The 54704-nt window shown below is 73.4% G+C and carries 52 protein-coding genes, 1 pseudogene and 1 riboswitch (2 of these 54 running past the window's edge); of the genes and pseudogenes, 29 read left to right on the top strand and 24 right to left on the bottom strand.

Annotated elements, in window-relative coordinates:
- Nucleotides 1–941: the 5' portion of an MFS transporter gene (locus ACZ4XX_RS12600; RefSeq protein ID WP_468507909.1), read on the bottom strand. The gene continues 352 nt to the left of window position 1, outside the view; 941 of the gene's 1293 nt are visible here — the first part of the coding sequence; the start codon lies at nt 939–941; its stop codon lies beyond the left edge, outside the window.
- Between the two features lie 129 nt (nt 942–1070).
- On the opposite strand from ACZ4XX_RS12600, the gene ACZ4XX_RS12605 reads away from it, so the two are divergent.
- Nucleotides 1071–1961, top strand: a complete 891-nt coding sequence (locus tag ACZ4XX_RS12605; protein WP_468507910.1) for a LysR family transcriptional regulator — start codon at nt 1071–1073, stop codon at nt 1959–1961.
- 10 nt (nt 1962–1971) lie between these two features.
- On the opposite strand, the gene ACZ4XX_RS12610 is transcribed toward ACZ4XX_RS12605, so the two are convergent.
- From ACZ4XX_RS12610 to ACZ4XX_RS12640, 7 genes are all read right to left on the bottom strand, one after another.
- Nucleotides 1972–3267, bottom strand: a complete 1296-nt coding sequence (locus ACZ4XX_RS12610) for a M20 metallopeptidase family protein (RefSeq protein ID WP_468507911.1) — start codon at nt 3265–3267, stop codon at nt 1972–1974.
- Nucleotides 3268–3406: 139 nt separating this feature from the next.
- Nucleotides 3407–4738 carry a vWA domain-containing protein gene (locus tag ACZ4XX_RS12615; RefSeq protein WP_468507912.1) on the bottom strand — a complete coding sequence of 444 codons (1332 nt, stop codon included), beginning with the start codon at nt 4736–4738 and terminating at the stop codon, nt 3407–3409.
- Nucleotides 4735–5991, bottom strand: coding sequence for an AAA family ATPase (locus ACZ4XX_RS12620; RefSeq protein WP_468507913.1), 1257 nt, complete (start codon nt 5989–5991; stop codon nt 4735–4737). The genes ACZ4XX_RS12615 and ACZ4XX_RS12620 overlap by 4 nt, the downstream gene beginning before the upstream one ends.
- 120 nt (nt 5992–6111) lie before the next feature.
- Entirely contained in the window at nt 6112–7512 is a 1401-nt protein-coding gene (locus ACZ4XX_RS12625) for a hypothetical protein (protein ID WP_468507914.1), read from the bottom strand.
- Nucleotides 7513–7800: 288 nt separating this feature from the next.
- Nucleotides 7801–9456, bottom strand: coding sequence for an acyl-CoA dehydrogenase family protein (locus ACZ4XX_RS12630; protein WP_468507915.1), 1656 nt, complete (start codon nt 9454–9456; stop codon nt 7801–7803).
- Nucleotides 9440–10057: a TetR/AcrR family transcriptional regulator gene (locus tag ACZ4XX_RS12635; RefSeq protein WP_468507916.1), complete on the bottom strand. Its 618-nt coding sequence runs from the start codon at nt 10055–10057 to the stop codon at nt 9440–9442. Before ACZ4XX_RS12635 ends, ACZ4XX_RS12630 begins: the two co-directional genes overlap by 17 nt.
- A gap of 126 nt (nt 10058–10183) precedes the next feature.
- The gene (locus ACZ4XX_RS12640) at nt 10184–10768 is read right to left on the bottom strand and encodes a TMEM165/GDT1 family protein (RefSeq protein WP_328940512.1); all 585 of its coding nucleotides are present in this window, start codon (nt 10766–10768) and stop codon (nt 10184–10186) included.
- Between the two features lie 403 nt (nt 10769–11171).
- Between ACZ4XX_RS12640 and ACZ4XX_RS12645 the strand changes: the two genes are divergently transcribed.
- The 5 genes from ACZ4XX_RS12645 (at nt 11172) to ACZ4XX_RS12665 (ending at nt 16546) form a co-directional block, all read left to right on the top strand.
- Nucleotides 11172–11768 carry a TetR/AcrR family transcriptional regulator gene (locus ACZ4XX_RS12645; RefSeq protein WP_468507917.1) on the top strand — a complete coding sequence of 199 codons (597 nt, stop codon included), beginning with the start codon at nt 11172–11174 and terminating at the stop codon, nt 11766–11768.
- On the top strand, nt 11765–13078 hold the full coding sequence (locus ACZ4XX_RS12650; RefSeq protein WP_468507918.1) for an MFS transporter: 1314 nt from the start codon (nt 11765–11767) through the stop codon (nt 13076–13078). The genes ACZ4XX_RS12645 and ACZ4XX_RS12650 overlap by 4 nt, the downstream gene beginning before the upstream one ends.
- A 23-nt stretch (nt 13079–13101) precedes the next feature.
- Nucleotides 13102–13329, top strand: a complete 228-nt coding sequence (locus ACZ4XX_RS12655) for a hypothetical protein (protein WP_468507919.1) — start codon at nt 13102–13104, stop codon at nt 13327–13329.
- A 1-nt stretch (nt 13330) separates the two neighbouring features.
- Nucleotides 13331–14443, top strand: a complete 1113-nt coding sequence (locus ACZ4XX_RS12660; RefSeq protein WP_468507920.1) for a PP2C family protein-serine/threonine phosphatase — start codon at nt 13331–13333, stop codon at nt 14441–14443.
- A gap of 177 nt (nt 14444–14620) precedes the next feature.
- Entirely contained in the window at nt 14621–16546 is a 1926-nt protein-coding gene (locus tag ACZ4XX_RS12665) for a CocE/NonD family hydrolase (RefSeq protein ID WP_468507921.1), read from the top strand.
- A 141-nt stretch (nt 16547–16687) separates the two neighbouring features.
- Here ACZ4XX_RS12665 and ACZ4XX_RS12670 read toward each other — a convergent pair whose 3' ends face one another.
- Together ACZ4XX_RS12670 and ACZ4XX_RS12675 are read right to left on the bottom strand one after the other, a co-directional pair.
- Complete coding sequence (locus ACZ4XX_RS12670) at nt 16688–18052, bottom strand: NtaA/DmoA family FMN-dependent monooxygenase (protein WP_468507922.1); 1365 nt, start codon at nt 18050–18052, stop codon at nt 16688–16690.
- Nucleotides 18049–19173 (bottom strand): LLM class flavin-dependent oxidoreductase, encoded by a 1125-nt coding sequence (locus tag ACZ4XX_RS12675; protein WP_468507923.1) that lies wholly within the window; start codon nt 19171–19173, stop codon nt 18049–18051. Before ACZ4XX_RS12675 ends, ACZ4XX_RS12670 begins: the two co-directional genes overlap by 4 nt.
- A gap of 514 nt (nt 19174–19687) precedes the next feature.
- Here ACZ4XX_RS12675 and ACZ4XX_RS12680 point away from each other — a divergent pair.
- Nucleotides 19688–20857, top strand: coding sequence for an alpha/beta hydrolase family protein (locus ACZ4XX_RS12680; protein ID WP_468507924.1), 1170 nt, complete (start codon nt 19688–19690; stop codon nt 20855–20857).
- A 49-nt stretch (nt 20858–20906) separates the two neighbouring features.
- Here the strand turns inward: ACZ4XX_RS12680 and ACZ4XX_RS12685 are convergent, their stop codons facing one another.
- From ACZ4XX_RS12685 to ACZ4XX_RS12700, 4 genes are all read right to left on the bottom strand, one after another.
- Nucleotides 20907–21491, bottom strand: a complete 585-nt coding sequence (locus ACZ4XX_RS12685; RefSeq protein ID WP_468507925.1) for a nucleosidase — start codon at nt 21489–21491, stop codon at nt 20907–20909.
- A 66-nt stretch (nt 21492–21557) separates the two neighbouring features.
- Nucleotides 21558–21767: a DNA-binding protein gene (locus tag ACZ4XX_RS12690; RefSeq protein WP_073905549.1), complete on the bottom strand. Its 210-nt coding sequence runs from the start codon at nt 21765–21767 to the stop codon at nt 21558–21560.
- Nucleotides 21768–21829: 62 nt separating this feature from the next.
- A complete protein-coding gene (locus ACZ4XX_RS12695; RefSeq protein ID WP_468507926.1) occupies nt 21830–23236 on the bottom strand; it encodes a VWA domain-containing protein in 1407 nt (468 codons plus the stop codon).
- The gene (locus ACZ4XX_RS12700; RefSeq protein WP_468507927.1) at nt 23233–24102 is read right to left on the bottom strand and encodes an AAA family ATPase; all 870 of its coding nucleotides are present in this window, start codon (nt 24100–24102) and stop codon (nt 23233–23235) included. The genes ACZ4XX_RS12695 and ACZ4XX_RS12700 overlap by 4 nt, the downstream gene beginning before the upstream one ends.
- Nucleotides 24103–24338: 236 nt before the next feature.
- Between ACZ4XX_RS12700 and ACZ4XX_RS12705 the strand changes: the two genes are divergently transcribed.
- Both ACZ4XX_RS12705 and ACZ4XX_RS12710 read left to right on the top strand, forming a co-directional pair.
- Nucleotides 24339–25676 carry a PP2C family protein-serine/threonine phosphatase gene (locus tag ACZ4XX_RS12705; RefSeq protein WP_468507961.1) on the top strand — a complete coding sequence of 446 codons (1338 nt, stop codon included), beginning with the start codon at nt 24339–24341 and terminating at the stop codon, nt 25674–25676.
- Nucleotides 25677–25812: 136 nt separating this feature from the next.
- Nucleotides 25813–26178 carry a luciferase domain-containing protein gene (locus ACZ4XX_RS12710; RefSeq protein WP_468507928.1) on the top strand — a complete coding sequence of 122 codons (366 nt, stop codon included), beginning with the start codon at nt 25813–25815 and terminating at the stop codon, nt 26176–26178.
- A 64-nt stretch (nt 26179–26242) separates the two neighbouring features.
- Here the strand turns inward: ACZ4XX_RS12710 and ACZ4XX_RS12715 are convergent, their stop codons facing one another.
- The gene (locus ACZ4XX_RS12715; protein ID WP_468507929.1) at nt 26243–26758 is read right to left on the bottom strand and encodes a PaaI family thioesterase; all 516 of its coding nucleotides are present in this window, start codon (nt 26756–26758) and stop codon (nt 26243–26245) included.
- A 112-nt stretch (nt 26759–26870) separates the two neighbouring features.
- On the opposite strand from ACZ4XX_RS12715, the gene ACZ4XX_RS12720 reads away from it, so the two are divergent.
- The 5 genes from ACZ4XX_RS12720 to ACZ4XX_RS12740 all read left to right on the top strand — a co-directional run bounded on the left by ACZ4XX_RS12720 (nt 26871) and on the right by ACZ4XX_RS12740 (nt 31189).
- Nucleotides 26871–27344: a winged helix-turn-helix transcriptional regulator gene (locus ACZ4XX_RS12720; protein ID WP_468507930.1), complete on the top strand. Its 474-nt coding sequence runs from the start codon at nt 26871–26873 to the stop codon at nt 27342–27344.
- A gap of 141 nt (nt 27345–27485) precedes the next feature.
- Nucleotides 27486–28403: a YhjD/YihY/BrkB family envelope integrity protein gene (locus tag ACZ4XX_RS12725; protein ID WP_468507931.1), complete on the top strand. Its 918-nt coding sequence runs from the start codon at nt 27486–27488 to the stop codon at nt 28401–28403.
- 167 nt (nt 28404–28570) lie between these two features.
- Entirely contained in the window at nt 28571–29842 is a 1272-nt protein-coding gene (locus ACZ4XX_RS12730; protein ID WP_468507932.1) for a sensor histidine kinase, read from the top strand.
- Entirely contained in the window at nt 29839–30522 is a 684-nt protein-coding gene (locus tag ACZ4XX_RS12735) for a response regulator (RefSeq protein WP_468507933.1), read from the top strand. Before ACZ4XX_RS12730 ends, ACZ4XX_RS12735 begins: the two co-directional genes overlap by 4 nt.
- A gap of 157 nt (nt 30523–30679) precedes the next feature.
- The gene (locus ACZ4XX_RS12740; RefSeq protein ID WP_468507934.1) at nt 30680–31189 is read left to right on the top strand and encodes an NUDIX domain-containing protein; all 510 of its coding nucleotides are present in this window, start codon (nt 30680–30682) and stop codon (nt 31187–31189) included.
- A gap of 85 nt (nt 31190–31274) precedes the next feature.
- Here the strand turns inward: ACZ4XX_RS12740 and ACZ4XX_RS12745 are convergent, their stop codons facing one another.
- Nucleotides 31275–31796, bottom strand: coding sequence for an AMIN-like domain-containing (lipo)protein (locus tag ACZ4XX_RS12745; RefSeq protein ID WP_030317007.1), 522 nt, complete (start codon nt 31794–31796; stop codon nt 31275–31277).
- A 216-nt stretch (nt 31797–32012) separates the two neighbouring features.
- Between ACZ4XX_RS12745 and ACZ4XX_RS12750 the strand changes: the two genes are divergently transcribed.
- Both ACZ4XX_RS12750 and ACZ4XX_RS12755 read left to right on the top strand, forming a co-directional pair.
- Entirely contained in the window at nt 32013–32225 is a 213-nt protein-coding gene (locus tag ACZ4XX_RS12750; protein WP_467718726.1) for a hypothetical protein, read from the top strand.
- 121 nt (nt 32226–32346) lie between these two features.
- On the top strand, nt 32347–32844 hold the full coding sequence (locus ACZ4XX_RS12755; RefSeq protein WP_468507935.1) for a peptidylprolyl isomerase: 498 nt from the start codon (nt 32347–32349) through the stop codon (nt 32842–32844).
- A 336-nt stretch (nt 32845–33180) separates the two neighbouring features.
- On the opposite strand, the gene ACZ4XX_RS12760 is transcribed toward ACZ4XX_RS12755, so the two are convergent.
- From ACZ4XX_RS12760 to ACZ4XX_RS12770, 3 genes are all read right to left on the bottom strand, one after another.
- A complete protein-coding gene (locus ACZ4XX_RS12760) occupies nt 33181–34020 on the bottom strand; it encodes an NAD(P)H-binding protein (protein ID WP_468507936.1) in 840 nt (279 codons plus the stop codon).
- A gap of 109 nt (nt 34021–34129) precedes the next feature.
- The gene (locus ACZ4XX_RS12765; protein ID WP_189834187.1) at nt 34130–34378 is read right to left on the bottom strand and encodes a type B 50S ribosomal protein L31; all 249 of its coding nucleotides are present in this window, start codon (nt 34376–34378) and stop codon (nt 34130–34132) included.
- Nucleotides 34379–34489: 111 nt separating this feature from the next.
- Nucleotides 34490–37123 (bottom strand): SpoIIE family protein phosphatase, encoded by a 2634-nt coding sequence (locus tag ACZ4XX_RS12770; RefSeq protein ID WP_468507937.1) that lies wholly within the window; start codon nt 37121–37123, stop codon nt 34490–34492.
- Nucleotides 37124–37282: 159 nt separating this feature from the next.
- On the opposite strand from ACZ4XX_RS12770, the gene ACZ4XX_RS12775 reads away from it, so the two are divergent.
- From ACZ4XX_RS12775 to ACZ4XX_RS12790, 4 genes and pseudogenes are all read left to right on the top strand, one after another.
- Nucleotides 37283–38047: an alpha/beta fold hydrolase gene (locus tag ACZ4XX_RS12775; RefSeq protein ID WP_468507938.1), complete on the top strand. Its 765-nt coding sequence runs from the start codon at nt 37283–37285 to the stop codon at nt 38045–38047.
- A 396-nt stretch (nt 38048–38443) separates the two neighbouring features.
- Nucleotides 38444–38569 (top strand): annotated as a pseudogene (locus ACZ4XX_RS12780) (universal stress protein); the annotation flags it as partial.
- 198 nt (nt 38570–38767) lie between these two features.
- Nucleotides 38768–39364: an LURP-one-related family protein gene (locus ACZ4XX_RS12785; protein WP_468507939.1), complete on the top strand. Its 597-nt coding sequence runs from the start codon at nt 38768–38770 to the stop codon at nt 39362–39364.
- Nucleotides 39365–39482: 118 nt separating this feature from the next.
- Entirely contained in the window at nt 39483–40772 is a 1290-nt protein-coding gene (locus tag ACZ4XX_RS12790) for a phosphoribosyltransferase family protein (protein ID WP_468507940.1), read from the top strand.
- On the opposite strand, the gene ACZ4XX_RS12795 is transcribed toward ACZ4XX_RS12790, so the two are convergent.
- On the bottom strand, nt 40766–41647 hold the full coding sequence (locus ACZ4XX_RS12795; protein WP_468507941.1) for a LysM peptidoglycan-binding domain-containing protein: 882 nt from the start codon (nt 41645–41647) through the stop codon (nt 40766–40768). The genes ACZ4XX_RS12790 and ACZ4XX_RS12795 overlap by 7 nt on opposite strands.
- Nucleotides 41648–41652: 5 nt before the next feature.
- Nucleotides 41653–41836: riboswitch (cyclic di-AMP (ydaO/yuaA leader) on the bottom strand.
- A gap of 341 nt (nt 41837–42177) precedes the next feature.
- Between ACZ4XX_RS12795 and ACZ4XX_RS12800 the strand changes: the two genes are divergently transcribed.
- Nucleotides 42178–42780 carry a DUF6197 family protein gene (locus ACZ4XX_RS12800; RefSeq protein ID WP_468507942.1) on the top strand — a complete coding sequence of 201 codons (603 nt, stop codon included), beginning with the start codon at nt 42178–42180 and terminating at the stop codon, nt 42778–42780.
- 72 nt (nt 42781–42852) lie between these two features.
- On the opposite strand, the gene ACZ4XX_RS12805 is transcribed toward ACZ4XX_RS12800, so the two are convergent.
- Both ACZ4XX_RS12805 and ACZ4XX_RS12810 read right to left on the bottom strand, forming a co-directional pair.
- Nucleotides 42853–44877, bottom strand: a complete 2025-nt coding sequence (locus ACZ4XX_RS12805) for a phosphocholine-specific phospholipase C (RefSeq protein ID WP_468507943.1) — start codon at nt 44875–44877, stop codon at nt 42853–42855.
- Between the two features lie 177 nt (nt 44878–45054).
- Nucleotides 45055–45876 (bottom strand): DeoR/GlpR family DNA-binding transcription regulator, encoded by an 822-nt coding sequence (locus tag ACZ4XX_RS12810; RefSeq protein ID WP_468507944.1) that lies wholly within the window; start codon nt 45874–45876, stop codon nt 45055–45057.
- A 148-nt stretch (nt 45877–46024) separates the two neighbouring features.
- Between ACZ4XX_RS12810 and ACZ4XX_RS12815 the strand changes: the two genes are divergently transcribed.
- Nucleotides 46025–46948 (top strand): SIS domain-containing protein, encoded by a 924-nt coding sequence (locus tag ACZ4XX_RS12815; RefSeq protein ID WP_468507945.1) that lies wholly within the window; start codon nt 46025–46027, stop codon nt 46946–46948.
- A 129-nt stretch (nt 46949–47077) separates the two neighbouring features.
- Nucleotides 47078–47914 carry a class II fructose-bisphosphate aldolase gene (locus ACZ4XX_RS12820; RefSeq protein ID WP_468507946.1) on the top strand — a complete coding sequence of 279 codons (837 nt, stop codon included), beginning with the start codon at nt 47078–47080 and terminating at the stop codon, nt 47912–47914.
- 32 nt (nt 47915–47946) lie between these two features.
- Here ACZ4XX_RS12820 and ACZ4XX_RS12825 read toward each other — a convergent pair whose 3' ends face one another.
- Entirely contained in the window at nt 47947–48828 is an 882-nt protein-coding gene (locus ACZ4XX_RS12825) for a LysR family transcriptional regulator (RefSeq protein ID WP_468507947.1), read from the bottom strand.
- 71 nt (nt 48829–48899) lie between these two features.
- On the opposite strand from ACZ4XX_RS12825, the gene ACZ4XX_RS12830 reads away from it, so the two are divergent.
- Nucleotides 48900–49877, top strand: a complete 978-nt coding sequence (locus ACZ4XX_RS12830; RefSeq protein WP_468507948.1) for a DMT family transporter — start codon at nt 48900–48902, stop codon at nt 49875–49877.
- Nucleotides 49878–49902: 25 nt separating this feature from the next.
- On the opposite strand, the gene ACZ4XX_RS12835 is transcribed toward ACZ4XX_RS12830, so the two are convergent.
- Nucleotides 49903–50340: a nitroreductase family deazaflavin-dependent oxidoreductase gene (locus ACZ4XX_RS12835; protein WP_468507949.1), complete on the bottom strand. Its 438-nt coding sequence runs from the start codon at nt 50338–50340 to the stop codon at nt 49903–49905.
- Between the two features lie 116 nt (nt 50341–50456).
- On the opposite strand from ACZ4XX_RS12835, the gene ACZ4XX_RS12840 reads away from it, so the two are divergent.
- From ACZ4XX_RS12840 to ACZ4XX_RS12860, 5 genes are all read left to right on the top strand, one after another.
- Complete coding sequence (locus ACZ4XX_RS12840) at nt 50457–51254, top strand: alpha/beta fold hydrolase (protein WP_468507950.1); 798 nt, start codon at nt 50457–50459, stop codon at nt 51252–51254.
- Between the two features lie 227 nt (nt 51255–51481).
- Complete coding sequence (locus ACZ4XX_RS12845; RefSeq protein WP_468507951.1) at nt 51482–52696, top strand: S8 family peptidase; 1215 nt, start codon at nt 51482–51484, stop codon at nt 52694–52696.
- Nucleotides 52697–52796: 100 nt separating this feature from the next.
- Complete coding sequence (locus ACZ4XX_RS12850; RefSeq protein ID WP_468507952.1) at nt 52797–53840, top strand: serine/threonine dehydratase; 1044 nt, start codon at nt 52797–52799, stop codon at nt 53838–53840.
- 8 nt (nt 53841–53848) lie between these two features.
- Nucleotides 53849–54391 (top strand): hypothetical protein, encoded by a 543-nt coding sequence (locus ACZ4XX_RS12855; protein WP_468507953.1) that lies wholly within the window; start codon nt 53849–53851, stop codon nt 54389–54391.
- Between the two features lie 61 nt (nt 54392–54452).
- Nucleotides 54453–54704 carry the 5' portion of a GNAT family N-acetyltransferase gene (locus ACZ4XX_RS12860; protein ID WP_468507954.1) on the top strand. 282 nt of this gene lie beyond the right edge of the window, so only the first 252 of its 534 coding nucleotides appear in the window; the start codon lies at nt 54453–54455; the stop codon falls past the right edge of the window.

The following is a 54704-nucleotide window of genomic DNA, read 5'->3' on the forward strand; positions in this document are numbered from 1 at the left end:
GCCAGGCCTGCCACCCCGAGCCCGAGCCCCGCGAGTCCCAGCCCCGCGGCGCTCACCCGAGGTGCCCCGTACCGGTCGGTGAGCGGCCCCGCCGTCGCGGAGAGCAGCGCGGCGGGCAGGGTCAGCACCCCGAAGAGACCGGCCGCACCCGGCCCGTACCCCAGCGGCGGCGCCGCCAGGTGGAAGGCGAGCACCGCCCAGAAGACGCTGAACGCCGCGAAGGCACAGGCCCCGAGCAGCGCCGAGACCCGCAGCGCGCGATGGGCCGCCAGGAGCCCGGGCAGCCCGGCCAGGAGCCTGGTGTACGAGAGGCGACCGGGCGCCCCCAGCCGCTCGGGCAGCCGGCGCGGCAGGACGCACAGCAGGACCGCGGTCGCCGCGGCGGCCACCAGATAGGCCGCCCGCCAGCTGCCGCTCGCGTCGGTGACGGCGCCGGAGACCGTGCGCGAGAGGGTCGAGCCCAGCGTGAGCCCGAGACCCACGAGCCCGACGGTCCTGCCCTGCCGTCCGGGGCCCGCGAGCACGGCGGCCACCGGGGTGAGGATCTGCGGAAGCACCGTCGTCGTGGACAGGGCGAGCGTCGCGAGCGTCAGCGTGACCACGTCGGGTGCCGCCGCCGCGACGAGCAGCGCGCCGGTCGTGAGGGCGAGCAGTACCGCGGTCAGGCGCCGGAGCCGCGCGGTGTCGGCCAGCGGCACGAGCAGCAGGATGCCGAGCGCGTACCCGATCTGCGCGGCCGAGGCGATGAGTCCCGCCGTCCGCTCGGTCACGTCGAGGCCCCGGGCGACAGCGGCGAGGAGCGGCTGCGGGAAGTAGATGTTGGCGACGGTGACGGCGCCGGCGACGGCGAAGAGCGGGACGTTCACCTTCACGGGCCGCCCGGGCGCGACGGAGGGGACCGGGGCGGTGGCGCGAGGCGGCGCAGGGGGGCGAGGGTCCACGAAGTCTCTTCCGTACGGGGGAGGGGAACGCCTCCAGGCTCCCGGCCCCCGCCCGGGCGGAACAAGCTGTCATCATGAAAGCGACGTTGAGCCACACTCAACGATCAGAGGCGGAGAGGAGGAGGTCCGGTGCTCGAACGGTACGAACTGGAAACGTTCCTCACGCTCGCCGAGGAGCTCCACTTCGGGCGCACCGGCGAGCGTCTCGGCGTCTCCACCGGCCGCGTCAGCCAGACCGTGAAGAAGCTGGAGCGTCGCGTCGGCACCCCGCTCTTCGCCCGCACCAGCCGCAGCGTCGTCCTCACCCCGGTCGGTCTGCGCCTGTACGAGGACCTCCTGCCCGCCTACGCGCAGCTCCGTACGGCCCTGGAGCGCGCCACCGAGGCCGGCCGCGGCATGCACGGGAGGCTGCGGGTCGGCTTCGGAACCCCCTGGGACGCCGAACTGCTCACGGCCGCCGCCGACGCCCTCCTCGGCCGTCATCCCGGCTGCGAGATCACCGTCCGCGAGGTCCCCCTCGACGGCGGAGTCCGGCTCCTCCAGGAGGGCGAACTCGACATCCAGATCGCCGCCTTCCCCGTGCGCGAGCCGGAGCTGACCACCGGTCCCGTCGCCGTCCGCGACGACCGGGTCCTGCTGCTGCCCGCCGCCCACCCGCTGGCCGGACGGCCGTCCCTCGGCCTGGAGGACCTCGCCGGACTCCCCCTGATCACCACCGGGGGCGCCCACCCGCGCCACTGGCTCGACCACCACTACCCCCGGGACACCCCGTCCGGGGCCGCCATCCCGCGGGGCCCGGTGGCGGCCACCTGGCAGGAGGTCCTCTCCCATGTGACGGCGGGCCGGGGAGTCACCCCCGGCGCGGCCCGGGGCGCCCGCTACCACCCCCGACCCGGCATCGCGTACGTCCCCCTGAGGGACGCCCCGCCCCTCGAGTACGGCCTGGTCTGGCCCACCGCCGCCGACTCCGCCCTGCTCAGGGCGTTCGTCGCGGCGGTCGGCACCGTGCAGGAGGCCTGACCCCGAGCGTTCAGCCGCCGTCGTGGGGGACGAGCGCACCGGTGAGATGGTCGTACGCCACGTGCGCGTGGAGCCGGACGGCGGTGACGAGGGTGTCGTCGTCCGCGTAGAAGCGGGGGTTGTGATTGGTCACCAGACCGCGTCCCCCGGGCATGGGCACCGGCCGCCCGGAAGCGTCCAGGGTCCCGTCCTGGACACCGAGCATCACGTACAGACCGCCGAACCGGCCGACGAACTCGGAGACGTCGTCGTACCCGAGTGTCGCGCCCGTCTCCACCACACGCTCCTCGCCCACCACACGGCGGAAGGTCGGCAGGCCCGCCTCCACCCACGGCCCGCTGTTGTGCACGGGCGGCACGGACTGCAGGTAGTCCACCGTGGCCGTCGCTCCGAACGCCGCCGCCGAGTGCTCGGCGAGCGTCGTCAGGCGCTGCTGGACCTGCGCCATGCCGGACTCCACGGCACACCGGACCGTGCCCCACAGCGTCACCGTCTGTCCGACGATGTTGAAGCGGCCGACGTCCTCGATGTGCCCGATGGACACCGTCACCGGGTCGAACGCCGACACCTGCCGGTACAACTGGCCGATGCCCGTCAGGACCGCCCCCACCGCGGGCATCGGATCGATGCCCTCCCAGGGCGTGGAGCCGTGGGTCTGCTCCCCGGTGACGACGATACGGACGAGGGTCGAGGCCCCGTACTGATTGCCGACGCGGTAGCCCACGTACCCCTTCGGATGCGGAGTCACGTGCAGCCCGAACACCATCGTCGGCACCGGGTCGGCGAACGCGCCCGCCTCGACCATCGCCCGCGCACCGCCCTTCTCGGTGACCGGCGGACCCTCCTCGGCGGGCTGGAAGACGAAGAGCACGGTGCCCGGCAGCCGGTCGCGCACCCCCGCGAGCACCGTCGCCGCGCCGAGCAGTGCGGCCGTGTGGCAGTCGTGCCCACAGGCGTGCGAGACGGGGAACGGACCGCCCGGGTAGTCGGCGTCGACCACCTCGGAGGCGAAGTCCACCCCGCACAGGTCCTGGACGGGCAGCGCGTCCATGTCCGCCCGCAGCGCCGTGACCCGCTGGCCCGCGGCCCCGCCGCGCAGAACGCCCACCACACCGTGCCCGGCGATACCGGTGCGGACCTCGTTCAGGCCGAGGGCGCGTAGACGGTCCGCCACCAGGCGGGCCGTGTTCACCTCACGGTTGGGCAGCTCGGGATGCCGGTGCAGGTGGTGCCGCCAGGCCACCACCTGATCCGCCACCTCGGCCGCCCGCTTGTCCAGTTCGCCGTGGATCGCCTCGCCGCCCAACGTGACTCCCTGTCGTTCGGCCGATGCCGATCGGCCGTGGTCATGGGGTACGTGCTCCACCAGGCTGCCATCCCCTGCGGCACCCGGCACCGTCCTTGCGCCCACCCGCCGCACGCCGCGGGACCGTCGGGCCGGTCATCTAGCCGATGGTCACCACGCGCGCCCAGTCGGGCGGGGTGTCGGGCTCGTAGTCGGGATCGTTCTCGATCCACGAACCGCCGCGCGACCCGTCCCGGGGGAACAGTCCCACCACCGTCCGGCACGGCGGCGGCTCGGACGGCCAGGGGGTCTGGCCGTCCGTCAGGACCACGATGACGTCGGGCCGGGGTGCCGTCCGCAGCGCCCGGGAGAAGCCGGTACGGAGATCCGTACCGCCGCCGCCCACCAACGGGATGCCCTCGGCACGGCACAGCGGATGCACGGTGCGGGCCGCAGCGTCGCACGACATCACGGTCACCAGGTCACGGCGCCCGCCCACGGCCCGGGAGATCGCGGCCACCTCGAGGAGGGCGCCGCCCAGCTCCGCGTCGCTCACCGACCCGGACGTGTCCACGATCACCGAGACCCGGGGCGGTCTGCGCCGAAGACTCGGCAGCACGGCACCCGGCACCCCCGCCGAGCGCCGGGACGGCCGGCCGTACGAGTAGTCCTCACCCGCGCCGGCGGCGGAGGCCGCCGAACGGACCGCCGCCCCCAGCAGATCCCGCCACGGCTGCGGCGGGTGGAAGACCTCCTCCGCCCACCGCTTCCACCCCCTCGGCGCGTTCCCCGGGCGGCCCTTGACGGCCTGCGCCACCCGGAACCGTACGGCGTCCTGCTGCTGTCCGCTGAGGCCGTTCGCGCCGTCGGGCCCCAGGTCCCACTCCCGCTCCAGCCCGTCGGCACCGCTGCCGCAGTCCAGCCAGGCGAGGTGCTGCATACCGGAGCCGAGACCGATCCGGCGCAGGTAGTCCTCCATCAACTCGCCGGAGGAGAGCCCGAGGGAGTCCGGGGTGACCGCGCCCTCGGGCATCACCAGTCCGTCCCCGAACGCGTCGTCGTTGATCTCGCAGTCCGCCGCGATGTTCATCAGCAGCCTGGCGCCCGGGCCGGTCAGACCGCGTTCCCGGGCGACCCGGTCACCGCGTCCGTGGTGGTCGCGCAGGAGGTGCGACACCTCGTGGACCCACACGCCGGCCAGTTCCTCGACCGGTGTCCGGTTCACGAAGACCGGCGAGACGTAGCAGCGCCAGTGCCGGTCGACCGCCATCGTCGGCACCCGCCGGGACTCGACGACGTGCAGGGCGAACAACGCGGTCGCCAGATAGGGCCGGGCACGGACGGCGAACAGCCGGGCGGCGAAGAGCTTGTCGAGATCGAGCGGCTTCCCCGCACCGGAGCCGCCCGAGCGGGCACCGGCATCCGCGCCCGTGTCCGCGTCCGCGTCCGCCCCGGCGCACGCACGCGCGCCCGTGGCCGTGGCCGTGTTCATCGTGCGCCCGCAGCGGCGGCCGCGCCGCCCGCCCGGCGCGCGCCGCTCGCGACCAGGGTTGCCGCCTCGTCCGCACGCCGGGACATCGAGACCGCCCCCGCGAGCCGTTCGATGGTGGGCGGCACGTCCCACTCCGCACGACGGAGCGCGGCGAGCGTGGTCGCCGGGACGACGACGAGATCCGGCGCTCCGGTCTCCACCGCCCTCGCGAGCAGAGCCCAGGCGGCATCCCATCGGGCCTTCTCGGGGCGCGCCCCGACCGCTGCCACGACACCGTCGAGCGCGGCCTGGCGCAGGTCGCCCCGCTCCGGCAGCTCGGCGCCGGTCGGGTCGGCGAGCAGCGTCTCGGGGTCCGGAAGGTCCATCCGGTCCAGACTCGCGAGGAGTTCGAGCCCCGGGCCGTCCCCGACGGTGCCCCTGACCAGGAGCGAGATCACCTCGCGGGAGGACCCGGCGGCGGTGGCGAAGGCGATGAGGCGCAGGCTCATCTCCCAGCTGCGGGGCGAAGGCCAGGCGCCACCCCGTCGGACCTCCCCGCTGGGCAGCCGGTGGACGAGCGTGGGGCGGGTGGCGAGGAGTCCGCACACCGCGCGCCGCGCGTGGTCCACGGCGTGCGGCAGGCGCTCCGGGTCGAGCCGGGGCAGTGTCGCCCGGGGCCAGGTGCCGCCGAGGCCCCGGACGACGACGTCGTGGTCGTGGGTCCACTGGAGGTGCACGAAACGGTTGGCCAGCGGCGGACTCAGTTCCCAGCCGTCGGCGGCCGAGGCCCGCGGGTTGGCGGCGGCCACGATCCGCACCCCGGACGGCAGCCGCAGGGCACCGACCCGCCGCTCCAGGACGAGCCGGAGCAGAGCCGCCTGCACCGCCGGTGGGGCGGTGGACAGTTCGTCGAGGAACAGCAGACCGCGGCCGGCCCTCACGAGCCGTACCGCCCAGTCCGGCGGGGCCATCGGGACGCCCTGCTCGGCGGGATCGTCCCCGATCACCGGGAGCCCCGAGAAGTCGGACGGCTCGTGCACGCTGGCGATCACCGTCGTCAGCGGGAGGTCCAGGGACTCGGCGAGCTGGGTCAGCGCGGCTGTCTTGCCGATCCCCGGCTCGCCCCAGAGGAGTACGGGCAGGTCGGCGGCGACCGCGAGGGTGAGGGCCTCCAGCTGGTCGTCGGGGCGCGGCTCGGTCGTGGAGTCGCGCAGCAGGGCGAGCAGTGCGTCGGCGACATCGAGCGGGGTGGGGGAAGGGGTGTTCAAGGGCATGGGTGATCACCTGTGGGTTCGTCGTCGGTGGGTCGCTACCGGCGTGACGGTCTGCACCGCCGATTCCGTCGATGTACGAGGACGTGGGCGGTGTCGGTGCGCGGGCCGGTACCGCTTCGATCAGAGGTCGCGGCTGTGGCGGGGGCGGGCGCGATGGCCCCGGGGACGGTCCTTCCCGGGCAGTACACGTCCCGGTCCCGGGCCGTGGAGGTCCGCTCGGTAGAGCCCGTACGCGATCCGCCGTCGGGCTGCCGACTCCAGTGCGTCCCGCAGCGCGCCGTTGCGCAGCGCTGCCCCGGGACCGAGCAGGCCCTCGACGACGGCCAGCGCGCCCGCGGTGTCGCCGTGGTCCAGACGTTCGCGGACACCCGTGAGGCAGTCCGGACGGCGGTGGGCGTCGTCGATGGCCTGGAGGCAGGGGAGGGGAGGGCCGCCCAGCGCGACCAGAAGCTCCTCCCGCCGGATCTCGGCGGGAGAGTGGTCGAGCGGAGCGAGGACGCCGTCGGACAGGCCGATTCGGTGCGGGACTCCCCGGCAGTCCACCAGACGTGGCCGCCCGGGCGGATCCGCGACCTCGGCCGCCCCGGCGGGCCGGTGCCCGGGGACGAGCGCCGAGGCGACGAGCGGATGCAGCCGCCCTGCCTCGATCAGACCGGCGCGCAGCAACTCCAGATCGGGCGGCACCCAGGTCGCGGCGTCGGGCAGCGCGGGCAGCGCCCGCACGGCCGACGGGGGCATCGCGTGGACGGCCGATGCCGGGCCGCCGTCCGCCGGCACGTCGAGAACCAGCTGTCGGCGGGCCCCGAGCCGTACACGGACGCGCCCGGCGTCCCGCCCTTCGGCCCGGAGCAGGATTTCGGCCTCCGCCGCCCAGCGGTCGACGGCGTGGCCGGGTCCGGGTGCCTCGTCGCCCGGCAACGGCGGATCGGCGGAGGGCCCGGCGTCGGCTCCGGAACGGACCCGCAGTTCGTCGCTGCGCCGCGTGTCCCAGAGATGGCGATGGAGATCCAGGCGGTACCGCCGGCTCGGGCGCGGATGCGGATGCCGGCGCTCACCGCCCGCGGCACGGGATCCGTCCCACAGCGCGAGGCTCATCCGCTGTCCGGCGTCCGCCCACGCGGGTGCGGTCCGCACCACGAGGTACGGCCCACGGGAGCCGATGTCCCCGATGTCCTCGTCACCCGCGGTGTCCCCCGGGACGGCGTAGCGTGCCAGCGGGACGGTGAGCCCCGGGCGCAGGACTCCGTCGGGAGCGATCCGCGGCATGTGCCAGCGCAGCAGGTCGGGAGCGAGTCGCCGGAGGTCCGCCCTGACCAGGGCGGCGAGTTCCCGCCCGTACGCACGGGCGGTGGAGCGCAGGTCGAGGTCGACGTCGATGCCCGCGGCGGCGCAGGCGCCCGCCCAGTCACCGGCGGTGCGCCGGAGTGCGGCGGTCTCGATCATGGAGGGCGGCACGGCGAACTCGCGCACGCGCAGCCAGAGGGAAAGGCGGGAATCGCCGTTCGCGGCATGAGTGAGCATCAGCACTCACCTTGCGCGGACGGGACCCCCGATCTGATAGCAGAGCAGGTAGTCATCACGATGATCGTATCGACCGGTGCGCGGCCGGGCCGGAGGTTTTCTCCGGAGGAGCCGGCACCGAACCGCGCACCGCGCGGAGGCTTCGACGCCGGGCCCGGGAGTCCCGGGGCACGGCCGACGAAGCCCTTCCCTCGCGTCCAGGTCCTGTCGTCACGTTCCCGTCGTCGCCCGAAGGGCGGCCCCCGCGTTCATGTCGCCGCGGTTCGGACGGCACTGTGACGTCAGGGTCTAGCCCGCGCTCACCGCGTCAGGGCCGCTCCGCGCGATGATCGCCGCCGTGTCCACCCCCGCGGGCAGCGTGCCGAAGGCGAGGCCGCGGTCGCCGTCGAGCCGCGACGCGCAGAACGCGTCCGCCACCGCCGGGTTTCCGTGGCGTACGAGCAGCGAGCCCTGCAGCACCAGGGCCAGGCGCTCGACGAGACGCCGCGCCCCGTAGGCCGCGGCGTCCGGGTCGCCGAGCCCCGCGAGGTCCTTGCGGAGGCCCGCGACGGCCGCGTCCAGGCGCCGGTCGGCCCCCACGCCCAGATCGACCTCCGCGAAGAACGCCTCCACCGCCTGCGGCTGACGGGCCATCGCCCGCAGCACGTCGAGCGCGGCGACGTTCCCCGAGCCCTCCCAGATGGACGGCAGCGGCGACTCCCGGTAGAGCCTGGGCAGGCCCGAGTCCTCCACGTAGCCGTTGCCGCCCAGGCATTCCAGAGCCTCCGCCGCGTGGGCGGGCGCCCGCTTGCACACCCAGTACTTGGTGACCGCGAGCCCGAGCCGCCGCAGCTGCTCCTCCTCCGCGTCGCCGCGCGTGGCCCGGTCGACCGCGCCGGCCAGGCGCAGCGCCGCGAGCGTGGCCGCCTCCGCCTCCACCGCGAGGTCGGCCAGGACGTTCCGCATCAGCGGCTGGTCGACGAGCCGCGCCCCGAACGCCTCGCGGTGCGTGGCGTGGTGGACCGCCTGGACGAGTCCGAGGCGCATCCCGGAGGCCGAGCTGATGGCGCAGTCGAGCCGCGTCATGTTCACCATCCGGATGATGGTGGCCACCCCGCGCCCCTCCTCTCCGACGAGCCGGCCGAGGGCGCCCTCGTACTCGATCTCGGAGGAGGCGTTGGAGCGGTTGCCCAGCTTGTCCTTGAGTCGCTGGAGGCGGATCGCGTTGCGGCTGCCGTCCGGCAGGACGCGCGGCACCAGGAAGCAGGAGAGACCGCCGGGCGCCTGCGCGAGCGTGAGGAAGACGTCGGACATCGGTGCCGAGGTGAACCACTTGTGGCCGGTCAGCGCGTACAGGCCGGGCTCGCCGGTCGGTACGGCCCGGGTCGTGTTCGCGCGGACGTCCGAGCCGCCCTGCTTCTCGGTCATGGACATTCCGGCGATGATGCCGCGCTTCTCCGTCGGCACCCGGAGACCGAAGTCGTACACCGAGGAGGTCAGCAGCGGCTCGTACACCTCGGCCAGCTCCGGCTGGGCGCGCAGCGCCGGCACCGCCGCGTACGTCATGGAGACGGGGCACAGGTGCCCCGCGTCGGCCTGCCCCCAGACGAACACCTTCGCCGCGCGGGCGACGTGCGCGCCCGGTCGCTCGTCGCGCCAGGGCGCGCCGTGCAGCCCGTGCCGGACGGCCACGTCCATCAGGTCGTGCCAGTGCGGGTGGAACTCGACCTCGTCGATCCGGTGGCCGTGGCGGTCGTGGGTGTGCAGCACGGGGGAGTGGCGTTCGGCGAGCCGCCCCCACTCCTGGGCCTGTGCACCGCCGGCCCGCGCGCCGAGCTCGCGGACCTCGGCCTCGGCCCAGCCCGCGCCCTCCCGGCGCAGCGCCTCCAGGAGCGCAGGGTCGGCGGAGACGTCGTAGCCGGTCAGGGGCGGTACCTGGTTGGTGACCTCATGCGTGGTCGGCATCGGGAACTCCCAGTGCTCGCAGGGTGAAGGAGACGAGTGCGGGTACGGTGCCGGGTCCGACGGACCCTTCCGCCAGCGGGCCGACGAGCGCCTCCGCGCCCGCCCCGACCAGTGCCGAGGCCGTCAGGACCGGGTCCTGGGGCGGCAGCTCGCCCGAGCGCACGCCCTCCTCGACGCGTGCGGCGAACACGTCCCGGAACGCGCGCCGGAAGACCAGCCGTTCGGCGTCCACGGCCGCGTCGACCGGTTCGGCGAGCAGTGCGTAGGCGAGGCGCGGTGACTTGAGGGCACGCAGGGCGAAGGTCTCGATGACGGCGACCACCCGTTCGGCGGCCGAACGGTGTCCGGGGTGTCCGGCCGCCTCGGAGACGGCTGCGACCTCCCGGCTCACCACGGTCCGGAAGAGCTCCACGGACAGCTCCGTCTTGCCGGGGAAGTGGCGGTACACGCTGCCCGTGGCGATTCCGGCGCGGGCGGCGACGGCCGCCACCGTGCATCCCGCGTATCCCTGCTCGGAGAGCAGGGCCCGGGCCGCTTCGACGACGGAGGCGCGCTGGGCGTCGAGGCGGGCCTGGACGGCGGGGGTGCGTCGGTAGGGCATGAAAGAAGTGAAGCAGTGATTCACTGCTTCATCAAGGGCCGTGACGTGCCGGACGCCCGAAGGGAACGGCGAACGCCCCCACCCTGCGGGGGTAGGGGCGTTCGCCGTGCGGCCGCGTGTCCGGACTCAGCCGGTGAAGACCTCGGTCAGGGACCAGATGGCGAGGCCCGCCATGCAGATGCCGCCGATGCGCTGCACGGTCTTGAGCGGAACACGCTTCGCGATGAAGCGGCCCGCGACCAGGGCGAGCGCGGAGACGCTCATCAGGGCGGCGAGGGAGCCGATCGCCGTCGACCAGGTGCCGTTCGTGGCGGCCAGGTTGGCCGTGGTGATCTGGGTGAGGTCGCCCCATTCGCTGATGAACACGGCCATGAACGCCGTCGAGAAGACGGGCAGGAAGCCGGTGACGGTCCTGCCGCCCTCGTCGGCCTCGTCGTCGTCGCCCCCGCCGCGCAGCAGCATGAACGCGCCGAAACCGAACAGCAGGGCGGAGACGAGCTTCACGGACCAGCCCGGAAGCAGCCCGAGCAGGCTGCCGGCGCCGACCGCGATGGCGACGTGCGCGAGGAAGGCGGTCGAGGTGCCGATCCATACGTACAGAGGACGCATCCGCGTGCCCATGGCGAGGGACGCGAACATCGTCTTGTCGGGAAGCTCGGCGAGGAAGATCAGCCCGAAGGCGGTGAGGATCGCCAAGGGGTCGAGGTGCATACCGGGGCTCTCTGCTCGGTCCGGGCCCGTGGACCTGGCACGACACCTCGGTGGGCGACGGGAGGACCACTCGGCCCGGCATGACGGACCACGCCCACGGATGCGCGGACGCGGTTGATGCCTGGCCGAAGGTCTCGCCCGTCCGCGTCGCACGCGGACCCGGTCACCGGGAACCCGAGGGTTCCAGTATGTCGACGACCGGTTTGCAGGGCTACTCCCCTTCGCTGTCCCTGAGTGTAGCGGACAGGGGCGCGAGAGTGAGTAGACAGCGTCTACTCGATCTTGGTAGACAGTGTCTATGCATGAGGGAGCCGAAGACCATCAGTCACTCGCGGACGATGGCAGTGACCGAAGTGACCGAAGTGACCGAAGCGACTGGGGCGACCAGGGTGATCGGAGTGACGTGGATGACCGGGGCGACGTGGGTGACGGAGGGCTGCGGGAGCGACTCGTCCGCGTCGGCGTCGAGCTCGTGAACGCCGAAGGCGCCCAGGCCCTCTCGCTGCGCGAGATCGCCCGCCGCGCCGGCGTCTCCCACGGCGCCCCCCGCCGCTATTTCCCGACCCATCTCGAACTCCTGTCGGCCATCGCCCGCCAGGGCTTCACCGAACTGGCCGCCCGCGTCGCCGCCGAGGACCGGGAGACCGCCGCGCCGCGCGAACGCATCGCGCTCCTCGCCCGCGTCTACCTCGACTACGCCGGAACCCGACGCGGCATGTACGAGCTGATGTTCCGGCACGACCTGCTGGAGAGCGGCAGCCTCGGGCTGCGGGAGACGAGTCTGCCGCTCTTCGCCCGCCTCGCCGAACTCGTCGCCCGCGTCCGCCCCGGCGCCGCCGACCCCGCCGTCCTGGCCGGTGCCCTCTGGGCCAACCTCCACGGCATCGCCCAGCTCTGGCACTGGGGAAGCCTCCGCCTCGCGACCGGCGGCGACGACCCCGCCCCGCTCCTCGCGGCCGCCCTCGACGCGCACCTCGGTCCCACGGGGCAGGCCTCATGAGCCCGCGCCGCGGGCCGGTCCTGGCATGCAGCGTCGTCGGCGCGGCGGTGGTCGCCCTCGACGGCACCGTCCTCACCGTCGCCCAACCCGCCCTCCAGCGCGATCTGCACGCCGACGTCGGCCAGGTCCAGTGGACCAGCACCGGATACCTCGTCGCCGTCGCGAGCCTCCTGGTCTTCGCCGGACGGCTCGGCGACCGCTACGGCCACCGCCGGGTCTTCGCCCTCGGTGCCCTCGGCTTCGCCGCCGCCTCCACCGGAATCGCCCTGGCCCCCGGCATCGGCACCGTGATCGTGCTCCGGGTGCTCCAAGGCGTGTGCGGTGCGCTCCTCCAGCCCGCCACGCTCGGCATGCTCCGGACCGCCTACCCGCCGGACCGGCTCGGCCCCCCCATCGCCGTGCGCACCACCGCCATCGGCCTCGCCGCCGCGGCGGGCCCGCTCGTCGGCGGCGCGCTGGTCACCGCGTACGGCTGGCGCTCGGTCTTCTTCCTCGGCGTACCCCCGACCTTCGCCATCGGCCTGCTCGCGCTCGTGACCCGGGAACGCCCGACCGCACCGAGCCGGTCGCGCGAGCCGAGCCGGTCGGCTGAGCCGAGCATGTCGAACCAGCCGAGCCCGCCGCGCGAGCCGAGCCGGTCGGCTGAGCCGAGCATGTCGAACCAGCCGAGCCCGTCGTACGAGACGGCTCCCGCCCGGAAGGCCGCCCCGGGCACCGGCTTCTCCGCGCTCGACCCCTCCGGCGCCCTGCTGCTCGCCGTCACGCTGGGGCTGCTCGTCCACGGGCTCGTCGAGGCCGCCCGTCCCGGCGGCGCCTCCGCCGGCCTGGCCGCCGTCGCGGTGGCCGTCGTCACCGGGTTCGTCCTCGCCCGGCACCAGCGTCGTGCCGCGCGCCCCCTGCTGCCCACGGAGCTGCTCCGGAGCGTGCCCGTCGTCGCCGGCCTTGCCGTCCTGCTCGCCGCCTCGGCCGCCCTCTTCGGCTCGCTCTTCGTGGCGACCTACTTCCTGCAGGACGTCCAGGGCCTCGACCCCCTCGGCTGCGCGCTGCGCGTCCTCCCGCTCGCCGTCCTCATGGTGCTCGGTGCACCCCTCTGCCCGCCGCTCCAGCGCCGCTACGGCCCCCGGCGCACGGCGACGGCCGGAGCCGCCCTCCTCACCCTCGGGGTGCTGCTCCTCTCCCGCCTCGACACGACGGCCGGCGCCGTCGCCGTCGGCGCGAGCGCCGCACTGCTCGGTGCCGGGTTCGTCACCCTGATGGTCACCGCGACCTCGGTCGTCGTGCACCGCGCCCCCGAGCCCACGCCGGAGTAGCCGGCGGTCTCCAGCAGACCGCGATGAACGTCGGACCGGCGCTCGGGGTCGCCACCGCGACCCTGCTGCTCGCCCTCGTCCCGGACGGCGGATTCGTCCCGTCCCGGGGAGTCGCCCTCCCGGCCCTCGTCCTGATCGCCGCACTCGCCCTCCCCGCCGCCCTCGTCCTGCCCCGGGGCGACGACCGGCGGCGGACACGCCCGGAGTCGCCGTCACCACGGGCCGGACGCCGACCGTGCGTACGATCATGAAATGCCAGCAGGTCAGCGGGCTCGCTCCGACGCGCCGACACGCACCCAGTTCAACCTCGGCCGCGCGCTGCCCTTCCTGGTCCTGGCGGTGGCGTTCGTCGCAGATCTGCTGACGCCCGACCGGGAGCGCTTCGACCGGCTCCTCGTCGCCGCACCCGCGCTCGCCGCCGTCACCTGGAGCGTGCCCTGGACGATCGGCATCGGTCTCCTCGCCGTCGCGGCCCGGCTGCTCCTCAGCGCCATCAGGGGCGAGTTCGCCGCGCCGCCGGAGCTCGTCGCGAACCTGATCGTGATCGTGGGTGTCACCGCCGCCGCTGCCTGGGTCAGCCGGGTCCGCACCCGCTACGAGCGGGACATGAGCGAACTCACCGCCGTCGCCGAGGTCGTCCAGCGGGTCGTACTGCGCCCGCTCCCCGCCCACCTCGGCCGCTTCGACCTGCATCTGCTGTACGTGGCGGCCGCGGCCAAGGCCAGGATCGGCGGCGACTTCTACGAGGCCGTACGGGTCCCCGGCGCCGTACGGATCATGCTCGGCGACGTCCAGGGCAAGGGCCTCGGCGCCGTCGAGACCGCCTCCGTGCTCCTCGGCTCCTTCCGCGCCGCCGTCAACGACGCCGCCGACCTGGCCGCCCTCGCCGACCGGCTCGACGAGGGCCTGGCCCGTTACGGTGCCTGGGACCCGGACTCCGACGCCGCCGAACGCTTCGCCACGGTCGTCCTCGTGGAACTCCCCGACGGCGAGGACGTCGCACGGCTCCTCAGCTGCGGCCACCCCGCCCCGCTGCTCCAGCGCGGCGGAGAGGTCGAGCCCGTGGCCTTCGCCGACCCGTCGCTGCCCGTGAACCTCGCGGGCCTCGCCGACTCCCGTCACCGCATCGAGGAGGTGCCGTTCCGGCCGGGGGACCGGATACTCCTCTACACCGACGGCGTCAGCGAGACCCGGGACAGGACCGGCACCTTCTACCCGCTGGAACTGCGTCTGCGCGGCTGGGCGCGGCAACCGGCCGTGGAGGTGCCCACCCTCCTCCACAAGGACCTCACCGACTACGGCGCCGGCGGCCTCGACGACGACGTCGCCGCCCTGCTCGTGGTGGTTCCGCCCGAATCCCGCTGAGCCCGGCCTGCCCTCGTCGTACCCAAACATCGAGTTCGGGGCGGCTTGTGTCGTTCCCGACCGGTTGCGTGACACGTGCGCTGTTCGTGCGCTCTGGCCGCTCCGCCCCACATACGTGAGGCTTGCGACCGTCCGCACCGCGGACAGTCACCAGTCCAGCGAGAGGAACGGGTGCACGTGCCCAAGGAGAACCCCTTCACCACCGGCTCGTCCGAACACTTTCCCGGCTTCCCGGACGTCACGGCGGCCCTGACCGCGGCCGAGGCCTCCCGGATCACCGCACGCGGCCTCTGGGCCGCCGACGGAACGGTGGACCCCGGCGCAGTCCGGCTCGGCCAGACCCTCGCCGACGCACTCCTGAGCGGCACGACCGACGGCACCGACACCGCCACGGGGCTGCTCCCCGCCGAACTCGCCGCGATCGTCGAGGAGGTGCGCGGCCTGGCACTGCCCGCGTACCACCGCATCGAAGGGGCCGCCGAGAGCGAGGGAGCAGCGGAGAACGTCCGGCTCTCCGCGTTCAGCCTCCGGCAGCTCGGTCCCGGCCCGCACCCGCTCGTCGTCGTGCCCGCCGGCTGGACCCCCTTCGGCTGGCCGCTGTTCCTCTGGTCGTACCTCGTCCTCGCCCGCAAGGGCTACCACGTCCTCGCCTACACCCCGCGCGGCCTCGGCATCCCCGGACTGCCCTCCACCTCCAGCGGTTTCGTCGACGTCGCAGGACCGCACGACTGGGCCGACGGCTCCGCGGTCATCGACTTCGCCGTCGACCGTTTCGCCCCGAGCGCCATCGGCTTCATGGGCGAGTCGTACGGCTCCGGCATCAGCCAGCTCGTCGCCGCCCACGACGACCGGGTGGCCGCCGTCGTCGCCCTCAGCACCTGGGGCAACCTCGCGACGAGCCTCTACGACCACAACACCCGCCACCTCGCGGCCGTGAAGGCCCTCCTCGCCCTCACCGGCGGACCGGTCGAGAGCAAGTTCGACCAGGCCAACCGGGAGATCCTGGCCGACTTCCAGGCCGACCGGAACCTGGACGCGGTCGTCGAGTGGGGCCTCAAGCGCGCCCCCGAGTCGTACCTCCCCCTGACCAACGAGAACGGCACGCCGACCTTCTTCTCCAACACCTGGCACGAGAGCCTCTTCGCGGTCAACCAGACCCTGACGACCTTCAACGGCCTGGACGTGCCCAAGCGGCTCAACCTGTGGATCGGCGACCACGCCGCGCCCGAGGGCCCCGCGCTCATCGGCCCGCCGGCCGTCCGGGGCGAGGTCAACCTCCCCATGGCGGAGGCGTACGCCTGGCTCGACCACCACCTCAGGGGCGAGCGGAACGGCGTGGAGGAGTGGCCGCAGGTCTGCAACCAGGTGATGTTCTCGTACGTGACGGAACCCGTCCTGGACCCGGAGACCGGCGAAGCCACCGGCGAGAACCGGATCGTCGTGCCCGCCCGCCGCGAGACCAGCCCCGGCTGGAGCGAGGTCACCGGCAGCACCGAGGTGCTCGGCCTCACCGGCGACGGCGCGGGCGCCACCGACGGCCGGCTCGTCCCCGCGGGCGGGCCGGGGGGAGAGGAGACCGGCTGGCGACGTGCGTTCCTCGCGGGCGTGGACACCGAGGCCACCGCCATGGACGCGATCATGAAGACCGGCCAGGCGGAGTGGCAGGGCAACCCCAAGATCTACGACACCCACAAGATCGACCGCCGCCACGCGGTGGCGTGGACGACCGAACCGCTCGTCTCGCCCGACGGGGAGAAGGGCGTCGGCCGCCGCGTCCGGGGCATCCCCCGGCTGCGGCTCACCGTCCGCTCCACGGCCGCCTCGGCGAGCCTCTACGCCCACCTCCTGGACGTCGCCGAGGACGGCACGGCCCGGATCATCAGTCATGAGCCGCTCAACGTGTACGGCCTGACGCCCGAACAGGACACCACCGTCACCTGGAGGCTCCAGGCGGCCGCGTACGACATCCCCTCGGGGAACCGGCTGATGCTGGTCGTCGACAGCAAGGACCCGCTGTACGGGGACGCCTCCGCCACCTGGACGCAGACCGTCATCGGCTCCCCGGAGGACGAACCGTCCCGCCTGGAACTGCCGCTCGGCTGACCCGGCGGGCCGACCCGGCCGGCTCCTGCCCGGGTCGGACGGCGGACGGGCCCGCGGCTCCACGCGCGCGTGCCCGTCCGCCCCGGGTGTCACACCGCCCGTCCCGGCCCGGGTGTCACCTCACCCGTGCCGGCCCGGATGTCACACCGCCGGGGCGAGCCCCAGATGCTCCCGGAGCGTCGTGCCCGTGTACGAGGACCGGTACACGCCCCGCTCCTGGAGCTCGGGCACGAGCAGCTCCACGATGTCGTCGAGACCGTCCGGCACCAGGTACGGCGAGACGTTGAAGCCGTCGACGGCCCCGTGCCGGACGAACCGGGCGAACTTCTCGGCGAGCCCGGCCGGGGTTCCCACATGGCCGTGCTGCGGACCGAGCTCGATGACCGTCTCGCGCAGCGACCAGCCGTTGGCCTCGGCCTTCGCCCGCCACTCGGCCACCACGGCCCGGGGATCGTCCACCCAGCGCGTCCCGAACGTGCCCGTGTCCCGGGCGACCACCGGGTCCTCGGCGGGCAGCGGCCCGTCGGCGTCCCGCCCCGACAGGTCGAAGCCCCACAGCCGGCTCGCGATGCCGAGGGCCACGGTGGGAGTGACCTGTTCGAGGCGGACCCAGCGCGCCTTCTCCTCCGCCTCCTTCTCGGTGGCCCCGATGACGATCTCCGTGCCCGGCAGGATCCGCAGTGCGTCCTCGGCACGGCCCGCCGCCCGCAGCCGGCGCCGGATGTCCTCGGCGAAGGCGAGCGCGTCGTCGAAGTCCGTACCGTGCGCCGAGAACACCACGTCCGCCTGACGGGCGGCGAAGTCCCGTCCCTCGCCGGAGTCGCCCGCCTGGAAGATCACCGGATGCCCCTGCGCACTGCGCGGCAGCGTCGGAACCAGGTCGACGTCGAAGTGCGCGCCCTTCGACCGCACGCGTCCCACCGCGTCCGGCACCGACCAGGAACCGGCGTCGACGGACCCGGCCACCGCACCCTCCGCCCAGCCGTTCCACACGGCCCGCGCCACCGACAGGAACTCCTCGGCGCGCCGGTAGCGGTCGGCGTGGTCGAGGAATCCGCCGCGCCGGAAGTTCTCCCCGGTCCAGGCGTTGTGCGTGGTCACCACGTTCCAGCCGGCCCGGCCGCCCGACAGCAGGTCGAGCCCGGCGAGGCGCCGGGCGAGATCGCCCGGCTCGTTGAACGTCGTGTTGGACGTGGAGACGAGCCCGATCCGCTCGGTCGCGGCGGCGAGCGCCGACAACTGGGTGATCGAGTCCGGGCGGCCGGCCACGTCCAGCTCGTGGATGCCGCCCTCCGACTCGCGCAGCCGCAGACCGTCCCCGAGGAAGAAGGCGTCGAAGAGCCCGCGTTCGGCGGTCCGCGCGACCCGGAGGAAGGAGGCCGGATCGATCTGGGAGCCGCTCGAGGGATCCGACCAGATCGTCCAGTGGTTGACTCCCTGGAAGAACACCCCGAAGTGCAGCAGCGCGTCCGGACGGGGCACGTCGGCGGGATCGGTGCGGGTCATCGGGTCTCCTCCCGTACGGGCGTGGCGGCGGCACTCTCGGTCGTCGTGAAGCGGCTGAGGGGCCGGGGGAGGCCCAGGGAGGCACGCAGGGTGGTGCCGGGCAGCGGGCGGGCGGCGATCCGCCGGACGAACAGCTCGGGCAGGACGAGCCGGGAGAGCACGGCGAGGTCCTCGTCGAGCACGAGAGGGTGCAGGCGCACCCCGTCGACCCGCCCGTGCAACTCGGTGAGCAGGGACACCAGACCGGCGACGGCGCCCGTGTACCGCAGCCGGTCCGGCCGGGCGGTCCACGGGGCGTACCGCTCCAGGTCGGCGATCCGTTCCGCCGCCGTCTCGCGCGGGGTGTCCAGGGCCACCTCGATCTCGACGAAGGCGCGGGGTGACGCGCCGTCGCCCGCGGCCGCCGCGGCCACGTCGGCGACGCCGCCACCGCCGATCAGCGCCACATCGGTCAGCTCGGCCGGAACGACCCCCGGGCGGGCGAGGACCACGGGCCGCCCCTGCGGCGGGCGCGGCACGATCGACGGCCCCTTCACGGAGTACGCCTCGCCGGTGAAGTCGATGGAATGGAGCCGCGAGCGGTCGAGATAGCGGCTGGTGGCCACCGACCGGATCACCGCGTCGTCCTCCCACGAGTCCCACAGATCCCGTACGACCCGGAGTCCGTCGTGGGTCTCGCGCGCCGTCGCGGCGGGCCCCTCGACCGGCGGCCGTCCCCAGGCACGGGCGGCGGCGGGGTCCGACTCGACCCCCACCACCCAGCCGGCCCGGCCGGCCGCGACATGGTCGAGCGAGGCGAGCTGCGAGGACACGTGGAACGGCTCGGCGTAGGTGGTCGCGAGGACCGGGGCCACCCCGAGGACGCTCGTCGACGCGGCGACGAACGCGGCCCTCTCGACCGCGCCGATCCGGCCCGCGGGACCGGCGCCGGACCCCGGCGGCAGAATCGAGTCGTCCAGGGTGACCAGGGTGAACCCGGCGTTCTCGGCGACGGCCGCGACCCGGGCGAGCCGACGTGGGGTCAGCAGCTCGCCGGGGGAGTGCGCGGCACGGCGCCACGCGGCCGGATGGGCGCCGTCGCCGTCGATCTCGACGGCCAGGCGCAGGGCAGGGGAGGGCATGGGAAGTCCTTCCGGAAGACAGGGGCACGCGACAGGACCCACGGGCGCGCGCGAGCGCGACGGGGCCCGGGCGGCGGGATGTCAGAGGACGTGCGGACCCACGAGGGTGGGGTCAGACGCCGGGGGAAGGACAGATGGCCGAGGAGGTACGGCAGAAGTCGACGTGCCGTCGGCAGACCAGCCGGGCACTCGACCGGAGGCCGGGAAGGAGGTCGTGCGGCTCCGCGCTCGCTCCGCGCACATCCGCCTCCCCGCAGGTCCGGGCCGAGATCCCTGTCCGCAGTCGGGAAGGGAGCGCTTCAGCTTAGGCAGGCCGCCTTCCGCGCTGTCAAGACCGTTCCGGGAGATGGGCGGGCGGACGGGCGCGGGCGGCACGGGAGTTCGCCCGTGACGTCGGCACGTGGCCGGGATCCGGGGCCGTTTCACCCGGGCCGCGCGCGTACATCTCTGGTCTGACGGCACATGGGCCCCCAGCAGGACGCGAGGTGACGGCGGGGACTTCTAGCGTGTCCTCATGATCCGATTCACCCGGGCGGCCGTCGCCGCCCTCCTCGTCTGCTCCGTCGCCTTACCCGCCGGTGTGGCCACCGCGGCCACTCCCGACGTGCCGCCGCCGTCGGCCGCGCAGCCGGCGAAGACCGCCACGCTGCCCGTGCCCACCGGGCCGTACTCCGTCGGAAGCACCGTCCTCCCGCTCGTCGACCGGTCCCGCACCGACCCGTGGGTTCCCACCGCCGACGGACGCGCGCTCATGGTCACCGTCCACTACCCGGCGGCGGGCCCCGGCGGCGGCCGCCCCGCCCCGTACGCCACCCGGGAGGAGGCGCGACTGCTCGCCGAGCAACTCGGGCCCGGCGTCTCGGGCGAGGTCCTCGCCCGTACGCGCACCCACAGCAGGACCGACGCACGGCCCGCCCCGGGCCGCCGCCCCCTGGTCCTGCTCTCACCGGGCTTCAGCGTCTCCCGCTGGACCCTCACCCATCTCGCCGAGGACCTCGCCTCCCGCGGCTACGTCGTCGCCTCCGTCGACCACGCGTACGAGTCCTACGGGATCAGCCTCCCCGGCGGCCGCACCCTCACCTGCGTCGCCTGCACGGCCCTCGACGAGGGAGGTGTGCACGGCAGCGTGGTCACCTCGACGCGCGCCGCCGACGTGCGGTACGTCCTGGACCGGCTCACCGGGCCCCGGCCCGTGTGGAAGCACGCCGACGTGATCGACGCCCGCCGGATCGGCATGGCCGGCCACTCCATCGGCGGGGCGAGCGCGGCCTCCGCGATGGTGGCCGATCCGCGCGTCGACGCCGGGATCAACATGGACGGGTCCTTCTGGGAGGACCTGCCGGCTGACGGCCTGCGCGGCCGCCCGTTCATGATGCTCGGGACCCACGACGCCATGCACCTGCCCGGGGGGACGGACACCACCTGGGACCGGACGTGGAACGGTCTCGACGGGTGGAAGCGCTGGGTCACCGTGGCCGGCTCCGAGCACTTCACGTTCTCCGACGGACCCGTGATCTCGCGCCACTTCGGCCTGCCGCAGCCCGAGCTGCCCACCGACCGCGCCGTCGCCGTCACCCGGACGTACGTCGCCGCCTTCTTCGACCAGCACCTGCGGGGACTCCCGCGGCCGATCCTCGACGGGCCGTCCCCGGCGAACCCGGAGGTCCACTTCCAGCACCGCTGACCGCCCGGAGCCCGGCGGCCGTCACACGGCGGCCGCCGGGGTGGTCCACTCAGACGCGGTACGGGGTGTTCGCCGCCGCCCAGTCGGCGAGAACCCGCGCGCACTCGGCGACCGATTCACGCCAGGTGCGCGCGGCGCCCTCCCCGGCCTCGTCGCTCACGTGCTTCACCATCCGCAGCGGCACCCCGGCGATCCCGGCGGCGTGCGCGAGGGCGTATCCCTCCATGTCGACGAGAGCGGCCTGCTCCGCGAGCCGGGCGCGGGCGGCCTCGTCGGAGATGAACGTGTCCCCGGTCGCCAGGACCGTGTCACCGCCGTCCGGGAGCGTCAGCGGCGCGCCGTACGACTCGCCCGTCAGCGTGGCGAGCAGCCGGCCGTCGAAGTCGTGCTGCACCACGGTGCCGATCACATGGGTCCCGGTCATGCCGGGACGCAGCGCCCCCGCCGTACCGAGGTTCACGATCCCGGACGGCCGCGGGCCGCGGCCCAGGGCGAGCGCGAGAGCGGTCGCCGCGTTCACCTTGCCCATGCCGGTCAGCAGCACCGGCAGGTCCGTGTCCAGGAACTGCGCCTCCTCCTTGACGGCGAGGACGAGCAGCGGACGGTCGGCGGCGATCTCTCCCAAGAGTTCCATGGGGGTCACGCTAGTTCGCGTCGCCTTCCCCCGTACAGCCGAGGTCCCGCCGGGCGCGACGGGACCTCACCGCAGCGACAGACCGCGCTCCGCGAGCTCCTCGCCGAGCACGCGCAGCGCCTTCGGGCCCACACCGTGCAGGGCGGCGAGTTCGGCGGCGGGAACCCCGTCGAGCTGATCGAACCGGGTGTACCCGGCCGCGGCGAGCGCACGGGTGGCGGGCGCGCCGATGGCGCGGGGGAATTCCGTCTCGGGACGGTCGGATCCGGTGGCCATGGAGCGATGGTGCCATGCGAGGGAGGGTTCCGGCCCGCTCCCCGCCCCTGCGCCGCGCGCGGTCACACGGGCAGCAGGCGACCGATCAGAGCCCCCAGCTGGCGGGCGTTCCGGCACGGCCGCATCTCGACGAGCCCCGCGTAGGCCGGGGCCACCGAATCGCCCGTTCCCCACAGCGAGGGCTGCTCGGGGTTGAGCCAGTGGACCCGGCGAGCCCGGTCCGCGATCCGTCTCAGCGCCGCGAGGTTCGGGTCGGAACCGTTGGTGCGGGCATCCCCGAGGACGAACACCACGGTCCGCGGGCCGAGGGCATCGGCGTACCGGTCGGCGAACTCGCCCAGGGCCGTCCCGTAGTCGCTCTGCCCGTGCCACCCGGTCAGCTCCGCCTCCGCGAGGATGCGATCGCCGAGCCCGGCCGGATCCGCGGAACCCCGGGCGACCAGCCCCGTCACCTCGTCCACCCGGTTGACGAAGGCGAACACGCGCACCCGGCTGAACTGGTCGTGCAGGGCCTGCACCAGCAACATCGTGAACTGCGCGAAACCGGCCACCGACCCGGACACGTCGCACAACAGGACCAGCTCCGGCCGCCGTGGAGGCCGTCGGCGCAGCACCGGCCGCACCGGCACGCCGCCGGTCGACAGCGAGCGGCGCAGCGTCCGCCGCAGATCGATCTCCCCGCGCGACGCCCGGCGCCGACGGGCCGCGAGCCGGGTGGCCAGCTTCCGCGCCAGCGGCCGGACCGTACGACGCAACTCGTCCAGCTGCGCCCGCCCGGCGAGGAGGAAGTCGACGGTGTCCGCCGTGCCCGCGACCGCGCGGCGTGCGACCCGGTCGCGGCCCTGGCGCTCGGCCACCCGCCGCCGGGCCTCGGTCCGCACCCGCTCGCGGAAGGCCTCGATGCGGCGCCGGATCTCGTCGTCGAGCAGCCGCTCGGTGAACTCGGGCTCCTCCGGTCCGGGCGCGGCCCGGAGCCGCTCCCGCACACGGGCCAGCAACGTCTCGGGGCGCAGCCGGGACAGCGTCCGGTACGAGGACCAGCCGTCCGACCCGGGACCGGAGCCGTAGCCGCCGAGACCGCCCACCGCCTCGGCGGCGAGCCGGTCGAGGGCCGCGCCGTCAGCGGTGGTGAGGGCCTCGGCGAGCCGGTCGCGCAGGGCCGCGAGATCGGCCGGGGCGTTCTGGTGCGTCTCCCCGGCCCGGGTGTGGCCGAGCGGGAAGTACAGGTCGAAGACGCGGTCGAACACCGGGCGCTGCGCCTCGCCGTGGAGCAGGGTCGCGGCGAGGGCCTCGCGTACCCGCTCCCGGTCGCTGAAGCCGACGGCCTCGACGGCGTGCCCGGCGTCCACCGTCTCGCCGGTCCCGATCCCGAATCCATGGGCACGCAGCGCCCCGACGAGACCGGTGAGGCGGGTGGCGGCCGTCGCCGGCGCGGCGGCGGTGTCCACGTCGTCGACGGAGCGGCTCACACCGCGTCCAGGTCGAGCTTGGCGCCGGCCCTCACGATGTCGTCCTGGTGCTTCAGCAGGACGCCCAGGGTCTCGCGTACGACCCGCTCGTCCAACCGGTCGGCGCCGAGCGCGAGCAGCGTACGGGCCCAGTCGATCGTCTCCGAGACGGACGGCACCTTCCGCAGGTCCATCGCCCGCAGCGCCCCGACGACCCGCACCACGGAAGCGGCGAGGGCGTCGTCGAGGCCGGGGACCTTGAGGGCGACGATCCTGCGCTCCAGCTCCTCCTCGGGGAATCCGATGTGCAGGAAGAGGCAGCGGCGGCGCAGGGCCTCGGAGAGCTCACGGCTCGCGTTGGAGGTGAGCACGGTGAACGGGCGCCGGGTCGCCGTGATCGTCCCGAGTTCGGGAACGGTGATCTGGAAGTCGCTGAGGACCTCGAGGAGGAGGCCCTCCACCTCGACGTCGGCCTTGTCCGTCTCGTCGATGAGGAGCACGGTCGGCTGGTCGGAGCGGATCGCGGTGAGCAGCGGGCGGGGGAGCAGGAACTCCTCGCCGAAGATGTCCGTCCGCGTCTCGTCCCAGGACTCGCCCCGCCCGGCCGTGATCCGCAGGAGTTGCTTGGCGTGGTTCCACTCGTACAGCGCGCGGGACTCGTCGACGCCCTCGTAGCACTGGAGCCGGACCAGGCGCGCGCCGGTGACCTCGGTGACCGCCTTGGCCAGCTCCGTCTTCCCGACGCCGGCCGGGCCCTCGACGAGGAGCGGCTTGCCGAGGCGGTCGGCGAGGAAGACGGTCGTCGCGACGGCGGGTGAGGCGAGATAGCCGGTCGCGGCGAGCCGGTCGGCGACGTCGTCGACGGAGCTGAAGAAACCGGTCGTCATGGCTTGTCCCCCCGGGGAGCGAAATCTCGTACTGGCCAGTAGCCTCTGCTGTACTTGATCAGATCCAGGCACCGCCGCACAACCGTCCCGCGCAAGGTCCGTGCCGCGCGCGGGGCGCCGCCCGCTGGTGCAATGAGGGGACCGGGTATGCCACCCGGGGGCCGCGCGGCGGTGGAGGTGTCGTGGCGGAACGGGAAGCGGAGCAGGAAGAGGCACTCCTGACCAGGGTGCGGGCCATGGAGCAGGCGGTCGGCGAGATCGGTACGACGCTCGACGAGACGAGCACCTGCCGCGAACTGGCGGCCTTCGCGGCCCGGCAGCTGCGCGCTTCCACCACGGTCGACCTTCTCGCGGAACAGGGTGCCCCACCGCGGCGCGCGGCCCACGCGGGGCCGCCGGAGCCGTGGGGTCCCACGGGCCGGGCCGACGGGGCGACGACGGCGCCCGTCATGGCCGCCGAGCCGACGGGCGATCGCCCGGTCAGGGCGTCCGGGGTGGATGCGGAGGGTGACCGCCGGGTCGCGGGGTCCGGGGTGGATGCGGAGGGTGACCGCCGGGTCGCGGGCTCCCGGGTGGAGACGGAGGGTGACCGCCCGGCTTCGGGATCCGGAGTGGAGGCGTCCGGTGGGGCCGAGGCGGCTCCCGGGGCCACCGCCCCGCCGGGCGGGAACGGGGGCGGCGGACCCGCCACCCACAGGCTCTCCCTCCCCCTCGCCGTCCATGACGAGGACGCGCTCGGGACGGTCACCCTGACCCGTACCGGCGGCACGCCCTTCTCCGGTGACGAGATGGCCCTCGCCCGCCACGCCGCCCGACTCGCGGCCCGGCATCTCGGCCACGCCCGTCGTCTCGCGGCCGCCGAGGACGCCGCGCTCCACCTCCAGCGCGCCCTCGTCGCCGAGCCCGGACGGCCGCACCCCAATCTGGAGATCGCCGGCGGCTACCTGCCCGCCGGACCCCGCGCCCTCGTCGGCGGGGACTGGTTCGAGACCGTACGGCTCCACTTCGGCCGCAGCCTGCTCGTCGTCGGCGATGTCATGGGGCACGGCCTCGACGCGGCCGTCGACATGAACGCCTACCGCTCCGCACTGCGCGAGGTCGCCGCGACCGACCTGCCCCCGCACCGGGTGCTGCGCCACCTCGACTCCGTGGTCGCGGAGGACGACGCCCGCCGCCCCGCCACCGTCCTGCTCGTCCGGGTCGACCCGGCCCGCGGCACCGCGACCTTCGCGAGCGCCGGGCACCTCCCGCCCGTCGTGTTCGGCGCCGAAGGCTCGGCCGAACTCGTCGACCTCCCCGTCGGCCCGCCCCTCGGCACCGGCGTCGGAGGCTATGAACCGGCCACGCGTCCGCTCCGGCCCGGCGACACCCTGCTGCTCTTCACCGACGGACTCGTCGAACGCCGCGGCGAGGACATCGACGACTCCCTGGCCCGTCTCGCCGCCCTCAGGCTTCCCCGGGACTCCGGGCCGGGCCGGGTCGTCGACGAGGTGCTCCGCCGCCTCGGCGCGCACGGAGCGGAGGACGACGTGGCCGTCCTCGCGGCCCGCATCCGCGCGCGTGCACACCAGTGACACAGGGTCACATCCATCCCACGGAACGCCGTGACACACGGTCACACCACCCCCGTCTCCAGCATGTTTCGGCTCCGAGCGGGATTCTTCCGGCCGGACGCTTGTGCGCGGCCCCGGGGCCCGGCACGCTCCTCGTATGAACACGGCCAGGCATGCCAGTGAACGTCTGATGAGCTGGCCCTCGCTGACCCCCGGCCGCGCCCATTGCGGCGCCGAGCTCGGACTGGGAACGGCGACGCACGAGATCGTGCATTTCCACGGCGAACACGAGGCCGACGTCCACCTCACCCGTGCCATGGTCGCGAAACTGCGCCCGGCCCTCCTGGGGTCGAGCGCGGTCCGTCTGCGCGCCGGATCGGGGTGGGTGACGGTCCGTCTGGACATGGGGTCGGACATCGACCTGCTCGCCACCCTGGTGAGCGCCGCCCTCCAGGCCAACGGCGTGCCGGACGTCGCTCCGGACGGCTGCACCCGCACCCTCCCGGTCTTCGGACTCCGCTGACCGCGCCGGGGGCGGGGCCGCACGGGACCGAGACCGGTCCTGTGCGGGCCCTGCCCGGACGGCTCTACGCGCGCGTGCTCCCCGAACCTCCCGCGGGGACCGGGAACAGCATGCACGTGCTGGTCGCGTGGGCGAGCAGCCGGTCCTCCGCGTCGTACAGGCCCGCCTCCGCGAGCGCCGTCCGGCGCCCGCGCGAGATGACCGTGCCGATGGCCCGCACCTTGCCCGTGTCGATTGTGATCGGCCGGAGGAACCTGGTCGACAGGTCGAGCGACGTGTACGCCGTGCCCAGCGGGAGCGTCGAGTGGACCGCGCAGCCGGCCGCCGAGTCGAGCAGGGTGGCGTAGACCCCGCCGTGCACACTGCCGATCGGGTTGTAGTGCTCCTCGCCCGGCTCGAGGGCGAACACCGCGCGACCGTCCTCGACCTCCTCGAGGCCGAAGCCGAGGAGTGCGGCGATCGGGGGACCGGGCAGGCGTCCCGCCACCATCTCCCGCAGGAAGTCGAGGCCCGCCATCGTCCCGGCGGCCCGTGCGGTGGCTCCGGCGTCCTCCCACTCGACCGTGCGCGACCGCCCCATGACCACTCTCCGCCCGACGTGGCCGGCTGACTCCCAGCTGGCTCTGTACTGCGAAGCTAGCTGTCCTGAAAGCTGACTGTCAACGACACAGTCAGGTGGCTACAGTGTGACGATGAAGTGGCTGGAGACGGACACGGAGAACTGCCCGGTCGGCCGCGCCCTGGAGCTCGTGGGCGAGAAGTGGACCCTGCTGATCCTGCGCGACGCCTTCAACGGCGTCCGCCGCTACGACGAGTTCCGTCGGCACCTCGGACTCTCCGAGGCGGTGCTCGCCGACCGGCTCCGCAAGCTGGTCGCGGCCGGCCTGCTGCGGGCGGAACCGTACCGGGAACCCGGTTCCCGGACCCGGTACGAGTACCGGCTCACCCGCAAGGGCGTCGACCTCTGGCCCGTGCTCCTGGCCCTGAAGCAGTGGGGTGACACCCACGCAGGGGAGCCGGAGGGTCCGGTCCTCGACATCCGGCATGCCGACTGCGGCGCACCCGTCCGTGTCGTCGTCCAGTGCGAGGGCGAGGAACGGGCCACCCTGGCCGCCCGCGACGTCACCGTCCGCCCCGGCCCCGGCGCCCGCCCGCTCATCCCCTGACAACCGGCATGGCAGCCTCCCGGGCGATCCCCTGACATCCGGCCGGGCAGCCCCTTCGCGGACCCGTGATCCTCCCGCCGCGGCACCCGTTCGGCCGCACCCCTGCGATGTCCTGCCTCCCAGCCGGGTACCTCACGAGGCATGCCCTCCACACCCGGTCCGCCGTACGACGGTGCCCCCGCCGAACACGGCCCCGAGCACGGCCGAGAACACGACCGCGAACACGGTCATGCACACGGCCACTGGTTCCAGCGACTTCACACCCGCGTCCTCGTCTCACCCGTCGGGCTCGCCTGGAACCGCGGCCGCGCCATGGAACTCATGCACCGCGCCATGGGCTTCGCGGCGCTCAGCCTGCTCACCCTCGTGCCGCTCCTCATCGTCGTCGCCGCGGCCGACCTCGCCAGCGGCCAGGGCTTCGCCCGCTGGCTCGTCCAGGGCCTCGGCGTCTCCGAGGTCTCCGAAGAGGAGGTCGAGCGGCTCTTCGGCCAGCCGGGACAGGCCCTGCAACGCACCACCGCCTTCGGCCTCGCCGCCCTCGCCGCCTTCGGCGTCACCTTCGGATCCGCCGTACAGACCGGGTACGAGAGGGCCTGGGACCTCCCCACGGCCCGCTGGCACACCATGTGGCGGCACGTCGTCTGGCTGGCTGTCCTCGTCGCCTGTCTGCTCCTGTTCGTCGCCACCCCCGCCCCGGCCGAATCCCCGGCCATGATCACCGCGCTCGTCGCCCTGGGCGATCTGATCGGCACCTTCCTGTTCTTCTGGTGGTCGCAGCGGTTTCTGCTCTGCGGCCGGATCCGCTGGCGCGCCCTCGCCCCGGGAGCCGTCCTGACCGCGCTCGGCCTGCTCGGGCTGCGGATCTTCTCCCAGCTCGTCTTCTCCCCGCTCATCGCCTCGAACGCGGTGACGTACGGTCAGTTCGGCACCGTCCTGGTCCTCCAGTCGTGGCTCGTCGGCGTCGGCTTCGTCGTGTACGGAAGCGCCCTCGTCGGCCGCCTGGTCCACGAGCGCCTGCTCGACCGTCGCCTGCGCCGCGACGTCCCGACCGGCGCCTGACCCCGCCCCAGCGGCCCGTCCCCTCCGTGTGGCCCGTCCCCTTTCCGAGTGGCTCGACCACTCCGACCGGCCCGACGCCCGGACCCGCCCCGGCGACCGTCCTGTCACCCCTGGTCGTACACCCGGGGACCGATGACCGCCGCCCCGACTCCCTTTACGATCACCGCATGTCCGCCACCCCGTCAGCGCCGTTCCTCAGGAGAGTCACCCCCGGCCGGTGGGCGGCGATCGCCTGGCTCGCGGGCCTGCTCTTCACCGCCCTCCTGCGCGTCCGGCTGCCGGGCCAGGAAGAGGCCGACGTCGTCGCCGGGGTGGTCTTCCTGCGCTGGGACGGCGTCACCATGATGCTCGTCGCCACCGCCCTCGCCCTGCGCGGCAGCACGCTCCTGACCCACCGACCGGCAGCGGCCCTTCGGCATCTCGTCGGGGCGGCGGTCGTCGCCAGCACCCCGCTCAGCGTCACCGCCATCCCCTTCGCCCAGTACCTCGCCGTGGACGTGGCCCTCTGCACCATCGCCGCCACCCGACCGCCCCGGGAGGCGAACCGGGCCCTCGTGGTGTCGTTGGGCACGCTGGCCGCCTACCTCGCCGTCCGGGTGCTCGCGGGCTGGAGCGCGGGCACCACGAGCACCCTCGCCGTCGCCCTCACCGCCGCCATCGCCTGGCTGCTCGGCCGCTCCGAGCAGCAGAGCCGGGCGTACGCCGAACAGGCCCGCGCCCAGGCCGCGGCACAGGCCGTCACCTCGGAACGGCTCCGTATCGCCCGCGAGATGCACGACTCGGTCGCCCACAGCATCGGCATCGTCGCCCTCCAGGCCGGCGCCGCCCGCCGCGTCATGGACCGGAAGCCCGAACAGGCCCGGCAGGCCCTCACGGAGATCGAGACGGCGAGCCGCGAGACCCTGGCGGGACTGCGCCGCATGCTCGGCGCGCTGAGAACCGAGGCGGCCGCCGAGCCGGGAGCGCCCGCCGCCGACGGCACGGGGCTTCCCGAGATGCCGGGCCTCGCCGTACTCGACCGCCTCGCCGAGGTCACCGCGGCGGCGGGCGTCCGCGTCGCCGTCCGCCGGGTCGGAGCGCCACGAGCCCTGCCGCAGGACATCGACCTCTCCGCGTTCCGTGTCGTCCAGGAGTCCGTCACCAACGTCGTACGGCACTCGGGCGCCGACTCCTGCACGGTGACCGTCGACCAGCAGGACCCCGAGGCCCTCGTCGTCTCCGTGGAGGACCGAGGCCCCGGCCCGCACCGGGACGGCGACCGGGGCCGGGACCGGAACCACGACCACAGGACCGCCCCCGCCGGGTCGGGCTACGGACTCGTCGGAATGCGGGAGCGCGTCACCCTGCTGCACGGAGACTTCGACGCGGGTCCCCGCCCGGGCGGCGGATTCCGCGTCACCGCCCGCCTTCCCCTTCCCACAGGAGCCACCCCCCGATGACCGACACCACCACCACCGAGGGGACCGTCCGGGTCGTCCTCGCCGACGACCAGCCTCTCGTGCGCACCGCGCTCCGGATGGTCATGGGCGACACCACCGATCTCGTCGTCGCGGGCGAGGCGGCGGACGGCGCCCAGGCCGTGCGCCTCGTGGAGGAGACCGGCGCCGACGTCGTCGTCATGGACCTGCGCATGCCCGGGACGGACGGCATCGAGGCGACCCGCCTCATCACCGAGGGCCCCACCGGTGCCCGGGTGGTCGTGCTCACCACGTTCGACGACGACGACCACGTCTACGGAGCGCTCCACGCGGGCGCGTCCGGCTTCCTGGTCAAGGACATGGCCCTCGACGACATCCTCGCCGCCGTCCGCGTCGTGGCCTCCGGCGACGCCCTCATCGCCCCCAGCGTCACCCGGCGCCTCATCAAGGAGTTCACGGACCGCCCGCGGACCGCCCCCGCCGCGCCCCGCCGCCGGGCGGAAGGGATCACCGACCGCGAGCGAGAGGTGCTCACCCTGGTGGGACGCGGCCTCTCGAACACGGAGGTCGCCGCCGAACTCCACATCAGCGTCGCCACGGCCAAGACCTATGTGACCCGGCTGCTCGCCAAACTGGACGCACGCGACCGCGTGCAGCTGGTCATCATCGCGTACGAGGCGGGGCTCGTCTCCGCGACCTGACGCCGGACCTCCGAGGGGGGCGACCTGACAGACCATGGCCCGGACCGGCGGGAAATCGATCACACGATCCGGTGATCCACCCCGGAGCGGCCCGGTACCGCCGCCCGGACCGCTTGGATGAGGGTGATCCCATCGGCCCGTCGAGAGAGAGCCGCCCATGGCGAACATCTGGCTGCCGCCCGTCGAGTACGTCGCGACCCTGCCGAGAGCGACGGCGTACGCCTGCCTCTACTTCACCGACACGAGAGGCCGCCCCCTCCAGCTGCGCGCCAGCTACGACACCGAGCTGTGGCAGTGGCCCGGCGGGAACATGGACCCGGGGGAGACCCCCTGGGAGACGGCGGTGCGCGAGTGCCACGAGGAGACCGGGATCACCTTCTCCGGCGAACCGCGCCTGCTCGGCACCCACTTCGTCACCGACCGGGGTGAGGACTGGCCCGCCAACCACATCGGCTTCGTCTTCGACGGCGGTGAGCTGACGGACGAGCAGATCGCCGGCGTCGTCCTCGACCCCGAGGAGCACAGCGAGTACCGCCTGCGCACCCTCGACGAGTGGGAACGGGAGATGGAGCCGCGCGAGTTCGCCCGCCTGGCGGGCACCGACCGGGCCCGCAGGACGGGCGTCCCGTTCTACCTGGAGACAGGCTCCGAAGGGGACCGGGCCTGATCGGAAGGAGGCGCCCCAGGCGTACGCGGCAGGAGCACGGAAGTGGGGGCGGCCTTCCGGACGGCCCCACCTCCGGCCGGGCCCCTCAGGCCCTGCAGCCCACCGGGTGGGCGATGTCGACCACGAAGCGCTCCGGCGAGTGCAGCCGGAAGGTCTTGTAGACGGGTTTGGTGTCGAAGGCGGCTCCGATGGTGACCACACCCTCGAAGTCGCCGGTCAGGGCGACCCCCTTGAGCGCGGGCAGATGGATCTTCAGCAGCCGGGGTCCCTGGTAGACGGACTTTCCGGCGTCGTCGTGGGCGGCCGCGGGGGAGAGGCGGATCTCCAGGAACTGCTTGCCCGCCAGCGGAACCCGCTGGCCCGAGCCGTCGTAGTGCAGCGCTCCGACCTGGTGCACCGTGACCGGGGGCATGGCGCCCCGTACGTCGATCACGAGCCGGTCGAAGGTCGCGTGGCCGCCCCAGCGGGCGTTGACGACGAGAGCGGTGGCCTGCGTCGACGAGCTCGGGGACGGGGCGTTCGTGGCGCCGGCCGGGATCGTGGCGCCGATCCCGGCGGTCAACAGGATTCCCGCGGCGACGGCCGCGAGGGTGTGACGGTGATGCATGACGTCCCCCAATTTCTCCTGCTCCGGGGACAGTGGTGTCACTGAAAGAGACACTCACCCAAACCATATGGTTCCACCTGATAAGGGGTGAATGTTCGCCGCGGGGAACGCGTGCGCGGGCGAGCGTGCGTGCGAGCGCGATGGGCGGCGGGCATGCCGCCCGTCCGGATCCGGCGCAGCCCGTAACTCCTCGGCCGCTCAGCAGTTGACCAGGGCATGAAGAAGCGCAGCATGCTCGCCATCGCCTCCCTCGCCGCAGGCGTCGTCACCGCCCTCGTCACGCCTCCGCCGCAGGCCAACGCCGCCGAGAGCCCCCTGGGCGGCACGACCGGTCTCCTCCAGGAGGACCAGGGAGTCGACACGGTCCTCGACACCGTTCAGGGCGCCCAGAGCACCCTTCCCGCTCCCGGCGCGGGCGGGCTGCTCTGACCCGTGCCACCCGCGACGACCGGTGCCCCGCGCCCCCGACGGGCCGCGGGGCACCGGCGCGCCGTGACACGGAGGGGCGGCCCGTGCGCGCGCCGTGCGTGACTAATGACAGGATGTCCCCATGAGCGACAACGTTTACTTCGACATCACCATCAACGACGAGGCCGCGGGCCGGATCGTGTTCCAGCTGTTCGACGAGGTCGTCCCCGAGACGGCCAAGAACTTCCGTGAGCTCGCCACCGGCGAGCACGGCTTCGGTTACGCCGGCTCCCCGTTCCACCGCGTCATCCCCCAGTTCATGCTGCAGGGCGGCGACTTCACCCGTGGCAACGGCACCGGCGGCAAGAGCATCTACGGCGAGAAGTTCGCCGACGAGAACTTCAAGCTGAAGCACGACCGCCCGTTCCTGCTCTCGATGGCCAACGCCGGCCCGAACAGCAACGGCTCGCAGTTCTTCATCACCACGGTCGTCACCGACTGGCTCGACGGCAAGCACGTCGTCTTCGGCGAGGTCGTCGAGGGCCAGGACCTGGTCAGGAAGATCGAGGGCCTCGGCTCCCGTTCCGGCGCCACCTCCGCGGCCATCAAGGTCTCCGAGTCCGGCATCGTGAAGGCCTGATCGCCTCTCCGAGCCGAGCCGACCCCAGCCGAGCCGAGTCGAGGGCGCCGCGCGCCCTCGCTCGACCCACCCGGCCGGGGCGGGGACGCGTCCGAGCGACGCGCGTCCCCGCCCTCGCCGAGGTTCTCCGGCGGCTGCCTGATCAGCCGTCCACGCGCGGGCCCCACCCGCACGTGAGCCGCGCCCGGCCCCCGTACGCGGGCCGCCCGGGCCGTACGTGAATCACCTGCGGCCCGTACGCGAGCCACGCCCGGCCCGCGGAGAAGCCCCTGCCCCGTGAGTCCGTGTGGGACCTCCGGGCGCGCCCGGTACGCGAGCCGCGTCCCGCGCCGTCCCTCAGGTGAAGGCGGGCGCGTTCCGCTCCGCCCACGCCGCGAACGGTCGCGGCGCCCGGCCCAGGACACGCTCCACATCGGGACTCACCCGCTGCTCCTCCGCGCTGGGCTCGCCCATCACCGACAGCATCCCGTCGACGGCCTCCTCCGGCAGGAACCGCACCAGCCGGGAGCGGGCCTCGCCCGCGCTCAGCGCCACGAACGCGACCGGGTCGCCCACCACCCCGGCAAGTGCCCGCACCTGCTCCCGCGGTGACACCGCCACCGGCCCGGTCAGAACGTACGTCCGGCCCCCGTGAGCCGCCGGGGAACGCAGCGCCTCCGCCGCGACGCCGGCGATGTCCGCCGGGTCCACCACCGGCAGCGCCACATCGGCGAACGGAGCCGCCACCGTGCGCGCCGAACGGACCTGCTCGGCCCAGAGGAAGGCGTTGGAGGCGAAACCACCCGGCCGCAGCACGGTCCAGGCCAGCCCCGACTCCCGTACCGCCGTCTCGAACGCACGTAGTACGTCGTGCGACACCGAATCGGCCCGCGTTCCCACCAGCTGCGAGGACTGGAACACGATCCGTCGCACCCCGGCGGCCACCGCCGCCGCGACGATCTCGCGCGGATCCAGCTCGTCCCCGAGACCCGCGACGAGCAGGTACACCGCCTCCGCACCCTCGAACAGCCCCTCGAGACCGTCCACATCGGCCAGGTCCCCCTGCCGGTGCGTCACGCCTGCGGGCAGCCCCTCGACCGGCCGGCGGCTGACCGCCGTCACCGTCTCACCGGCCGCGGCAAGCAGCTCCACCAGCGGTCGTCCGACGTTTCCGGTCGCTCCGGTCACCACGATCACGTAATTCCCCTCCAGGGAGTCATCGGCGGAGCGCGAGCGCCCCGCCGTCTTCGTGACCTCATCCTGGAAGGCGAACCGGCCATCTCCTGGCCAGTTTCACGGAGGTGTGTCAGCTCTCCTCGCCGAAGCGCCGCTCGAACTTGGCGATCCGGCCCTCGGAGTCCACGGTCCGCGCCGTTCCCGTGTAGAAGGGGTGGCTCTCGGAGGAGATCTCGACGTCGATCACGGGGTACGTGTTGCCGTCGTCCCACTCGATCGTCCGGTCGCTGGTCGCCGTGGACCGGGTCAGAAAGGCGTACCCGGCCGTGCGGTCACGGAAGACCACCGGGCCGTACTCGGGCTGCTTGTCCTGCTGCACGTGTCCTCCTCGGGCTCGCGCCCTGGCTCGTCCGGCCTGATCGGCACGGCACCCCCAGCCTCCCCGCGCCCACGGTGACCGACCAGCGCCACGGGCCCGACCGGGTGACCCTCACTCGTGTTCCGCCCAGCGCGCTGCGAGCAGCAGGGCGATGTCGTCCGCGCGGGACGTGACCTGCCGGGCGTCCCGGATCACCCGGTCGGCGGCTTCTGCGAGCGGCAGCGAGGTGGTTGCCGCGAGTGCCCGACGCAGCAGCTCGATCCCGTCGTCGATGTCCTGGCCGGGCTTCTCCACGAGCCCGTCCGTGAACAGCGCGAGTACCGCACCGGGGTCCAGGCGCAGCCGCGTCACCGGATACGAGGCGCGCATGTCGATCCCGAGCACCATCCCGCCCGCCAGCTCCACCCGCTCCGTCCTCCCGTCCGGGTGCAGCAGCAACGGCGGCGGATGCCCGGCCCGCACGGCCCGCAGTTCCCCCGACTGCGGATCGAGGAGTACGTAGCAACAGCTCGCGAACTGCCCGGGATCCAGGTCGATGAGCAGCCGGTTGGTCCCCCGCATCACGTCCTGCGGCCGATGGCCGGCCAACGCGAAGGCCCGTACGGCGCTGCGCAGCTGACCCATCGTGGCCGCGGCCGCCACCCCGTGGCCCTGGACGTCGCCGATGACGAGCGCGAGACGTCCGTGCCCCGCCTCGATGACGTCGTACCAGTCCCCGCCGACGTCCATGCCCTGCGTCCCCGGCAGGTAGCGGCCCACGGTGTCCACGCCGTCCCGGACGAGCAACCGGTGCGGGAGCAGCGCGTCCTGGAGGCCGCGTGCGACCGCCGACTCCGTGTCGTACCGCTGCGCCCGCTCCAGGGCCTGCGCGATGAGGCCCGCGAGCGCCGTGAGGACGGTCCGTTCCTCGGAACTGAACCCGCGGGGCCGGTCGAAGCCGAGGATGCAGGAGCCGACCGGTCTGCCCGATGCGATCAGCGGCAGGAACGCCCGTGCCCCCGAGTTCGCGTCCAGCGGCAGATCCGGATACCTGCGGCCCAGCTGCTCCATCGACTCGAAGAACAGCGGCCTGCCCGTCGTGAGGGTCTCCACGCCGGGCACGTGCGAGTCCAGGGCCACGCCGTTGAAGGGTTCGAGGAAGCCCGGTGGGAAACCCGTCTCCCAGGCCAGATACAGCCGGCGGTCGCTCAGCAGGTAGATGGCCAGCTGCCGCCCGCCGAACGCAGGCAGCAGTTCCTCCGTCACGACCGCCGACACCTGACGGGCCGTCACCGCCTCGGACAGCGCGATCGCCAGGGCCACCGGCCGGTACAGGGCCGAGACCCGGTCGTCGGGCAGGGAGAGGGTGTCCTCCTTCGGTCCGCCGGTCGTGGGGGCGAGGGCCCGGCCCGGATCGTTCTCCGGCACCAGGACCATGGTCACGCCGTCCCGCCCGGGATGGAGGGAGACCGAGAGCCACTGACCCGGCTCCGGCCGGGCCAGGAAACGCACCGGATCGCCGGAGAGCATCGCGGCGCGGAGCTGCTCCTCGTGGAACGGGAGGCCGAACCAGGGCAGGGCCTCCCACAGCGGCCTTCCCGCCAGGGCCCCGCGGGGGCGGCCGAGCAGCCGCTCGGTGCGCTCGTTGACGTAGGTGACGCGGCCGAGGCGGTCGATCGCCAGGATCGCCCGGGGGAGCCGGTCGGTGGCGTCGGAGCCGATCAGACCGGTCCCGAGGTCGACGAGGGTGCAGGTGAGCCGCAGACCGGTCCTGACGCCGCCGATGCCGAGTCGTGGCGCCGCCTCCCCTCCTGTGCCCGGAAGGGTGCCGGCGCCCGTGCCTGTGCCTATGACGGTGCCTGCGGCCGTACCCGCGCTGGGCGTCGTGGCCGGCGAGGCCTTGTGCGCCCGCGTGGAGACCTCCAGCAGGTGCAGACCGCCGTCCGGACCCTTCAGGCGGATCCGGCGCACCACCGGCCGCCCGTCCGGCCCCGTCGCCTGCCGGGCCGCCGCCCACAACGCGTACCCGTCCTCCGGCTCCAGGAGCGCGGTCAGGACGTCGATCGGGCACGGCGAGGGCACGTCCGCGCCGAGGATCGCCAGGAGCCCGGGATCGAGCGTGACCATGCCGGTGTCGAGGTCCCACTCGAAGGAACCGAAGCGGACCGGGGGCGCGCCCGAGGTGGAGAGCTGGACGCACACCGGGTCGCCCGGCCATTCGAGTGTCGTCCCCCGGCGGGCCAGCTCGGCGAGGGTCTCGCCGAGGTGCAGCGCGCCCCGCGTCATCCGGTTCCGGTCGCGGGTGTCCACCGGGACCCCGGGGGTCGGCGCCCGCAGCGCCACGAGGACCCCGAAGCGTTCGCGACCTGCGACGACGGGCGCGTACAGCGAGGCGAAGGGGAACGGCAGGCTGGCCACGAGCTGCGGAAACCGTCGCATCGCCTCCTCGACGTCATGGAGGTGGACGGACTGTCCGGAGCGATGGACCTCGGCGACCGGGAACGGCCGGTTCGTGTGCATGCGAAACCACGGGCGGAACAGAGGACCCGGCAGCCCCACCAGGGCCGCCATCCGCAACAGTCCGGGTGTTCCGGATCGCAGGTACACCCCGCCCGCGTAACCGCCCACCTCGTCGACCGCCCGCAGAGCCGCCTCGGCGAGCGTCCAGGTCAGAGCGCCCGAAACCGGCCCGTCGGCAGCTCCATTCCCGGACGGACGCCCGGTGCTGCCCGCCGGGCCGGGGCCGGTCGTGCCGTGCGAGGTCACACAGCCAGGATGCGCCTCACCGGAAAGCCACCGCATCCCGGACCCGTTCCCCTCACGCGCCCGAACAGGAGTGGTGTTGACCGCACGCGTCCGTACCGTCACACTCGGTCGTCGACCGGCGCCGCAGGGCGCTACACCACCTCATGACCAGGGGGCAGGATGACGGGCCGGGTTCTTCCGTACGAGGTGCAGGGCGAGGGCCCGAGGCGGGCCCTCCTGCTCCACAACTGGTTCGGCGACCGCACCAGCTTCGCTCCGCTGCGAGCCCATCTGAACGATTCCTCCGGCTCCTACGCCTTCGTCGACTGCCGTGGCTACGGCGAGGCGCTCGACCACGCGGGCGCGTACACGATGGAGGAGGTCGCGGCCGACGCGTTCGCGGTCGCGGACGACCTCGGCTGGGACTCCTTCTCCGTCGTCGGGCACTCCATGGGAGGCAAGGCCGCGCAGCTGATGCTCCTCGACGCCCCCGACCGCGTCCGTTCGATCATCGGGATCTCACCCGTCTCGGCGGCCGGGTTCCCCATGGACGGGGACACCTGGGAGCTCTTCGCCGGCGCCGCCGAGGAGGCGGGCAACCGGCGCGCGATCATCGACACCACCACGGGCGGGCGCTACGACGACGCCTGGCTGAGCACCCTCGTCGAGCGGTCCCTCCGGCGTTCCTCGCCGACGGCCTTCCGCGCCTATCTGGACTCCTGGTCGCGCACGGACTTCCACGAGCGCGTCCGCGACAACCCGGCCCCCGTACTGCTCGTCGTCGGCGCCCACGACCCGGCGCTCGGCGCCGAGGCGATGGAGGCGACCTGGCTGCGCTGGTACCCCAACGCGCGTCTGGAGGTCCTCAAGGACGCGGGCCACTACGCGCCCGAGGAGACCCCGCAGGCGCTCGCCGAGGCCATCGAGGCCTTCCTCGCCGCCTGACGCGACCTCGGGACCTTCCGTGGTGCCACCGGGGACTTCGGTCCCGGGTGGCACCCCGGGCCGCCGGGCACCCGGCCCATGAAGGGTGGGTGAGCGCACCGGCCGGAGGAGCGGAGGGGCGGGAGACGGCGGAGCAAGGCGAGCGGGAGCGGGGCGGGGTCGTGCGGGGCGGCGACGAGGGACGTCGCGGCGAGAACCCTCACGGTCAGGTTCAGGGTGAGGGTCAGGGCACGGACGGAGGCCGGGGTCCGGCTGCGGACCGGGCTCCGGGCGAAGGGCGTCAGGAAGGCCGGGGCCGAGACGGGGACCGGTCCCGCTCCCGCTCCCGGTCCCGGTCCCGGTCCCGGAACCGGGACAGGGACAGGGGAGCGTGCTGGTCGGTGTCGACGGCTCCGAGTCCGCGCTGGGGGCCGTGGCGGATTCGCGGGCCTGCTGCTCGGCTCGGTCAGCCAGGCGCTGCTCCACCATGCCGACTGCCCGGTCGCGGTGGTGCGAGGAGAGACCGTGGAACGGTCCGGCTGACGTCGCGGTCGGCGCCGGCGGTCCCCGGACGGTCCGCCGTCGCCGGTTCGGCGCCCCTTCGGAAGGTCATCCGAACGTCGACGGAGGCGACGACTTTCGAGGACAGCGGTGCGGCCCCTCGACACCGGATCATCGTGCTCACGACCTCATGGGGCGGGTCCACCACCGGCCCGCCCACGACCAGCAGGAGCACGTTCGATGGGCCTCGCGCAGACGCAGCACCGCTTTCTCGTCCGGCAGAAGGTGACGCCCATGGCCAACCGCTACCTCGTGCACACGGCGGGAGCGGACGGCGAGGAGGGCGAACTCGTCGCCTTCGCCCACCAGAAGAGGCTGGCGTTCAAGGAGCACGTCACCTTCTACACCGACGAGTCCCGGCGCCAGGTCCTCTTCAGCTTCAAGGCTCGCCAGGTGATCGACCTCGGCGCGACCTACGACGTGCACGGAGCGTCCGGCACCCGGCTGGGCGGCTTCCGCAAGAACTTCGGCGCCTCCCTGCTCCGCAGCACCTGGCATCTGAGCAGCGAGGGCGCCGAGGGGGAGACGACCGGGCAGGAGCGGAGCGAGGGCCTCGCGCTGCTGCGGCGTGCCTGGGAGTTCCTGCCCTTCACCGACCTGCTTCCCTTCGTCGTGCCGTACCACTTCGACTTCACCGAGTCGGGCCGTGCGGTGATGTCCGTCGAGAAGCTCTTCGGTCTCCGCGACCGGTACGTGCTCGACATAGCGGACCCCGAGCTCGACCGGCGGCTCGCGATAGCCCAGGCCGTGGCCCTCGACGCCCTCCAGTCCCGCTGACGCCCCGCTCACCCACCCGTCGGGGAAGGGGCGTCTTACCCTGGAGGGACGGGCGGGGGACGGGGCTCGGTGCTCCTCCCCGAGCCCGGAGCCGTGCAGGCGGAAGGACGGGCGGGCCATGTTCTTCAGTGATCGCACCGACGCCGGTCGGCAGCTGGCCGCCCGGCTCGGCCATCTCAAGGGCCATGAGGTCGTGGTGCTCGGTCTGCCGCGTGGTGGGGTGCCGGTGGCGGCCGAGGTGGCCGATGCCCTCGACGCACCGCTCGACATCTGTCTGGTACGGAAGCTGGGGGTGCCCCAGCAGCCGGAGCTGGCGATGGGCGCACTCGGCGAGGGCGGCGTCCGGGTGGTGAACGAGCGGGTGCTCCACGAGGCCGGGGTCGGAGCGCGTGATCTGGCCGCGGTCGAGGAGCGCGAGCACGCCGAGCTCGATCAGCGGACCCGCCGCTATCGGGGCAGCAGGCCGTCCGTGCCCCTGGAGGGCCGAACGGTCCTGGTCGTGGACGACGGTCTCGCCACAGGCGCCACGGCGCTGGCGGCCTGCCGCGTGGTACGGGCGAGGGGCGCCGCCCGGATCATCCTCGCGGTGCCGGTGGCGCCCCGCGGCTGGACGGCCCGGCTCGGCGGCGAGGCCGACGAGACGGTGAGCGTGCACGCGCCGGAGCTGTTCTACGCGATCGGACAGTTCTACCGGGACTTCACACAGACCTCGGACGCGGAGGTCCTCGCCTGTCTGGACCGGATCCGCGCCGCGCACGGACCGGTCGTCCAGGACGCGGACGTACGGATCCCCGTCGCCGACGGTGTCACGCTGGCCGGACGGCTCGCGGTGCCCGAGGGCGCCACCGGCATCGTCCTGTTCGCGCACGGCAGCGGGAGCAGCCGACACAGCCCCCGCAACCGGGCGGTGGCGGGGGCGCTGAACCGTGCGGGACTCGGAACGCTGCTGTTCGACCTGCTCACCGAGGTCGAGGCGGTCGACCGGGCGCATGTCTTCGACACCCCGCTGCTGGCCGGCAGGCTCGCCCGCGCCACGGAGTGGCTCGCCGGGCGACCGGAGAGCGAAGGTCTTCCGCTGGGCTACTTCGGGGCCAGTACGGGAGCGGCCGCCGCGTTGTGGGCGGCGGGCGACCTCGCGTCCTCCGTGGCCGCCGTCGTCTCACGCGGTGGTCGGCCCGACCTCGCGGCCGACCATCTGGCGCGGGTCGAGGCCCCGACGCTGCTCGTGGTCGGAGGCCGGGACGCGCTGGTCCTGGACCTCAACAGGCGGGCCGAGTCCCTGCTGCGCTGCGAGAGCCGGCTGGAGGTCGTGGAGGGCGCCACGCACCTCTTCGAGGAGCCTGGCGCCCTGGAGGAGGTGGCGGAGCTCGCCACCTCCTGGTTCACCGGGCACTTCCGGGATCAGTAGGCGCCGTTGACGTTGTCGATGGAGCCGTAGCGGTCGGCCGCGTAGTTGCAGGCGGCGGTGATGTTGGCGATCGGGTCGAACAGGTCCATCGACGTGCCGGGCACGTGATAGGCCAGGAAGGTCGGCTCGATGACCTGGAGCAGACCCTTGGAGGGGGTGCCGGCCACGGCGTTGGAGTCCCAGAGGTTGATGGCCTGGGGGTTGCCGGAGGACTCCCGCATGATGTTGCGGTGGATCCCCTCGTACGAGCCGGGGATGCCGCGCTGGGCCATGATGTCCAGCGACTCGCGGATCCATCCGTCGAGGTTGTTCGCGTACGGGGTGGCGGCGACGGGCGCGGCCTTGACCGGTGCGGCGGCAGCCGCGGGAGCGGCGGCCGAGGCGCCCGTGCCGGCGGCGGCGGCCGGGGCGGCGCTCCGGCGCTCGGAGCGGTTCGCCCGTTCGGTCGTGACGGCCTTCTCCGCCTGTGTGGGAGCGGCCTTCACGGAATCCCGACGAAGCGTCAGTTCAAGGCCCGGGTGAATGAGTGACGGGTTGTCACCCACGGCGCTCTTGTTGGCGCGGTAAAGGTTCTTCCAGCCGCCCTGAATTCCCTTCTTCTGGGCGATCAGGGAAAGCGAGTCGCCACTGACGACCTTATAGGTGCGCGCCGCGGCAGGAGCGGCGGGAGCCTTGGTGGCGGCCTTCACCGCTGCCGGAGCGGCGGCGGCGGTGATGGCCTTGGCGGCGCTGTGCGGGGCTCCGGAAACGGGCGCGGCGCCGGCCACGGCCGGGGCGATCAACGGCAGGGCGAGTGCGGCTCCGCCCGTGCCGACGAGCGCGAGTCCACGGGAGACGGGGCGGCGGGGGCGGCGGTGCTTACCGTGAGCAGGCATGACGGGATTCCTCTCCGGCGCCTTCGGGGTGAGCTGTCGGGTTCGGACTGGAGATGTCCGGCCGCGCGCACGCGGCTTCACCCCGAGCCGTTCCGGAATCCGGGTCGGCGTATTCGTGGGTCCCCCGCTCCTGCCGTCGGGTGAAAGGGAGGTATTTCGAGCGGTGGCAGGATTCGGCGATCCGCTCGAATGGAGGTGACCGTAGGCCAGTAATGCGATGGAGAACAAGAGGATCTGTGTCCAGGGGGCGGTGAAAGGATCACCGAATTCATGGAATTCAAGATCGAAGGTGTCTCCGCCGCATCGAACTTCCTTGGCCCGTACGGCCTGCGCGGAAACTGATCACCGGGGAGTCCCCGGAAAAGTGAGTCGCATCACCAGGTGTGTGATGTCCGAATGGGGGCGGTAATTCTCTTTATGGTGGAGTGGGCGATAAGAACCCGTTCGGCGGTGCGGGCACTCAAGGGCATAAGTAGCAAAACCGACATTCCTCGTGAACGATGGAGTACCCCGACCGAGGAGCCGCCCGGATGTCGCCCTCCGCCTCCCTGCTCAACCCCGAGACCCTCGACCGTGAGGCCGCCGCCCTCTACGAGAGCGCCACCTGGCAGCGGATCGTCACGGACTGGGCCGAGCCACCGGTGCCCGCACCCGCCGTGGAGAGCTGGCGCGACCTGCTCTCCGTGCCGGTGGAGCGGCTCGTGGCCGACGCGCTCGACGCGCTGCCCCCGCCCCTTCCCGCCGAGCGCCGGCTCCCCGGCCGGATCGGAGCCGCTCTGCCCGACCGGCTGCACGCCTGGCGCCGTATCGGCAGGCCCGAGCTGCGGCCCTCGGTCCACCTCGGCTACGCGCGTCTCGTGCTGACGGAATGGGGCTGGCAGAACGCCCCGTACAAGCTGCGCGACGTGCGCGGGGCCCGGTGTGTCTGCGGTGCGCTCCTCGCCGCGCACCGCCTCGGCCACGGCAGCACGACGACGATGAACGAGGCGGCCGCCTGGATCATGGCCGAGCTCCGCTCGCGGGGGTGGCACGAGCTGATCGGGCCGTGGAACCGCGCCCCGGGCCGTACGGCCGAGGAGGCGGTGGCCCTCGTCGACGCCGCGATCCACCGCGCGGCGCACGCCGGACGCTGACGGGCCGCCCGCCGGTGCGGCTGGTGCGGGACGACGGTGAGGCACCCGCCGCCCCGCACCGGGAGGGCGGGTTCAGCCGGTGATGCTGGGCGCCCCGGTCTCGATGTGACCGGTGTACCGGCGCGACCAGGTCCCGTCGATGTCGGCCAGGATCGTGAAGTCGTACCAGCCGTCCTGGTAGGCGACCGCGTTGAAGAAGTCCTCCCGCGTCGAGCCGGCGGGGACCGTGTAGGTCCAGGGGCCGTCCGTGCGGTAGGCGTTCGAACGGATCGTGAACGTCACCGGTCCGGCCGAGGTGTTGCTCAGCTTGAACCACAGGGCGGTCCGGCCCGTCCCCGCCTCGGTCGCGAACCGGGAGGTCACCTCGACGGACTTGCCGGCCTTGGAGGCGTCCCCGATGAACCGGCGCAGGAAGCGGTTGGGGCCCATCATCGAGATGTCGTACTTGCCGGACCCCGACCCCAGGCCGATGTTGAAGTAGTCGGTGGCCGTGCCGCCCGGGTCGACGGTGTACTGCCAGGCGGCCGTGTCGCGGTGCTGGTGCGGGTGGATCGAGAAGTGGGCCGCCCGCCTGGCCTCGGCGCCCTGGTTCGTCATCGAGAACCAGGCGAGGATCTTGCCCGCGGCCCCGAACTCGAAGCGGTCGAGGTTTCCGTTCACCTGGTACGGCAGCGCGCGGGCCGGCCGGGTGCCGGACTCCTGGGCGGGCTGCGCGTTGTTCTGCGGCGCCGGGTTCGGCAGCGGGCCGCAGGTCGCCTGACCGATGACCTTCGCCGTCGAGGGGAGGCCTGCCGGCACGCCGTACACCGGGTGGGCGAAGTCGAAGACGCCGGTCAGATCGCCCGTCACCTTCCGTCGCCAGGCGCTGATGTGGGGGCAGGTGGCCGGGGTGCCGAGGGCCGTCGTCCAGGTTTCCATGAAGCGCAGCACCGAGGTGTGGTCGAAGACCTCCGAGCTCACCCAGCCGCCCCGGGTCCACGGGGACATGACAATCATGGGGACCCGGAAGCCCAGGCCGATCGGTACGCCGTCGAGGTACTCGCCCGGGGTGCCCGGGGGAGCGACCGGCGGCGGCACGTGGTCGAAGAAGCCGTCGTTCTCGTCGTAGTTGAGGAACAGCACCGTCGAGTCGAACACGTCGGCGTCGGCGGCGAGCGCGCGGTGGACGAGGTCGACGAAGTGCGCGCCGTCCCCGGGCGGTGCGTAGGGGTGCTCCGAGAACGCCTCGCTCGCGACCACCCACGACACCTGGGGCAGCGTGCCCGCCACGACGTCGGCGCGGATCGCCGCGGCGATGTCGTCCGGGGTCGAGCCGGTCACCTTGGGGACCGAGCCCATGCCGCGGTCGTACAGCGGGTCTCCGGGCCGCGCGTCGGTGAACCTCTTGAAGTACGCGAGACCGTTGTCGCCGTAGTTGTCCTGGGCGTTCTGGTAGACCTTCCAGCTCACCCCGGCCCGCTGGAGAGCTTCGGCGTACGTCTCCCAGGTGAGGCCCGACTCCTCGCCGCCGTCCTTGCTGGAGGCGTCGATCTTCCCGCTCCAGAGGAAGGTCCTGTTGGGGCCGGTGGCGCTCAGCGTCGAGCAGAAGTAGGCGTCGCAGATCGTGTAGTGGTCGGCGAGCGCGTGGTGGAAGGGGATGTCCTCGCGGTCGAGGTGGCCGAGCGTGCGGGTGTTGCCGACGCCGGTGACCCAGTTGTCGAGACGGCCCTTGTTCCAGGCGGCGTGCTGAGAGGTCCAGCTGTGCGGCAGGTCGCCGTTGCACTGGGCGAGGGTCTCGCCGTCCACGCCGCCGGCGGGCGGGGTGTCGCTGAGCTTCCAGGGGTACTGGCGGCCGCCCCAGTTGGGCTGGTTGAACATGCCCCAGCCGCCGGGGATGTTGCCCGCGGCGCGGTCGCCGAAGCCCCGTACGCCGCGCAGGGTGCCGAAGTAGTGGTCGAAGCTGCGGTTCTCCTGCATGAGGATCACCACGTGCCGGACGTCGGCGAGGGTGCCGGTGGCGGCCCTCGCCGCGGCGGAGGCCCGGGCCGTCGGCAGTGCCGCGCCCGCCACGAGCCCCGCGCCGATCCCGACGAATCCTCTGCGGCTGATGGGAATCATGCTCCGCCTCTCCTGTCACCGCGTGCCCCGGCGGCACGTCGGAGACATGATGAGGGAGGGGAGCTTAAAGGTATACAGCCGTGCGGTAATTAGTGGGTTAACAGCCCAGGGCGCCAGGGAGCCAGGGAATTCTGGGCTGTGGATTGGTCCAACTGCATACCAATGACGTGGGAAGGGTCAGACGGTCAGGACCTTCACGCCGGCCTCGGTGAGCTGGGCGACCGTCTCCGCGTCGATGCCCGTGTCGGTCACGAGCAGATCGATCCGGTCCAGACCACAGATCCGCGCGAAGGCCCGGCGGCCCATCTTCGAGGAGTCGGTCACCACGACGACCCGGCTCGCCCGTTCTGCGAAGAGCCGGCTGATGCTCGCCTCGTCCTCCTGGTGCGCCATCACGCCGAGCCCGGCGTCCACCCCGTCGACCCCGAGCACCACCACGTCGAGCACGACCTCGTTGAGCACCCCGACCGTCAGGGGGCCCACCAGTTCGTACGTCTGGGGGCGTGCGACACCGCCGGTGGTGACGATCTTGATCTGCGGGCGCACCGCGAGCTCGCCCGCGATGTTGAGCGCGTTGGTGACCACGGTCAGGGCGGGTCCGGGGTTCGCCGTTCCCGCCGTGCCCGCCGTCCCCGCGGTGTCGGCCCGCCCGCTCGCGAACCGCAGGGCGAGGGCGCGCGCAACCTCGGTCGTCGTCGTGCCGCCGTTGAGCCCGACGACCTCGCCGGGGGCGATCAGGTCGGCGGTCGCCTCCGCGATCCGCCGCTTCTCCGCGGCGTGCCGCGTCGACTTGTACCGCAGCGGCAGCTCGTACGAGACGCCGTGTGCGACCGCCCCGCCCCGTGTCCGTATCAACAGCTGCTGCTCGGCGAGCTCGTCGAGGTCCCGGCGGATCGTGGCGGCCGACACGTCCAGTGCGGTAGCCGCCTCCTCGACCTCCAGCTTCCCCGAGGCGGCGAGTAGTTCAAGGAGCGTGTTCCACCGCTCGTGCTTGGACATGGGTCCCTCCCTCGGGCTCGTGCGCGCGTCCGATTCTATCCGCCGGCGGGCGCGGGACCTGGAAAGCACATGCATGTTTCTGCTTGAATGGCATCGACTTCAAGCATCTTCCATCATCTGAGTGCACTCTTCTTGCAAGGAGACCGGCATGAGCACCACCCGTACCGCCGTGGAGATCGCGTCCCAGCCGACGACCTGGCGTCAGGCTGCCCGCACGCTGCCCCAGCACACCTCCGCGCTGCCCCGACGGGGCGAGCGGGTCGCGGTGATCGGCTGCGGCACCTCCTGGTTCATGGCCCTGGCCTACGCCGAGCTGCGCGAGTCCGGCGGCCACGGCGAGACCGACGCCTTCGCCGCCTCCGAGTTCCCCTACGGACGCCGCTACGACCGGGTCGTGGCCATCACCCGCTCCGGCACCACCAGCGAGGTGCTCGCCGTGCTGTCCCGGCTGCGCGGCACGATCCCCACGGGTGCCGTCACGGCCGATCCCACGACCCCGGTCATGGACCTCGCCGACGACGTCGCCGTCCTGGACTTCGCCGACGAGGAGTCGGTGGTCCAGACCCGCTTCGCGACCACCGCGCTCGCCCTCTTCCGTGCGCACCTGGAGGCCGAGGACGCTCTGCCCGAGGGGGTGGCCACCGTCGAGGAGGCCGCGCGGGACGCCGAACTGGCCCTCGCCTCCCCGCTCGACGAGGACGTCCGCGCGGCGGAGCAGTTCACCTTCCTCGGCATGGGCTGGACCTACGGTCTCGCCCTGGAGGCCGGTCTGAAGATGCGCGAGGCCGCGGGCGCGTGGACGGAGGCGTACCCGGCGATGGAGTACCGCCACGGCCCCATCAGCATCACCGGTCCCGGCCGGGTCACCTGGGGCTTCGGTGAGCTGCCGGCCGGACTCGCGGACGAGGTGCGCAAGGTCGGCGGCACCCTCGCCGAGAGCGACCTCGACCCGCTGGCCGACCTGATCAGGGCCCAGCGGCTCGCGGTGGCCGTCGCCGAGGCCCAGGGCCTGAACCCGGACACCCCGCGGAACCTGACCCGCTCGGTCGTCCTCTCCGAAGCCCAGGCCTGACCCCCTCCCGCGGCCCTCGGCGCCCCGCCAGGACCGCCGTCGCCGCGGTGCCGCACCCCGCCCCGCGTTGCCCGGATCCCCGCGTTCGCCCCGCCCCGTACCCGCTCACACCCCCGGAGAAGGACCACCATGCCGTTGACGCCGACCGATGAGATCGTCCGCCGCGCCCGTGCGGCGGGCACCGGTGTGGGGGCGTTCAACGTCCTCCAGCTCGAACACGCCCAGGCCATCGTGGCCGGTGCCGAGAGCGCCGACCGCCCCGTCGTCCTGCAGATCAGCGAGAACACCGTCCGCTACCACGGCGCCCTGGAGCCGGTCGCCCTCGCGTCCCTCGCCATCGCCCGCGCCGCCAAGACCCCCGTCGCCGTGCACCTCGACCACGCCGAGAACCCCGACCTCGTCCGCGAGGCCGTCGGACTCGGCCTGGGCTCGGTCATGTTCGACGCCTCGAAGCTCCCCTACGCCGAGAACGTGGCCTCGACCCGCGACGTCGTGGAGTACTGCCACCAGCACGGCGTCTGGGTCGAGGCCGAACTCGGCGAGGTCGGCGGCAAGGGCGGCGCCCACACCCCGGGCGTACGGACGGACCCCGACGAGGCCCGTGCCTTCGTCGCGGCCACCGGAGTCGACGCCCTCGCGGTCGCGGTCGGCAGCTCCCACCAGATGCTGACCCGGGACGCGGTCCTGGACTTCGCCCTCATCACGCGCCTGCGTACCGCCGTCGACACCCCCCTCGTCCTGCACGGCTCCTCGGGCGTGTCGGACGCGGACCTGACCGCCGCCGTCGCGGCGGGCATGACGAAGGTGAATGTCTCCACCCATCTGAACAAGGCCTTCACCCAGGCCGTCCGCAGCCACCTGACCGAACACCCCACGGCGGTGGACCCCCGGCACTACCTGACGCCGGCGCGCGCGGCCGTGGCCCAGGAGGTCGCCCACCTCCTGACGGTCCTGTCACCCGCCTGAGCGGACCACGCCGGACGCCTCCCCGCGCCCGGTCACGCTTCCCGGAGCGCCGCGAGGAGGCCGCGTACGGCCGGCAGCGACAGCGAGGACTTCCGTACCGCCGCATGGATCGAACGGACCGGCTCCGGCCCGCGGACCCTGCGGACGACCACGTTCGGATGGCGGCTGCCCAGGCCCATCAGCGGGACCAGGCTGACGCCGAGACCGGCCGCGACGAATCCCTGCGCGGTGGCGTACTCCTCGCACTCCACCGCGATGTCCGGGGCGAACCCGGCCGCCGCGCAGGCGTCGAGGACCGCGTCCAGACAGGGGCCGGGCCGCTCGCTGCCCACCCACGGCTCGCCGGCGAGCTCGGCCAGGTCGACGGCGGTACGGCGGTCGGCGAGCGGATGACCCTTGGGCAGCACGGCGCGATAGGGGTCGTCGAGCAGATGGACCAGCCGGAGGCTGTCGCCCGCCGCGTCCGGGCCGGCGTCCCGGGGCCGTACGACGAGGGTGAGGTCCGTGTCCTCGTCGGGCGGCGCGCCGTCGGCGATTCTCAGATCGACGCGCACGCCCGGGTGTTCGGTACGGAAGCGGGCCAGGGCGGGGGCCACGAGATCCGCGCCCGCGGTGGCGAAGTAGCGGACCGAGATCCGGCCGGTGCGGCCCTCCCTCAGATCGGTGAGGGCGGTCTCGGCCTCGGCGACCTGGCGGCCGATGACGGCGGCGTGCTCGGTGAGCAGCCGCCCGGCGGCGGTGGGCCGCACGCCCCGGCCGAACCGTTCGAGCAGGGCGATGCCCACCTCCTTCTCCAGGACGCCGATCTGCTGACTCACGGCGGACGGGGTGTAGCCGAGGTTCGCGGCGGCGGCGGTGACCGAGCCGCTGGTGACCACGGCCCGGAGCACCTGCATGCGTCTCACATCCAGCATGTAGCTCAGCTTAACGCCGGATGCATGATTCATCGCTTGTCCTGTCGGATCCTGCGCGGGACGGTGAGGACATGACATCGGCGATACGCATGGGCGTGCTGGCCCTGCTCTGGGGCTCGGGCTTCCTCTGGATCAAGATCTGCCTCAACGAGGGCCTCAGCCCAGGCTGGATCACCTTCGTCCGGTGCGCGCTCGGCGCGGCGGTGCTCCTCGCGCTCGCGTGCGGTGCGGGGCAGCGGATGCCTCGGGATCGGGCCACCTGGGGGCGGCTCGTCGTCGCGGCCTTCTTCTGCAACGCGCTGCCGTTCCTGCTCTTCTCGGTCGGAGAGCAGACCGTGGACAGCGGAGTGGCGGGCGTGCTCAACGCCACGACCCCGCTCTGGTCCCTCCTCATCGGCCTTGCCCTCGGTGCCGAACGCCCGCTGCGTGCCTCCCGCCTGACCGGGCTCGCCCTCGGCTTCGCCGGAGTGCTGCTGATCTTCGCGCCCTGGAGCCACGGCTCCGGTCTGATGAGCTGGGGAGCCCTGGCCCTCCTCGGCGCCTCCGCGAGCTACGCCGTGGCCTTCGCCTACATGGCCCGTCAGCTCACCGGCCGGGGCACCGCACCGCTGGCGCTCTCCGCCGCACAGCTCCTCACCGCGACCGGCCTGAGCACGCCCGCGCTCGCGGCCGGCGGAGCGGCGACGGTGACCTGGGCGGGCGTCCTGGCGGTCGTCGTCCTCGGTGTCTTCGCCACCGGGCTCACCTTCCACCTGAACTACCGGATGATCGCGGAAGAGGGCCCGACCGCCGCCGCCACGGTCGGCTATCTGCTCCCGGTGGTCTCCGTGACGCTGGGCGCGCTGGTCCTCGACGAACCGCTGACGGTACGGGTGGTGGCGGGGATGGCGGTCGTGCTGGTGGGGGTGGGCCTGACGAGGGGGCGGACGCGCCTGCCGCGCAGGGAGCCCGAGGTGACGGACGCACACCCGCCGGAGGACGGGCCCGTCGCGACGGAGCCGCCCCGGACGGTCGCACGCACCGCCCGGAGCGCCTCCCCGAACGCCTAGGTCCTGTCGAGTGTGACGACAGGACCTAGCCGATCCGCTCGACCACGAAGACGGGAATCTCCCGCTCGGCCTTGAGCTGGTAGTCGGCGTAGGTGGGGAAGGCCGCGACCGCCCGCTCCCACCAGGCCGCACGTTCCTCGCCGGTCACCAGACGGGCCTGCATGTCCCACACCTGGGGGCCGTCACGCACCTCGACGAGGGGCGAGGCGACGAGATTGTGGTACCAGACGGGGTGCTTGACGGCCCCGCCGTTCGACGCGACGAGCGCGTAGGCCCCCTCGTGCTCGACCCGCATGAGCGGGGTCTTGCGGAGCTTCCCGGTCTTCACGCCGCGGTTCGTGACCAGGACGACCGGCATGCCCCGCAGGGTGGTGCCCTTGGTGCCGCCGGACGACTCGTACAGCTCGACCTGATTGCGTACCCACGTCGACGGGCTGGGCTCGTATTCACCTTCGAGTGGCATGGCGTCCCTTTCGTTGATCCGGCATCGCTGCACGTCCGCCCCGGCGTTGTCGGTGCGGACTCCTAGGCTGGCTCCCGACGTGACGAACGGGCGCGACACAGGGGAGAGCACACAGCATGCGGGAATTGTTCCTTGCGGGGCGGCAGGCGCACATCCGGTGGATCGACATGCCGGGCGCGGGGGACGGAGCCGTGCGCGTGTTCGTCCACGGCCTCGGGTGCACCTCGGCCTCGGACTTCGCCCACATCGCGGCCCACCCCGCGCTCGGCGGCGCCCGGGCGCTGCTCGTGGACCTGCTCGGGTACGGGCTGAGCGACCGGCCCGCGGACTTCGACTACCGCATGGAGTCCCAGGCCGAGGCGGTCGCCGCGGTCCTCGACCACCTCGGGCTCACGGGTGTGGACCTCGTCGGGCACTCCATGGGCGGTGCGGTGACGATCCATCTGGCGGCGGCGCGCCCGGAGCTCGTGGCGAGACTCGTGGTGGCGGAGCCGAACCTGTACGGGGGCGGGGGAGCGTTCAGTTCCCCCGTGGCCGCCCAGGACGAGGAGGCGTTCGTGGCGAAGGGGTTCGCCCGGATGCTGGCGAGCGCCGACCGCGCCGACTACGCGGCCCGGCTGCGCCTGGCCGACCCGCGGGCCGTGCACCGCAGCGCGGTCGCCCTGGTCGAGGGCAGCGTGCCCGCGCCCGGTGACCTGCTGGCCGGGCTCGGGATTCCCCGGACCTATCTGGTGGGGGAGCGAAGCCTGCCTGACCCCGACGCGAGGACGGCGGCCACGTTCGGCATTCCGGTGGTCGAGATCCCCGGGGCGGGGCACAACCTGATGCTGGACAACCCGGACGGATTCGCCACGGCCCTCGGCCGCGCCCTGGCGGACACCCCGACCTCGCGTCCCGGCCACGAAAGAACCTGATCAGGCCAGTGCGGAGGGGTTCGACGGGGGTTCGATTGCAGGCATGTGGCAGATGCATGACAAGGCCCCGACTTCCTTGAGCCACGCCCGTGGAGCGGCCAGGCTGCTGATCACGCCGGGACCGGAACCACCGGTCCCGACCGTGTACGTGGCCCCACGTGCACCCCCCCACAGTCGCGCCGTCCCACCCCGCCGGGCGCGACGTCCATGAGGAGGAATCCCTCGTAATGGCACTCCCGAAGAACACCCGGACCCGCTTCGCCGTCGCGGCCTCCGCCGCCACCGTGGCCGCCCTGCTCGGCACCTTCGCCGCCGCCCCCGCCCAGGCGGCCCCCGCCGAGGGCTTCGTCCTCGCGGAGGGTTCGGCCGACGCGGTGCCCGGCAGCTACATCGTCACCCTCAAGCAGGGCGCGGGCTTCCAGGCAGGCTCCGCCAAGGGGCGGAAGCTGATAACCCGTTACGGCGGCACCGTCCGCAAGACCTTCGGCTCCGCCGTCAACGGCTACACCGCGAACCTCGGCGAGACGGAGGCCCGACGGCTCGCCGCCGACCCGGCCGTCGCCTCCGTGGAACAGAACCGGATCGTCCGGGCCGACGCGACCCAGACCAACGCCCCCTGGGGCCTGGACCGCATCGACCAGGCGAACCTGCCACTCTCCGGCACGTACACCTACCCCGACTCCGCCGGCAGCGGTGTCACGGCGTACGTGATCGACACCGGCGTCCGGATCAGCCACTCCCAGCTCGCCGGGCGTGCGGTGAACGGCTACGACGCCGTCGACGGCGACACCGTCGCCCAGGACGGCAACGGGCACGGCACCCACGTCGCCACGACGATCGCCGGAACCACCTACGGCGTCGCCAAGTCGGCGAAGATCGTGGCCGTCCGCGTCCTCGACAACAACGGTTCCGGAACCACGGCCGGCGTCATCGCGGGCATCGACTGGGTCACCGCCCACCACGCCGCCGGTGCCCCGGCCGTCGCCAACCTCTCCCTGGGCGGCGGCGCGTCCACCACCCTGGACAACGCCGTGAAGAAGTCCATCGCCGACGGCGTCACCTACGCCGTCGCCGCGGGCAACTCCGGGGTCAACGCCTCCTCCTCGTCGCCCGCCCGGGTCGCCGAGGCCATCACGGTCGGCGCCACGAGCAACACGGACGCCAAGGCGAGCTGGTCCAACTACGGCTCGGTGCTCGACCTCTTCGCCCCCGGCGTGTCCATCACCGCGGGCTGGAACACCAGCGACACCGCCACCAGCACGATCTCGGGCACCTCGATGGCCACCCCGCACGTCGCCGGCGCCGCCGCGATCTACCTCGCCGGGCACCCCTCCGCGACCCCCGCCCAGGTGGCCACCGCCCTCGTCAACGGCGCCACGACCGGCAAGGTGACCAGCCCGGGCAGCGGCTCCCCGAACCGGCTCCTGAAGCTCGTCCCGTAGGTCCGGACAGGGCACCGCCCCGGAGGCAGCCGGCGCCTCCGGGGCGGTGGCGTGCCCCGGCCCCTCCGCGGGGGACCGCGCGCCTGAGAGGATCGATGACATGACCGTCCCGCTCCCCTCCGGCCCTCGGCACTCCCACCCGCACCAGGAGCCCCTCGTGCACACCCCCCTCACGTATGCCGACATCAAGACCGCCGCCGATCGGATCGCCGGACAGGTCCGCCCCGTCACGGTGGCCGGGGCTGAGCCCGGCGCGCGGCCGTACACGCTCCACTTCGCCCTGGAACAGATGCAGCACACCGGTTCCTTCAAGGCGCGAGGAGCGCAGAACTTCCTGCTCGCCCACCGGGAGGACGGCACCCTTCCCGCCGCCGGAGTCACGATCGCCTCCGGTGGGAACGCCGGGCTCGCCTGCGCCTGGGCCGCGCTGCGGCAGGGCGTCCCGGCCACCGTCTTCCTGCCGGTCACCGCCCCGAAGGTGAAGGCCGACAAGCTCGTCGGCTACGGCGCCGACGTCCGGCTCGTCGGCACGGAGTACGCCGAAGCGCTCGCGGCCTGCGAGGCGTTCGCCGCCGATACCGGGGCCCTCGCCTCCCACGCGTACGACCATCCGCTGATCGCCGCCGGTGCCGGCACCCTGCTCGACGAGATCCACGACCGGATCCCGGACCTCGACACCGTCGTCGTCGCGGTCGGCGGGGGCGGCCTCTTCTCCGGCGTCGCCACCGCCGCCCGGCACCACGGCATCCGCACCGTCGCCGTCGAACCCGAGAACTGCCGCGCCCTCGACGCCGCACTCCGGGCCGGACACCCCGTCGACGTGACCGTCGACTCCGTCGCCGCCGACTCGCTCGGCGCCCGCCGCGCCTCCGCCACCGCCCTGGCGGCCGCCCGGCACGACGACGTCCGAACCGTCCTCGTCCCCGACACCGAGATCATCCGTGCCCGTCGGGCCCTGTGGGACGACCGCCGCCTCGCCGTCGAACACGCGGCCGCCACCGCCCTGGCCTCCCTCACGGCCCCGGACCAGCGGAGCGCGACGCCCTACGGATACCGCCCGGCCCCGGGCGAGAAGGTCTGCGTCGTCCTCTGCGGCGCCAACACGGACCCCGCCGACCTCACACGCACCGCGGAAATCGCGTAGCACGGCTCATGGACCGCCCCCACCCGGAAGCAGCACTCACCCACCCCGACGACCCGGCCTTCCGGGCCTGGCTCCGGGCGCTCTCCCACGCCTTGGACCACGACTTCGAGGAGGACCTCGACGCACCGGGCGGACGCGCGTTCCTCAGGTCGACCTTCACCGACAACGGTGCCGTCCCCGCCCCCTTCTTCGCGCCCCTCGTCGACGAGCACCGGCGGGTCCACGCCGAGCGTGCCGTGACCGCGCTGCTCGCCCGGGTGCGCCGGGACACGGGCCGGGCCCTCGACGTACCGGTGCGCCACGAGTGGTCCGACGACCGGGACGGGACCGGCCGGATCTCCGTCGGCCACGAGCCCGTCGAGAGCCTCGACCCGGACGACATCGCCGTCTCGGCGGCCGAGGGAGTGCAGTGCCACCTCGCCGACCGTGAGCTCCTGGTCTGGCCGCTCTGCCCCGAGCACCGCACCGGCCCCCATGCCATGCGCACCCCGGACGGGGCGGCCTGGGTCTACTCGGTCACCGGCCACGTCGTGGCACCGCTCCCGAGCTGAGCGACAGGGAGGGGGAGGGCCGGTGGCGTGGGGCGCTCGGTCCGTGCGTCAGGATGGAGGCATGACCGAAATTCGTACCCCCCGTCTCATCCTCCGGCGCTGGAGCGACGACGACCTTGTCCCGCTGGCCGAGATCAACGCCGACCCCGAGGTGATGCGCTGGATCGGGGACGGATCGGTCCGGGACCTCGAGCGCACCGCCGAGGACATCGAGCGGTACGAGGAGGAGTGGGACGAGGAGGGCTTCGGGATCTTCGCCGTCGAGCTCATCGCCTCGGGCGAACTGATCGGCTTCGCCGGCCTGTCGATCCCG

This window comes from Streptomyces sp. NPDC029956 (assembly GCF_055574655.1).

Bases quoted from the DNA above. Each gene is read 5' to 3' on its own strand.
- ACZ4XX_RS12615 (WP_468507912.1), bottom strand. From the start codon at position 4,738: ATGAACACGGCCACGGCCACGGGCGCGCGTGCGTGCGCCGGGGCGGAC.
- ACZ4XX_RS12620 (WP_468507913.1), bottom strand. From the start codon at position 5,991: ATGCCCTTGAACACCCCTTCCCCCACCCCGCTCGATGTCGCCGACGCA.
- ACZ4XX_RS12625 (WP_468507914.1), bottom strand. From the start codon at position 7,512: ATGCTCACTCATGCCGCGAACGGCGATTCCCGCCTTTCCCTCTGGCTG.
- ACZ4XX_RS12630 (WP_468507915.1), bottom strand. From the start codon at position 9,456: ATGCCGACCACGCATGAGGTCACCAACCAGGTACCGCCCCTGACCGGC.
- ACZ4XX_RS12635 (WP_468507916.1), bottom strand. From the start codon at position 10,057: ATGCCCTACCGACGCACCCCCGCCGTCCAGGCCCGCCTCGACGCCCAG.
- ACZ4XX_RS12640 (WP_328940512.1), bottom strand. From the start codon at position 10,768: ATGCACCTCGACCCCTTGGCGATCCTCACCGCCTTCGGGCTGATCTTC.
- ACZ4XX_RS12650 (WP_468507918.1), top strand. From the start codon at position 11,765: ATGAGCCCGCGCCGCGGGCCGGTCCTGGCATGCAGCGTCGTCGGCGCG.
- ACZ4XX_RS12655 (WP_468507919.1), top strand. From the start codon at position 13,102: ATGAACGTCGGACCGGCGCTCGGGGTCGCCACCGCGACCCTGCTGCTC.
- ACZ4XX_RS12660 (WP_468507920.1), top strand. From the start codon at position 13,331: ATGCCAGCAGGTCAGCGGGCTCGCTCCGACGCGCCGACACGCACCCAG.
- ACZ4XX_RS12670 (WP_468507922.1), bottom strand. From the start codon at position 18,052: ATGACCCGCACCGATCCCGCCGACGTGCCCCGTCCGGACGCGCTGCTG.
- ACZ4XX_RS12675 (WP_468507923.1), bottom strand. From the start codon at position 19,173: ATGCCCTCCCCTGCCCTGCGCCTGGCCGTCGAGATCGACGGCGACGGC.
- ACZ4XX_RS12680 (WP_468507924.1), top strand. From the start codon at position 19,688: ATGATCCGATTCACCCGGGCGGCCGTCGCCGCCCTCCTCGTCTGCTCC.
- ACZ4XX_RS12685 (WP_468507925.1), bottom strand. From the start codon at position 21,491: ATGGAACTCTTGGGAGAGATCGCCGCCGACCGTCCGCTGCTCGTCCTC.
- ACZ4XX_RS12690 (WP_073905549.1), bottom strand. From the start codon at position 21,767: ATGGCCACCGGATCCGACCGTCCCGAGACGGAATTCCCCCGCGCCATC.
- ACZ4XX_RS12700 (WP_468507927.1), bottom strand. From the start codon at position 24,102: ATGACGACCGGTTTCTTCAGCTCCGTCGACGACGTCGCCGACCGGCTC.
- ACZ4XX_RS12705 (WP_468507961.1), top strand. From the start codon at position 24,339: ATGGAGCAGGCGGTCGGCGAGATCGGTACGACGCTCGACGAGACGAGC.
- ACZ4XX_RS12710 (WP_468507928.1), top strand. From the start codon at position 25,813: ATGAACACGGCCAGGCATGCCAGTGAACGTCTGATGAGCTGGCCCTCG.
- ACZ4XX_RS12715 (WP_468507929.1), bottom strand. From the start codon at position 26,758: ATGGGGCGGTCGCGCACGGTCGAGTGGGAGGACGCCGGAGCCACCGCA.
- ACZ4XX_RS12720 (WP_468507930.1), top strand. From the start codon at position 26,871: ATGAAGTGGCTGGAGACGGACACGGAGAACTGCCCGGTCGGCCGCGCC.
- ACZ4XX_RS12725 (WP_468507931.1), top strand. From the start codon at position 27,486: ATGCCCTCCACACCCGGTCCGCCGTACGACGGTGCCCCCGCCGAACAC.
- ACZ4XX_RS12730 (WP_468507932.1), top strand. From the start codon at position 28,571: ATGTCCGCCACCCCGTCAGCGCCGTTCCTCAGGAGAGTCACCCCCGGC.
- ACZ4XX_RS12735 (WP_468507933.1), top strand. From the start codon at position 29,839: ATGACCGACACCACCACCACCGAGGGGACCGTCCGGGTCGTCCTCGCC.
- ACZ4XX_RS12740 (WP_468507934.1), top strand. From the start codon at position 30,680: ATGGCGAACATCTGGCTGCCGCCCGTCGAGTACGTCGCGACCCTGCCG.
- ACZ4XX_RS12745 (WP_030317007.1), bottom strand. From the start codon at position 31,796: ATGCATCACCGTCACACCCTCGCGGCCGTCGCCGCGGGAATCCTGTTG.
- ACZ4XX_RS12750 (WP_467718726.1), top strand. From the start codon at position 32,013: ATGAAGAAGCGCAGCATGCTCGCCATCGCCTCCCTCGCCGCAGGCGTC.
- ACZ4XX_RS12755 (WP_468507935.1), top strand. From the start codon at position 32,347: ATGAGCGACAACGTTTACTTCGACATCACCATCAACGACGAGGCCGCG.
- ACZ4XX_RS12775 (WP_468507938.1), top strand. From the start codon at position 37,283: ATGACGGGCCGGGTTCTTCCGTACGAGGTGCAGGGCGAGGGCCCGAGG.
- ACZ4XX_RS12785 (WP_468507939.1), top strand. From the start codon at position 38,768: ATGGGCCTCGCGCAGACGCAGCACCGCTTTCTCGTCCGGCAGAAGGTG.
- ACZ4XX_RS12790 (WP_468507940.1), top strand. From the start codon at position 39,483: ATGTTCTTCAGTGATCGCACCGACGCCGGTCGGCAGCTGGCCGCCCGG.
- ACZ4XX_RS12795 (WP_468507941.1), bottom strand. From the start codon at position 41,647: ATGCCTGCTCACGGTAAGCACCGCCGCCCCCGCCGCCCCGTCTCCCGT.
- ACZ4XX_RS12800 (WP_468507942.1), top strand. From the start codon at position 42,178: ATGTCGCCCTCCGCCTCCCTGCTCAACCCCGAGACCCTCGACCGTGAG.
- ACZ4XX_RS12805 (WP_468507943.1), bottom strand. From the start codon at position 44,877: ATGATTCCCATCAGCCGCAGAGGATTCGTCGGGATCGGCGCGGGGCTC.
- ACZ4XX_RS12810 (WP_468507944.1), bottom strand. From the start codon at position 45,876: ATGTCCAAGCACGAGCGGTGGAACACGCTCCTTGAACTACTCGCCGCC.
- ACZ4XX_RS12815 (WP_468507945.1), top strand. From the start codon at position 46,025: ATGAGCACCACCCGTACCGCCGTGGAGATCGCGTCCCAGCCGACGACC.
- ACZ4XX_RS12820 (WP_468507946.1), top strand. From the start codon at position 47,078: ATGCCGTTGACGCCGACCGATGAGATCGTCCGCCGCGCCCGTGCGGCG.
- ACZ4XX_RS12825 (WP_468507947.1), bottom strand. From the start codon at position 48,828: ATGCTGGATGTGAGACGCATGCAGGTGCTCCGGGCCGTGGTCACCAGC.
- ACZ4XX_RS12830 (WP_468507948.1), top strand. From the start codon at position 48,900: ATGACATCGGCGATACGCATGGGCGTGCTGGCCCTGCTCTGGGGCTCG.
- ACZ4XX_RS12835 (WP_468507949.1), bottom strand. From the start codon at position 50,340: ATGCCACTCGAAGGTGAATACGAGCCCAGCCCGTCGACGTGGGTACGC.
- ACZ4XX_RS12840 (WP_468507950.1), top strand. From the start codon at position 50,457: ATGCGGGAATTGTTCCTTGCGGGGCGGCAGGCGCACATCCGGTGGATC.
- ACZ4XX_RS12845 (WP_468507951.1), top strand. From the start codon at position 51,482: ATGGCACTCCCGAAGAACACCCGGACCCGCTTCGCCGTCGCGGCCTCC.
- ACZ4XX_RS12850 (WP_468507952.1), top strand. From the start codon at position 52,797: ATGACCGTCCCGCTCCCCTCCGGCCCTCGGCACTCCCACCCGCACCAG.
- ACZ4XX_RS12855 (WP_468507953.1), top strand. From the start codon at position 53,849: ATGGACCGCCCCCACCCGGAAGCAGCACTCACCCACCCCGACGACCCG.